The organism is Chitinophaga costaii (assembly GCF_900094705.1).
Lineage (GTDB): Bacteria > Bacteroidota > Bacteroidia > Chitinophagales > Chitinophagaceae > Chitinophaga > Chitinophaga costaii.
Genome location: NZ_FMAR01000014.1, coordinates 57,672 through 115,342, shown reverse-complemented (window position 1 = coordinate 115,342; position 57,671 = coordinate 57,672). Strand labels below are relative to the sequence as shown.

Below are 57,671 nucleotides of genomic sequence, written 5' to 3'. Positions count from 1 at the left end.
CTTTTTCCTTCTGCGGCAATTCCGAATTAAAAATGCTGTTGATCGCCGTTTGCTTTAAAGATATCCGGTTTACGATGCCAAGCAGTTGGAGGTTAATGGTCTTGTTAAATTGGGAGGGCGTTTTGATCGATACATCCAGATACTCCAGCAGGATAATTAATATGCAGCAAAATACAAACATGGAAATACCGGAAAGGCCTAATATGATCAGGCGTTTGGAGGGTTCCGGGTCTACTGCCGGCTGGCCATAAAGGATCTGCCGGAAATTGTCCAGCGGTACCACCTGGCTATTCGTGGCTGCATCGTAGCGGGATTTTACATTTTCATATTCCTGTTGGGCTAGGTCCAGTTCCTTTTTCAGTGCAATGTTGGTAGCTCCTCTTGCGGCAATTGCGCCAACGCCGGAGTTTAATTGTTTAAGCCGCTGTTCATAAGACGTTACATTCTGTGTGGCAGACTTTACCTGCACTTCCAGGTCGCTTTTTTTCTGAAGTAATTCAGCCTTGGTTACCGTTCCGGTGCCGCTGGCAGAAGAACTTAAGGAGGCCGCACGTTTAGTATTGTAATCCGCTTTCAGCGCAAGGTATTTTTTATGCAGCTCTGGGTCGGTGCCACTTCTGGCGTCATCGTCAGACTTAGCAGCATCCACTTGTTTTTTAAGATTGGCCAGGTCAGCGGCATTGGCGTTAGAAGCAATGGCGGTTTTGGCGTTGGTACGTTCCATTTCGGCCAGTTGATCGGTAATCTGCTGTAATGCCAGGGAGGCAGAAGTGAGCGTACTTTTCTCGTCTGCCAGGCGGTTTTCGAAATTGCTGATCTGCTCCATGGCGCTGGAACTTTCTACCGATACATCTACCGTACCTTGTGAACGAAGATCGTTCAACTTCTGGTCCAGTGCATCTCTTTTTTGTTTCACGAGTTTTTCCAGTGTAGCAATAGATTCTACAGTTTGCTGCGCACGGGAAGCTTCGTTACTGCGCATAAACTCCGTAAAGAGCTGGTTTACGATAGAGGCAGACAACTCCGGATTGTCTGACAAATATTGGATGTCGATGAAGTCGGTGCGCACTACGCGGCTTACGGTCAATTGCTTACGTAAGGTTTCCAAATCGTAATGAAAAGCTTTAACCAGCTCCAGTATCTTGCGGTCTTCCGGATCATAAGAACTAAGCAGTTGTTCATCTGCATATTTTTTCTTCAATACCTGCAGGGCTTTGCCTCTATCCGTATTACGGTAACTGTTATAATTTTTATCACGGGGGTCCGGATGATGATATGCTTTGGCAGGCGTTTCCAGATCGTGAATCATGGCGTTGTAAGACACCATACTCAATACGCGGTTGGAGGTCATGGCTTCCATTACGTTATTGAACTTCACATCAATCTCAAATGCATCAAAATTTTCATCCTTTAGTTTTACCTGGTCTGTGGTGGTAAAACCAGTAGCCATCTGGGCAGAAGATTTATACTGCTTTTCCTGTCGGAGTGTAAACAAGAAGGCTACAACAACGGCAAATACAGAACAAAAGATAATTAGCCATTTTCTTCTCAGTAGTGCATTAAATAAATAAATCAGATCCATATTCGCGGATTCTTTAATGTATGAATTAATCTAATTTAATGAAGCTGAAAAAATCCGGTTTGTTACAACCGGATTTTTTTAGCTTCCGGATTAACTCCTTAGTTCTTGAATAATTTTATTGTTTTGACTGTTTGGCCATCTGCAATTATTTGTAACAGGTAATAACCGCTTGCAAGTCTATTGGAGCTAACATCTAGGCGTTGAAGATACGAGCCAGTTGTCACATTACCAAGGTCTTTTGCCGCTACTAGGTGACCACTCAGATCGTAGAGGCGTAAAGCTACTACTGAACTTTGCTTGCCTTGGTGCAAGGATACATAAACAGTGGATTGTATCGGGTTCGGGTATACGTTCACAACTGTAAGCGTATTATCAGCGGAACTTATATCGCCCAGTGTGATGCCTTTCTTTTGCTGTGGGTTTTTCACCTGCAGCGTTGGCAGATTGGGCTGGGTAGAAGGGAAGGCCTGGATAACCAATGCATTAAGATAAGCGTAGTTAGCATATATGTACACAGTGATCTTAATATTACCATTCTGATCAGGTACTACACCGGCTATCTGTACCGTATTGCTCACATTATTATTAGCCTCCAATGTTACAATTTGGTTGCCGATCTTATAGGCACTTACCCTGGAACCGCCGTCCACACGATCACCGAAGAAAGTGAAAGTGTAAGTCATGGCCTGATTAAGACCAGTGATTGTCATCTCGGCGGTATCGCCAGGTTCTACGTAGTAAGATTCTGCCAACACCAGGTCAGGATATACGCCAGAGTTGTTGCCGGTTACCTTACCAGCAGGGTTGGTGCCGGTAAAGGCACGGGTGATAGTTAGCGTCTGACTGGTGGCATTCCCCTCGTCGTCCTTCATGTTTGGCACAGACAGGCCCACGTAAGGTAGGCTGGTGGTATTGTTCCACGGAGCAGGCGCCGGGTTCACTGTATTGAAATTAATATAATTGGCCCAAGCCATGGTAGACGCAGCGGCTACATTACTGAAATCAGAAGTCTGGGTACCATTCACTGTTTTTACCTGGTAGTAATAAATAGTGGACGGCGATAATCCCACACTGTCGCTATACGTATTCACGTTAGCAGCTACGCTGCCAATTTTGGTATACTCCCCAATCCGGGTATTGGAACGGTACACATCAAAACCGGTCTCGTTATTGGAATTATCGGCCCAGCTCAATTTGATGGTAGAGCGGGAAATGCCTGAGCCGGTGAGGTTGGCCGGGGCCAGCGGAATGCCATTATCTACATACGATTGGATAACCATAGCATTGAGGTAAGCGGCAAAAGAGCCGGAGGCTTGGGCAATGGTAAACTCGATGATGCCGTTTGAATCCGGGGAGAGACCATTCAGTTGCACCGTGGTGGCGGTGTTACCGGCTGCGTTCAGCGTTACAGATTGTCCGCCGGAAGTATAAATTGTATTGCGGTTATCAGATACCGATGCACGGCTGCCAATGAATATTAAATTGTATTTGCGGTTAGCCGGCACATTAAGCAGGCGTAAGCGTTTGGCAGTGCCAGATTGATCATACCAGTAAGTAGCCAACACGGTATCAGGGTAAATGCCGGAATTGTTCCCAGTAGTTGCACCATTGGTATTGCTACCGCTCAGGGCGTCTAACAGGGTAATGTTGATACCGGTATGTGTGCCACTTTCATCCAGCAGGTTGCTAAGCGTTACACCTGCACTGGGAGCCGCGTTAAAGCTGGTCCAAGGAGCGCTGGCGGGCATTACCTGATTAAAGTCTACATAGGTAGAAGTGATGTTTTTATCACTGACCTGAATAGTTAATACCTGGTTGGTAATAGCACCATGATTATCGGTGGCACTGATGGTAACCGTGTATTTGCCGATGTTGGCTGTATGAGGAGCCAAGGTAATATTACCATTACCATTGCCATTGTCCTGAAAGGTGGCAAATGCCGGCAGTCCGCTAACAGACAAAGTAATCACGTCGCCCGGATCGTCGGTGGCGCTTATGCCTACCGTAATTGTGGTATCCGTTTTAATGGATACTTTCGATAGGGTGGTCAGTGATGGTGCGCGGTTAGCTATTATGGCGCTTACGGTATCGGAGCCAGTGATGCCATAATTATTGTAGGCAGTCACAACGTAGTAGTATGCAATACCTGCAATTGCCGATACGTCAGTGTAAGCAGTATCGTTTACGTTAGGGTTGGGGCTTAGTTGTTGATATGGTCCTGCCTGCGTGGTGGCGCGGAACACGTTATAACCACTTTCATTATAAGCAGCGTCTATCCAATTTAGGCGTATACCGTTTGCCTGAACGCGGGCGTTCAAGTTGCGCGGTTTGGCTGGTGCAGTACTATCGTCGTAAGCTGCCCTTACAATCATGGCGTTCAGGTAGGCATAAGATGATCCACTGGCTGCCTGGAGGTCTACGGAGATTTCACCTGCAGCGCTGGCCTGCATACCATTTAAGCTTACAGTATTGCTGACGTTATTTGAACCATTTAGCGTTACAGTATTACCATTAATGGTATAAGACGCTGTACGATTATCGGTCACACCTGCACGGCTACCATAGAAAGTAAAATTGTATTTGTAATGGTTTTGTGAAAGACCAGTGAGTTTAAATGTTTGTTTCAGCGAGGTAGTCCATACACTGCTAACAGTTACTTTATCAGGATACAGACCGGAGTTATTGCCGGAAGTGTAGCCCTGGTTGTTTGAATTTACACCGCTGTTTACGTTCTGCCATGCTGTGAGCACATTAATTGCTACGCCGGTAGTGCGGCCGGTAGAGTCTTTCAGACTACCGTACACATCTCCCAGTACAGGACGTTTATTAGTATTATTCCAAGGGGCACTGGCCAGGCCGGGCGCACCATCTGTCCAGTTAACGAACAAGGTGTAGTTTGGCGTGATCGACGTTACTACGATATTAAAGGTTGCTTCTGCTAATCCACCAGCACCATCATCTACGCGGATGGTTACCGGGTAGGTGCCTGCATCTGCTAGGGTAGGAGTTACCGTTAAAGTAGCATTCTTGCCACTGGTATTTAGTGCAGCAAAGCCGGGCAAACCGGTACTGCCCCAAGTTAGGCTTGAGGGATCTGCACTGGTGGTTACAGTTATGGTCTGCTGGCCGGTAGCATTGGCGGCCAGGGTGATATCGCTGGTATTGCTCAGTACCGGTGCATCCGTAGCATTCACTGTAAGGGTGAAAGCGGTACTGGAGCTACCGTCATGCAAGTTGGCGGCTGTTACGGTAATGTTAGCGTAAGTACCCTGCGCATTAACATCCGGAGAGAAAGTAAAAATACCGGTTCCATTGCCATTATCCACGAAGGTGCCGAAAGCCGGCAGATTGGAAGCGGTAAGGGAAGGTTTTTTGCCATCAGCATCTGTAGCGCTAACGTTCACGGTGCTGGTAGTACCGTATTTCATATAGCGGCTGGAGATGGGGCTGATAACCGGGGTGGTGTTCAGTGTGCTGGCAGACGTTTCGTTAGAGAACGCAGAGTTGCCGCCTACACCTTTTGCACGCACCTTGTAATAATAAGTAACGTTCGGGAATAGTGCTGTATCGGCCAGTATGCCGGTGGCACTGTCACTTGGATTTACCGTTTGTAGCAAGGTGTAGCTGGTATTATTCGCTACCGAGCGATATATTTCAAAGCCAGTTTCATTATTGGAATTATCATTCCATTTCAGGTGGATCGCAGAGGCGGAAACCGTGGTGGCGGTTAGCTCGCTGGGCGCGTCCGGTGCTGGTGGCAGCGCCAGGGTGGTAGCGTTGTTATTTGGATTAAGGAACGCGGAAGATGGAATGTTTTGTTTGGTGATGCCAGGACCTTTCCAACTAATGCCCAGTTGGTAACTATTACTACCTTGGAAGTAAGTTACAAAGAAAGGGTAGGAGCCGGCCGTCAGGTTCAATGCAGCAGATGCTTTTTCAGTGTTACCCTGAACTTTATCGTTTTTCACGATCAGGTAGGAACTGTCAGGGAAACCACCAAGGTACATGTTACTGCCATCGTCGGAGTTCGTATAAAAAGTATAGCTGCCGGTAGTTGGAATGGTGATGTAACCACCAAATTTAAGCGCGAAGTTGTTATTAGAACTGCGTATTGCCAGCGACACATTATCTAAGTATCCACTATCTGTAGCTGCCATCGTAAGGAAGTTAGGCAGGTTAGCCAGGGTAGTGGTGGATTGGTACAGATTGTAATGCAAGCCTCCCATTTCACGGATGTCAAAACCGGAATTGCCTACGTTATTAATAGCATCTACGCGGTAGAAGTAGGTGGTTTGCGGTGTGAGCGCAGAATCGCTATAGCTGGTCACGTTGGCTCCTACACGGGCAATCGTGAGATAGGGACCGCTGGAAGATGTAGCACGGTAAATCTCAAAATTAGTCTCGTTATTACTGGTGTCCGTCCAGGTCAGGTTAATTTTATTATAGCTTACCGCCGTCGCTTTGATATTAATCGGCGCTAAAGGAACAGTGGCACTGGTCGGAGGGATGGTGTCAGTAAAGAAAGCTGCCGGGATGGCTTCTTCTGTGGTCACGCCATTGGCGGTATTCTTCCAAAGCACTTTCATGGAGGAACCACCGGTACCCTGGAAATACGTAATTGTGATCGGGTACACGCCCTGGTCTAGCGTGATGGTGCCTTCCTTGGTCTGTGTGCCATGGCCGCCGTCGTTGTTCACCAATGCGGTTGCGATGGGGCCATAGTTACCAATGTAAAGGGCGCTACCATCGTCGGAGCTTGTTTCAAATGTATAGCTACCAGCAACGGGAATGCGTATATAACCCTGCCACTTCATGGCATAATTAGTAGACAGGCCTGCCTGGGTCAAACTTACCGTGGGGGAAGTACCGGTGCTTACCGGGGTTAGTGTTGTAAAGTCGGGTAGTTTGCTAAAGGTACCGGCATATACGGAGTAAGTAAGGCCTTTGCTAATTGCATAAGCACTTACCTGGTTGCTTGGGGCGGAGATATTGTTAGCGAAATCCCTCGCTTTCAGCACAAAATTATAAGACTGTTGGAAAGTAAGACCGGCCACTGTGAAAGAAGTCTGGTTACCGTCTACCGTATAGGTTTTCACACCATTCACATAAATATCATAATAGTCTACAGCTACATCATCTGTCGATGCGTCCCATTGTAAGCTAATGCTGGTACGGCTGGTAGCCCCAACAGAAAGTACAGGTGCAGTGGGGGCCTGTGTATCTGTTTGTGTGATCGTAGAGGCTTCATTGCTCACGGGGGCGGCACCGCTGTCGTTCACTGCACGGATGATATAAAAATATTTGGTGTTGGGATTCAGATTATTATCAGTATAGTTCAGCGTATCTGCACTTACAATACTGGTAAGCGTGTAAGGCCCACCGGCATTGGTGGCACTGTATACCTCGAACGCCTTTTCATTATAGGCAGGATTGGGATTGTTACTCCACTGAAGGGTGATGGCCGTTTTAGAGATGGCCGTAGCGGTTAGGTTAGAGGCCGGGTCCGGAGCATGGTTGCTTTGAGCCGCAATTACGGTAAAAGGATTGGAGAAGCTACTGGAGCAACCGTATTGTTCCGTTACTTTCACCACATATTTACCGGCTGTGGTAGCAGTCAGGGTATTAGTACTGCCAAGAACGGTTGTCGTGTCCGGCAATTTTCTCCAGGTATAGCTGGCATAAGTTGCAGGTACTTGAAGCGATACAGAAGTTTTGCCATCTGGAGAAGGGATTACATTGCTGGCAAGACCAGCTACGGTAATGTCAGGACTTACTGTAGCGGTTTTGATTTTGATCACCACCGGGATGTGAGAGGTATCTGACCAGGTACTGCCGTCTTTAATGCGTGCAGTATAAGAACCAACGGAAGTTACCGTTAGCGTGTTGGAAGTGGCGCCGGAAATAACAACGCCATCTTTGCGCCACTCATAAGCGTCGAAACCAGCCGTTAGCCCCAGGGTAACATTTATATTTTCGCCAGGACAAAAATCCGTACGGCCATATAACGGCCAGGGATTAGATTTGTAGGCGCGATTTACAAAGGGGTAATAATCCGATTCATTCCATGCCAAGTTCCATACACCATGGCCCTGTCCGGGATATACCGTCAGTTTCACATTGGCACCCGCCAGGCTATCCGCGCGAAAATCGTCCAGCGCTATGCCAGGTGCGGGATTTGTATCCACGCCACCCTGGAACCACCAGATGGGAGTCCATTTATAGAGATCTATATAATTCTTTAATTGGGAATTGGCCGCACTGATGGGAGTGGCTGCGGCCACAACTTTGGGATAACGGAGCAAAAAGTCCCAGGTAGCAGTTCCACCACCAGAAAGGCCGTTAACTATAATGCGAAAAGGATCTACCTTGCATTCCGGGATAAAATGCTCGTTAATAAGCGTTACAATATCGTCGAAATTGGGATTGCCAAAGAAGCCTTGTTGATTTTGAGGATACACCAGGAAGCCATCAAATTTGCCTTGGTCTACGGCGTTCATATTCACTTGGCCGCCATTGTATAACTGGTATTCGTTATCATAAATAGATCCTTTTTCCCCAATACCGTGGAAGAAAATAATCATTGGGTATTTTTTGCCGTCGTTTACATCAGGCTGATAAGTTTTTGGGAATTTTACACGGAACACCAGGCCGTTGTAGTAATAAGCCTTGAAGGAAGAGCTATTCCAGCTTACACGAGTGGTTTTTACCCATTTTGCCAGCGTACCATAAGGAGGAATAGCCGGCGGATTAGCCGAATCGTATACCACGATTGGGTCGTTAGGGTTTAATACACCGGTTTGTGCAAATGCTGCAGGAATGCAGAACAGCAGCAGCAACAAAACAACAGTTACCTGGTAAAATTTGTTCATATAGTGTATTTAAGTATTCGGTATTAAAAAACACATCCTTTATTAAGCACTTATAGCACTGGAGACAATACGAAGCCAGGCCGTACTTTTTCGAACGGTTTTTCTAAGGATGAGGTAAAATTGAAGTTGGTATATACGGCACCCGGCTTTACGGAAAACGCGTATAATTAGACCTGATTCGGTTTTTTCGGAGGATGGTCAATGGTGTGTAATAAGAACCTGTCCTGATAAAATTTGTGGTAAACAAATACAACAGTCCTGGAAACTTACTAATTGTGGCACAAGATAGCCATAATCTCAATAGTGAACAACGGAAGATGGTGAATGGAGGGAAATGGCAGGTAAAGGAACGTTTTTTTTTAGTAAACGCGCTTGAGAAAGGGGAAAAAGGATGTAAATCCAGGAAACTTGCTGACACTGTGTATGTTAATGAATTGTAAACGCATGGAACTAACCTTTCCATTATGCATTATAAAAATACGGCCGCGGCATTTAATGCCGCGGCCGGTGGTATATATTGCAAAATTTATTACTTTAATTATATGCCTACTACATATTTACTTTTCTTGCCTAAAATTTTCTGGGCTAGTTTCAGGCTTAGTAAAGACCCTGTCATGATGATCACCAGACTAATAGTCCAGGTCAGCATATTGCCCGGCACTTCCTGGTGAAACAGGTGTACGTAGGCAGCCCGGAGACCCAGCACAAAAAAGTAATGCACGAAATAAATACCAAAACTATACATTGCCAGCACATCGATAAACTTGGGAATATACTTATCCAGCCTATCCAGCCAGTAAATGTAAAAACAGCAGAACAGCATCTTCTGGGTATAGTCGAACGTGTCGTACCAGGCGGGTGCCACAAAATAATTGGCCACCAGCACGCCCATTGCCAGCACAGTGATAAGCCAGCCCCATTTGCGGGCAAAGGCCATATAGGTATCCTTATAATGGCTCAGGAACATGCCGAATAAATATACCGAGAGGAAGTGAATGCCCATGTTCAAGGTGTCTGCCAGTACACTGCGATGTACTATAAACATGGAAATAAGAATGAGGGGGATTAGGGTTACATAATACAATTTGGGGTGCCTGTCTATGTAAAGTAATACCGGTGATAGCAGATAATAAATAGTGATCATCGGGATGAACCACAGCTGCTGGAGGTGGGCGCCATGTAGCAGATAATACCCTGCTTGGGCGGGTTTGCTCCATTGATAAAAGTCTGGATGCTCTGACGAAGTAAAGCCCGGAACGTCTTGCCAGATCAGCCGGTATCCGATCACAAATGCAGAAATGATCAGATAGGGGCAGATAACGTTCTGAAACTTTTTGATGAGGTAGTCTTTGTATTGAAATCTAGCAGACAGGTGTTGAAATAAATACCCGGCTATAAAGAGGAAAAGGATGGTAGAGTTCTGAAAGATCAGGTCTAGTATCCGGCTGGTCACAGACCCTTTGGGCCATTGCACCAGTACGTGCGCAGCCACTACGTAAATGATAGCTACTCCTCTGAAATGATGGATGTAGCCAATAAATTTTTTGCCGGATCCGCCAATGGAGCTGGCAGTGTTAGCCGGAGGGGTTACGGTAGGTACTTCCATAATTATTTGTAAGCGTTTAAAGTTATTTGTAGCACAATTGAACGGTATCAGTTTTTACCAATCCGAAACGTTTTATGTCCGCATCGCTCACAAAGCTGGGTACGGGTATAAACCGTGTCTTGAAACCATTTGCCTGCAACTTCTGTTCATAGTCCTGTCCGTAATAACGAACATAATTTGGATCACCAAACAACCGGATTTTTTCTGCCGGATCGGTAATAGAAAAGTCTTCATAAGTAATGGGCAACGATTCGTTGATCGGTACTTGTATAATCGCATGTCCGCCGGGTTTAAGCACCCGCAGCATTTCACGCATGGCCTTTCCGTCGTCTGGAATACAGCTAAGCACGTGGCTGCACAGCAGGAAATCGTAGGTATTATCCGGAATTTGCGGCATGTCAGTAATGTCCAGGTAGATGGTATCTGGCGGGTAAGAACCTTTATAAATATTCAGGAACTTATCGCCAGCAGTGTAGATAATGTTAGGGTCTTTGCGAAATCTTTTGTAGAAAATTTCTTCCGGTGCTACGTGTAGCATTTTAGTGCCGGGTTTTATCAGGTCCGGAAATTTTTCCAGGTAAATAGCTAGCGTGCGGTCGCGCTCATTAGAGCGGCAACGCGGACACTGGGCGGGCCGGCGGTCGAATCCGATCACCAGGAAGCGGGAAAAGGTACCATGGCAGCAGGGGCAGGCTACCGTATTACCGCTGTAGCGGGCGCCGCGCAACTGCAAATATACTGGCAGGGCTGTTTTTTTTAGTAGTTGTTTAAGGGTGCTCATCTTAGCTAAAGGTATTTGCTTACATTAATTGTTAAGGGGGGCTGGCGTTTTCCGCTTTGATTTTTCCCAGGCGGCAGACTGCTTACCAGCGATATACCGGAAAAAGCCTTCATACACAGCGATATTCATAAAAAGAAAATAAAAAGGAACATAAAATATTTTGATTTTTATCTGTTTTTTCGCCAGGATAAACCCTGCCAGCGCGGCTATGTAGGCGCCGGCTTGCAGCAACAGTGACAGTTGATACCAGGGACTTGCGGTATGCATTACCAGCCAAATATTACTGATCAATAGTACTGGCAGGCTAAGCGGGCTAATTGTCCACCGCAGTACCCGGTGCGAAATATACTGGAAAGATAATACAGGATCGCGGAAAATGTTCAGTAAGCTCCGCAGCAGTACAATAGATTGAAAGCCGCCGGCACTGATGCGCACTTTTCTTTTATGTTCTTCCTGGAGGGAATCTGATGGAGATTCCATGGCATAAGCATCTGGTGCGTAGGCCACCCGGTAGCCTTGTAAATTTACGCGCAGGGAAATCACAAAATCGTCCAGAATCACTGCTGGTTCTACTGGTTGAAACAGGGCGGTACGCACGGAAAATAGTTCGCCGGCGGCACCTACTACAGAATAAAAATCAGCGTCTAGTTTTTTCAAATAAGATTCATATTTCCAGTATATGCCTTCCGTACCAGCCGCCTGATCGTCGCCATCCTGCTGCTGTACCCGTTTTTCACCGGCTACCGCGCCCACGGATTCATCTGTATAATGTTTAACCAGGGCCCGGATGGCTGTTTTGTTGAGAAAGGTATTGGCATCGCAGAAAATAACAATAGGAGTCCGTACCTGTTGCATGGCGCGGTTAATGGCAGCTGTTTTGCCCCGGCGGGCATCCTGGTGTATTACTTTGATGCCAGTGAACTGCTGTAAAATTTCAGGGGTGCCATCTGTACTGCCGTCCGTTACAAATAAAATGTCGAATTTATCGGAGGGATAATCTAACTGCAGCGTATTTTCGGCCTTCCTGGCTATAAAGGCCGCCTCATTATAGGCTGCCACAATCAGGGTGACCGGTGGCTCGTAAGCAGGCGCTACCGAAAATGATACGGCCGGTCTACGACGGAGTTTTACCAATATCCATAGCAGAATACCGTAACCTAAGTAATTGTAAAAGAGGAAAAAAGCACTAATAAAATATAATGCTTGTACAATTTTTATCATACATTGATGCTGATTGGAGATGTGAAAATAATCCAAGAATTGTATAAAAGAGGCGTAGCGGGTGGCGGCAAATATTTATTTATCATCATTCACATTCCATTTCCGGCCTTTCACGAAAAAAAACACGCCATTTACCAATTTCGCGCTTAAAGCACCAACGCTTATTATATTTTTGTATTGTTATCGGATCGCTTTTAAAAATATGGCACGATTATTTACTGACAAATTTATAATGCAAACGTTAGTTCGTTGAAAATGCCAGCAAATATTTTAGTGAATACTGAATAAAATGCACATTTGCTGATTTTTTACTATTTTTGTTTTGCATTGCTTTTAGTTGACCACCATCCTACACAAAAACCTACAAACCTGCTGCCAGCTTATTACATATTGTGGGTACATGCTTGTCGCAGTAATAATTTTACCTCTTATCCTTAGAAGAATCAAAAAAAATATTTTTTTGATCGACTTGTCTTGCCTGCATAATAGACCATGCCAACGGTTCCTAGCAGATGCGAAGAAATGAGTTTTAATTTATTATGATGAAAAAGACAGTACTGATTGTAGATGACAGTATCCCGATGAGATTTTTGCTCGAATCGTTTGTGGGCAAAAAATATAAGGTATTTTCTGCGATGGACGGTCTTACAGCCATGATGTGGCTGGCTAAGGGAAATGTGCCGGATATCATTGTAACCGACATCCAGATGCCTGGCATGAGTGGGTGGGAACTGATAAAATATCTTAGTGGAAATGCTTTATATGACGATATTCCTGTCATCGTACTGAGCGCTTCCCAAATAGAAGAAGCACCTGTGGAATTGCGTATGAAACTGACTGAATTTGTGAGTAAGCCATTTGATCCGATCAAACTGGTAGACCTGGTGGATAAACATGTAGAAATGCCCAAACTGACTGTACAACAGTAAGCAGATAAATTCGTTGTATTATTAATAACCGAATATATGTCTTACTTTAAATGTCTAAAGTATGATTTATAACTTGCCGTTACACCTGAAAGAAGTTACTAAAAAATCTACCAAGCACGTCGTTGCCATGTCCGGCAGTAACCCCTTACAGCCGTACGCTTTATTTGTTGGAAACGATACTTTTTACACGCGTTTTGTAGCAAAGGAGCCGGAAAACACGGTATCAGTCAGCGACTTGCCGCTGGCATTGCAGACCCTTAAAGTTTACCTGCACAAAGGAGTTAAACCTCAATACATTGTTTGTAATGTGTTGGAGGATATGGAAAAGATGGAATCTTTTATATCTTTTTTACAACGGAGTCATGCTTTACGCCATGTACCGCTTTTTCTTTACAAGGAAGAAATCAGTATGGGGCAGCGGGAACAAATCCGTAAATTGGGTAGGGTTGATGATATCCTAGTGGGTACTACTACTACGGCCGCTTTCCAGGAAAAGCTGGAATTTGCCAACCGCTTGCATGCACATGCCATACAGGCTGCAGCGGAAAAGCGGCTACGCAATAGAAAGGCTTTTTCCAGGGCCATAAATATGGTGGCCAAACGCACCTTTGATATAGTATGTGCAGGAACTTTACTGCTCCTGGCAAGTCCTATTATGCTGATTATTGCCATCCTTATCCGGCTGGAATCTAAAGGGCCTATTTTTTATGTGGCTCATCGCGCTGGCTGCCGCTACCGGGTATTCCAGTTCTATAAGTTCCGTACCATGGTGGTAGGCGCAGATAAACAGGTAGAAAAAATGCAGCACCTCAATGGTTATGGAGAAGAAGCAGGGGACAAAGGCCCTATGTTTTTTAAACTTGCCAATGATCCACGAGTAACCCGTCTGGGAGCCTTCCTTCGCAATACCAGCTTGGATGAACTGCCTCAATTGCTGAATGTGATATTGGGTGATATGTCGCTGGTGGGCAACCGCCCCCTGCCGCTTTACGAAGCAGCTTCCCTGACCACCGACCATCATGCTGGCCGCTTTCTGGCTCCTGCAGGTATTACCGGTCTCTGGCAAATTAAGAAACGCGGTACTAAGTCTATGAGCGTGGGCGAACGTATAGACCTGGATATTGATTACGCGGAAAAACATTCCTTTCTCTATGATATGTGGATCATCGCCAATACACCTTCTGCGCTGATTCAAAAGGAAAATGTATAACTGGCATACACCCATTAAAAATTCTATTTTGCACCGAATACGCGGCTATGGCCATGAATAATACACAAGAAGAACCGCTGGTCTCCATCATCACTATCAATTACAACCAGGCAGCTGTTACGCATGAGTTCCTGGCATCTACCAAGCTTTTAGTATATACCCACTTTGAAATTATTATCGTAGATAATGGCTCCACTGCTACACCTGTACTGGAAGTAGATCCCTTGGAATATCCAGCCGTGAAAATAATCCGGAGTGAACGTAACCTGGGATTTGCTGGTGGTAATAACCTGGGCATGGAACATGCCGCGGGCGAATATTGTTTTATTGTTAATAACGATACGGAACTTACTCCGCTATTGTTGAACCATCTGCTGGAACCCTTCCGCATCAATCCTACCATCGGTGTTGTATGCCCCAAAATACGTTTTCATCATCATCCTACTGTCATTCAATATGCGGGCTTTTACCGGATGAACCTGCTTACTGGCCGTACTGGTGCTGTAGGTAGCCGGGAGGAGGATCTCGGACAACATAATACTTCTGGTTATACCTATAGCGCACATGGTGCTGCTATGATGGTTAAAAGAGAGGTGATTGAGAAAGTAGGCCGCTTTGCCGAAAAATTTTTCCTGTATTACGAAGAATCGGATTGGTCTGCCCGGATATTGCGTGCAGGGTATAAAATTTACTATAATGCCCAAGGGCTTATTTACCATAAGGAATCCATTAGTATAGGGAAAGACAACCCAGTTAAAGTTTACTATCTTACCCGCAATCGCATTTTGTATATGCGCCGCAACACTAATCCTGCCCAGTTGTCGCTATTCCTTTTATTTTTTACTTTCGTTAGCCTTCCCAAAGGTATTGTGCGATATGCTGTGAAAGGGCAGTTTGCACATTTACGGTCTTTCCTGAAAGGTACTTTCTGGAATCTTACTACTTCCCGTTATTCTGCGGTGTAGGTAGCTTATTGGTTACATATGAATACACAACCTACTAAAATAAAGGTATTGCAGGCCATCCGCCAGGGTTTGATAGGTGGTGGGGAAAGTCATGTACTGGGTTTGGTGGAACAATTGGATAAATTGCGCTTTGAGCCTATCGTACTTTCATTTTCGGATGGTCAGATGATACGCCAGTTAGAACGCATGGGCATCCACCATTACGTAATTCCTTCTGGAAAGGCATTTGATCTGCGTACCGCCCGGCAGGTAAAAGCATTATTGCGCCAGGAGCAAATAGACCTGGTGCATGCCCATGGCTCCAGGGCGGCAAGCAACCTGCTCCTGCCGGCCCGCTCTTTGAAAATTCCTATGCTGTATACAATTCATGGCTGGTCATTTCACGACGATCAGCCTTTTCTGCAAAAAACATTGCGGGTGTGGTCGGAAAAACTGCTCACCAGCCGGGTGCAGCGCAATATTTCAGTGTCTGCTTCCAACCAGCTTACCGGCCAGCAACATTTCAGCAGCTTCCGGTCTGTGGTGGTAAACAATGGAATTAACCTGCAAAAATTTAATGACCAGGGCACTTATCCCGATATCCGTCCGCAGTTGGGCATCCCGGCCCATCATACATTGGTGGGTTATATTGCCCGCATTACCCTACAAAAAGACCCTTTTACACTGCTACATGCATTTCACGAAGTATTACAGCATACGCAGGATATTACCCTGCTGGTGGTGGGAGAGGGTGATCTGCGCGACCGTACGGTAGCGCTGGCAAGTGAATTAGGTATTGCCGGCAACATCGTGTTCCAGGATTTCCGGGAGGATGTGCCAGCTATTCTGCAAGCTACCGACATTTATTGCCTGCCTTCTTTGTGGGAAGGATTGCCCATTGGCTTGCTGGAAGCCATGGCAACCCGCAACGCGGTAATTGTAACCGATGTGGATGGTTCCCGGGAAATTATCAAAGACCGGCAAAATGGCCTGATGATACCTGTGCAACATAAAATGGCCCTGGCCGCCGCTATCCTGGAATTGCACCACAACAAGCCTTTCAGGATTGCCCTGCAAAATGCCGCACAGGAATCTGTTCGTACGCTTTACAGTGTAGATCAGATGGCGCGAAAGATAGAACAGCAATACCTGGAAGTACTATCTGTAAACCGTTACCAGGCAGGTACCTTGCCGATTCAATCTTAATGGCCGCCGCCTGTTATACGGTTCTAAACTCAATGCATATGTCTGCTGTATTATATACTTTTTTCATTGTACTACAGGTAATCCTTTTGTTTTACCTGCTAATTCCCACATTCTTTTTAGTATTATACTGGCTGAAACGCCTGCTGGGCCGCAAGCCCCGTACCTGGGGAGCCTTGCAGTTGGAGAATACCAAGGAATATAGTTTTGCGGCCATTATAACAGCCCATAAAAATCTGGAACTGGTACCTCCTTTGGTAGATTCGCTATTGAAGCAGCATTACCGCAATTACAAAATTTATGTGGTAGCCGATGCCTGCGAAGAAGTGACCCTGCATTTCGATGATCCCACTGTAATAATCTTACAACCACCCACTGCGCTCAATGCCAAGATCAAATCCATTGACTACGCCATTAATCACTTTGTGGAACCGCACGATGCACTGATTATATTCGATGCAGACAACCTCGTGCATCCGGATTACCTGGCTATACTCAATGTATATTTTAACAGGGGGTATCGTGCGGTGCAGACGAATATGCTACCTAAGAATACCGATAGCCTGATGGCCCGGTTGGATGCTGCAGGCAACCTGTATTATAATTTCATAGACCGGCGTATGCGCATGGAACTGGGCATGTCCGCACATATCTGGGGATTGGGCATTGCTATTGAAACGGCGCTTTATAAATCTATCCTCTACCAGAATTTCCTGGGAGGTTTTGATAAAAAAGTGCAGGCGGATATTGTACGCCAGGTACCTATACTTGCCTATGCGGAAGACGCTATTGTGTACGATGAAAAAATAGATAGTGGTGCGGCCCTTGAAAAGCAGCGCACCCGCTGGCTGTATGCTTACTTCAAATACTTCCGCTACTCCGTAGCCGTGCTGTGGGCGGGCATTACACGTTTCAGCTTCAATCTCTTTTTCTTTGGATTGCAATTATTAAGGCCGCCTATCCTGCTGCAATTGCTGGCTGCGGCGCTGTTTTTCCTGATCAATGTTGTAGTAAGCCCTACCTGGGCATGGTATTGGGTTGGTACCGGTGTAGTGTTTGTACTGACCTTCTTTGGCATCGTAGCCTCCATGACACGCAATAAGGAGATTGTGAATGCGCTGTATTCGTTGCCACTGGTTTTATTTCATCAATTACGCGCGTTATTTAATATGAAGCGCGCTACAAAGGCTTATCTAAAAACGGAAAACTCCAAAGTGGTGTACATACAGGATTTGCTAAATACTAAAAAGTAAACTGATTGCCATATTTGCCCATGCCGTCCGGTCGTTTTTATAATGGCCGGACGATGTTATTATATACCGGCTGTATTATTCACATGCGGGGACTGCTGTTCTATTTTTTCCAGTAGCATAGGGAGCAGTACCAGCACCACCGGCACCAGGAAACAACGGCTTTCGGCCACTACAGAGCTAAGCAGGTGTACCAACACCCATACCGGCACCAGCACCAGAAACCAGGTGCGTAGTAAAACATGATTGCAACGGAAGGTAAAAAAGGCCGTTAACCATAATACGCTCAGCACCCCATACATTTCAAAATAACTTTTTAATGCCTGCCCGCTGGCAAGGTTCACTTTTAGTAAAGATAATCCCACGGTGGCTTGATAAGTAGTCACAGGCTCCGGCGCGCGATATCCATAATGCATGCGGATACCTGCAAATATGGCTATGTATAAAATTCCGCTGGCGGCAGTGATTACCCAGGTGCGTAGGGGGGGCCAACGAAAAGATTGTCCGCTTACAAAACTGGGCAGGGTAGCGCGGGAGGCAAAATAAATGACCGGGATGAGCAGGGAAGTTTCGCGGTTCAGCGCGCCCAGTATGGTGATGAGGATAATCCAGGCATCCTGCCGGCGGTATAGGATGACGCAACCGGCCCAGAGATACAGCACAACATCCAGGTAGGTATTAAAGGAAAGATCACTGTTATGCACTCCATTGCCCGTAATGTAGGCGGTAAAAAGCAGGCCCAGGCCGATCAGCCAATTGTTTTTTACGAAAAAGGCCAGCAGCGAAAATTCCAAAAGATAAATCAGCATTTGCAGCAGCAGCCGGAAAAGGATGAATAGTCCCAAGTAGATCATTGCGTCTTTACTGCGTACCTGCGCCCGAAATACGCCGTGCTGCGGGGTAACATCATCATCGAAGTGCATGTGTTCTTCCAGGGGAAACACCCGGTCTATAGTATGGTCATACACCCATTTGGCACCCTGTAGAAGCAGGGGACAAAAAACCCGGTACTGCCAGGGATTGTAAAAGTCGGACCGGTTTTCCATGAACTGAACCTGCCGTTCATATTGTTCTACACCCCTGGCATAGAAGTAATTTTTATAAATGGGGTAGGCGGAGGATATGAGCAAGCTGCCTACCAGGAATAATTGCTTATACCATGCACCTTGGTAAACTTGACGTAAGCGTTCGAACATAAAAATTTATTTAGGCAGGGCGTTGTAAAAATACAGGATTGCCGCTGCTTTAACCGTTTTTGGGGTTAATAACGAAAGAAAAAATAAGCCAGGAACACCGCCGCGATCATACCCGCGAAATCTGCGATCAGCCCGGCTACCAGCGCATACCGCGTATTGCGGATATTGATGGAGCCGAAATATACGGAGATCACGTAAAAAGTAGTTTCTGTAGTGCCTTGTAAAATGCTCACCAGGTAACCCACGAAACTATCGGGCTTGTAGGTCTTCATGGTATCTACCATAAGGGCCCGGGCGCCGCCCCCACTCAGGGGTTTCATAAACATTACGGGCAGGGCCGGCACAAAATCTGTGTTCATGCCCAGGGCGGCAAAAAGGGCCGCAATGCCATTTACCACATAATCCATGCAGCCGGTGGCGCGGAACACGCTAATGGCTGCCAGCATGCCTACCAAGTAGGGAATAATATTCACCGCAGTTTGGAAGCCTTCCTTAGCCCCCTCGATAAAGGTTTCGTACACGACAATTTTTTTTACCAACCCTGCTACGATAAATAATACGATGATCCCAAAGATAATGATACCGCCCAGGGAAGCTGTTTTGGGTGCAATGTCTTTGGGTGGGAGGCTTTGCACCCAATAGAACAGGGCGGCCATGATGACCATGAAACCAGCCAGGAATATTAGTACTGGTATTTTAAAAATATTGATGCGCTGAAACAGGGCGATCACAAAGATGCCCACGATAAACGCTATGAAGGTTGAGAGCAGGGTAGGTACCAGGATATCGGCAGGATTGGATGCGCCGGCGGCCAGGCGCAATGCAATCACCGAAGTGGGAATGATGACCACGCCGGCGGAGTTAAGTACCAGCAGGGCTATCTCGGCATTGCTGGCCGTATCGTGGCTGGGGTTTAGCTCCTGCAATTGTTTCATGGCCTTCAGCCCGAAGGGGGTAGCGGCATTGTCCAGCCCAAGCATGGTGGCCGAGAAGTTCATCACCATAGATCCCATGGCCGGGTCGCCTTTAGGTACCTGGGGAAATAATTTGGAATAAAAGGGATTTACCAGGCGGGCAAATACATTGATCACCCCGGCTTTTTCACCAATTCGCATAATACCCAGCCAAAAACTCATGACGCCAATCAGGCCCAGGGAAATTTCTGCCCCGGTTTTAGTGCTGGCCATTAAGCTGTTCATGACTTCCCCGAATACGGTGGCATCGTGCAGTATAAGTGTCTTAAAAATGGCCACCACAAAGGATATCAGGAAGAAAGCAAGCCAAACATAGTTCAATGCCATAGGTGAATGATAATTTCCAAATGAACAATTTTCAATGTCAATGATAGGATATTGAGTTTCAATTTACAATACTTCATGGTAAAAAAATAGGTGAAGGGAAACTGCCGGCTGGAACCACCCTATCCGGTGGGCTGGTAGGGGCAACCGGAAAATGCCTGATCCGTTGGGTAGAATTGTAAATCTGTAATATCTTTGCGCAAATTTTTTTAAATGGCGTTGCAAGCAGGAATCGTAGGTTTACCGAATGTTGGAAAGTCCACATTGTTTAATGCAGTGAGTAACAGTGCAAAGGCACAGGCCTCCAACTACCGCTTTTGTACCATTGAGCCAAACGTAGGCCAGGTAGATGTACCGGACTATCGCATGGAGAAACTGGCCGAGCTGGTAAAACCGGAAAGAATCGTTCCTACCAGTATTGAATTTGTAGACATTGCCGGGCTTGTAAAAGGTGCTAGCAAGGGAGAGGGCCTGGGTAATAAATTCCTGGCCAATATCCGCGAGGTAGATGCTATTGTGCATGTGATCCGCTGCTTTGAGGATGAGAACATTCTCCGCGAAGAAGGCGCTATCAACCCCGTGAGTGATAAAGAAATTATAGACACCGAACTCCAGCTCAAAGACCTGGAGAGCGTGGAGAAAAAGATAGCCCGCACAGAAAAAATGGCCAAAACCGGCGGTGATCCTAAAGCCAAGGTAGAGTTTGAAGTGTTAAAGCGCTGCCAGGCCCACCTGGAACAAGGCAAGAACATTCGCGAACTGGACCTTAGCAAAGAAGAAAAAACCGCTACGGCCGATCTTTTCTTGCTCACTGAAAAACCAGTGCTGTATGTAGCCAACGTAGATGAAGCCTCGCTTCATTCCGGCAATAAATTTTCCAAAGCCCTGGAAGAAGCCGTGAAGGCGGAAAAAGCACAGGTAATCGTGATGAACAATACCATCGAAGCCCAGATTTCTGAAATGGAAGATCCGGCAGACAAGGAATTGTTCCTCGGCGAATATGGGCTTAAAGAGCCAGGTCTGAACCGCCTCATCCGCTCAGCCTATCAACTGTTGGATCTGATCACCTACTTCACTGCCGGCGTGCAGGAAGTACGCGCCTGGACCATCCACACCGGCTGGAAAGCCCCCCAGGCCGCCAGTGTAATCCACACCGATTTTGAAAAAGGTTTCATTAAAGCAGAAGTCATCGCCTACGAAGATTTTGTGAAATATGGCTCTGAGTCTGCCGCCCGCGACAATGGTCGGCTGCGCATTGAAGGCAAGGAATATGTTGTAGCAGATGGGGATGTAATGCATTTCCGCTTTAATGTATAGCGGCTTTCAGACCACTGGTCACGATTAATTGCTAAAGCAACTAAAAAGGGGTAGGTTTACTGCCTGAAGATACTCGCGCGTAAAGCGCTGAGGGTTACAACAAAACCAAGACAGCCTGGAGATCTATTCTCCGGGCTGTCGCTATTTCAGGGACCCAGGAATAGGGGTGTAGCGTACTACAAATTATACCCAATAGCAGCATACCATTGTGCACCCACCGTAGGATTACCCCATGATTGGACGTAAGCCTTATTAAGCATATTTACTCCGCCAATCTTCAGGGTAACTTTAGGTTTAGGTAAAAGTTTCGTTAGCTGGGCGTCTACCGTGCCATAAGCTGGTATTTCGCTCAGGCCTTTAGCGTTTACCACGGCGCTGACGAAATTCGATTGCCATACAAGTTTTTGCTGCCAGCGGTAGGTAACGTTAAATCCAATGTTGGAACCACCTATATTGCGATTGCCCACGTACAGGTTGTACTTCACTTTCGGGGTATTGTAGCTGGCTACGAAACCGTTCAGGCTTTTCTGGTCCAGCAGTTCGTTATAGGAAATATTACCCCCTGCCACGAAATGTTTTGGGAAATTATAATCCAGTCCCATGGCCCATCCCCAGCTATGGATGTTCTTATTATAATTTACCGGGATGGCAAAGATGTTGCGGGTAGTGGGGGAAGTAGGTTGTACCAGGGCTTGTGTGCCGCTGAAATTTTCAAAGTTGTTCCAGTAGGCGTAGGCATCTATTACGAGTTGCTGTGAAATGAGGCTGCGATAGCCAATTTCGAAGGCCTTTATCTTCTCCGGTTTATAGTCCTGGAAAACGTATTGTTGAGGTGCGCCGGCTTGTACGGATTGGATGGTGTACAGTGGGCCTGTGGTCAGGTGATAGCGTTCCCGGAAAAAGGGCAGGCCACCCAGCAGGTGGGCGGAGGGGGTGGTTAGGTCAATATACTGATCTTGGCTGGTGGGGATGCGGAAACCAGTTTGGTAAGATGCGCGGATGTTATGGGTGCCGCCCAGGGTGTATACCGCCGATACGCGGGGGCTGAACTGCCCGTCGAAATTCATGTTCTTATCGTATCGTAAGCTAGCGGTGATTTTCAGGTGTTCCTGCAGGAGTCTTTTGGCCACTTGTACATAGCCACCACCTTCCTTAATGCGGAACTCTTTTCCGTTATCATCCAGGGCAAAGAGGGTGCCTTCAGAATTTAGATCGTACACGCGGTAATTACCGCCCACCAGCAGGTCCATGAACCGAAGAAGGCTGGAAAAATTATACATAAACTCACCCTGGTATAAATTAGACTTATCAGTAAATTTAGCGCCCACGCCAGCCGCGCTGCCGGGAATGGGGCGGTGCTTTACGCTGTCTGCCGCAGCATTAAAGGCGGACGTGCCAGGCAGCAGGCGGCCCTGGTCTGCCACGGTTCGTGCATCATTGCGGAACTGGTCACCGCCTTGTTTGGCAGCGGTGGTGGCGGCGGCGTACGCTGCTGCAGGGGCCTGTCCGCCAGCAAGGGCGGTTTGAAAGGTGGTAGCGAAGGCTTGCAAAGACTCGCCTGCATAGGTATTAAAATATTGTCCAAACCAGGTGGGGCTGGACTTCCATGCTTCGTTTATGCCCGATCCCAGGATGCCGATGGCATAACTGTCGCCGGAACGTTCCTGGGTGGTATAGGCCCGCACATAAAAATTCTCGCCAAGCACCTCGGCCTTGTATTGCCCCATGTGAAAATTGCGGATGGAATAGCGGTCGGCTCCCGTGTATACTGTAGTAACGTTGCCATAACTACCTTGCAGAATAGCCTCTGTTTTGGGCGTGATGTGGTAGTGGAAGGCAGCGCTTACTTTCAGGTTCCTGGTCTTATTATCCGTTAGATCTCTTTCATTATAACCGGTGCGCGACACGAAGGCGTGTGCGCTATCGGGCATGATGGAGGAAAAGATCATTTGTGGGGTAATGTTACCACCGGAGGAGGCGGAAAGTTGCTGTATGTTTGCGCCCAGCGGATTATTGTTGGTAAAGGCCAGGGGCATCAGCATGGAGTACATATTCACATTGGACTCATCACCATAAATGTTTACCCCATTGTATGCCTCGTTGGTAGCACGATGGCCAGTTTTCAGGTTATAACCGTTTTGTAGGCTCTGATCTTTACTGTCATAGGCCTGCCAGTCTTTGGCCTGCAGATAGCCGAAGTTCACTTTAAAGGCAAATTTATTATTAAACGCTTTTGCATAGCGTAGGTTCACGTCGTAAAAGCCGGTGGTGGAGGTGCTGCGGCCATCGTCAGACAGTACACCAGACTTCACCACGGCGCTCAGGCCCTGATAATCGAATGGATTTTTACTGTTCATCAGCAGGATACCATTTAGTGCGTTGGGGCCATAAAGCGCGGAACTGGCGCCGGGCAATAATTCTACCCGATCCAGATCCAACTCCGTAATGCCAATGATATTACCCAGTGGAAAGCTCAGGCCAGGAGCCTGGTTATCCATCCCATCTACCACTTGTACCAGCCGGGTATTGCCATTGCTGGCAAAACCACGGGTGTTCACCGATTTAAAAGTAAGGCTTTGGGTACTCACGTCTACGCCTTTGATATTGGCTAATGCATCGTAAAATGAGGGAGCGGGTGAGTTGCGGATACTGCGTGCATCCAACTGCTCGATAGACACGGGCGATTGCAGTATGCTTTCCGGTACGCGGCTGGCAGCTACTACTACTTCGGTGCCGTGCATCTCACCGGTATTGAGCTGCACTTGTATAGCTGACTCGTTGTGTACCACAACTTCTTCCCGCTCAAAACCTACCGATGTAAATACCAGCGTTACTGGCCAGGCATGTTGCAACGTAATGCTGAAATGGCCTGCCTCATCCGAAATGGCACCGGCCTTGTCGCCTTTCACAGCAACAGTTACACGGGCCAGCTTTTCATGCGCGTTTTTATTTGTAACTGTACCGGTAATCGTAACTTTTTGCGTGGCTTGTGCCAGGGAAAGAAAAGGAATAAATATATATGATAACAGCCATCCAAGCAGAATGTACTTCATAAGGGAATAAATTGGTTTTAATGGAAAGCAGGAATCTTTCCCTACACATTGCAGTGAACTAAATGTAATGGAAATAAAAGCATCCCTCTGTTAATGACTAATGCTGGCAAGGGCCTGCGGTTATGGATATAATAACTCGATTTATAAAGATATTGGTGTGGCGGGATATTGAATTGATAACATAAAAAAGCGTCGCCACACCCGATTTTGTGCAATAGGCACACAAGGTAATTAATCCTGCAAAAAAGTAGTAAGAATAGCGCCTATCTTTTCATGTTCTATTAAGAAACCATCATGGCCATAGGAAGAATCGATCTCATAATAGCGGCCATCCTGAAGATGTCGGGCCAGGAAAAGCTGTTCCTCCGGCGGGCAAAGGATATCGCTGGTAATGCCCATGAGCAGGGAGGGCTGGGGAAGAGTGGCCAGCAGGGAGGCGGCATCTGCCTTCCGGCTACGGGCAATGTTATGACTGTCCATAGCCTTGCTTAGCAGCCAGTAGCTTTGAGCGTTAAAACGTTTTACCAATTTTTCTCCCTGGTATTCGATATAAGAGGAGGCGCGGAAATGATCCGTTTTTTCTTTATCGGGATCAGTTTGCGTACGCACAAAGGTTTGGTAATTGCGGTAAGTGAGCATGCCAATGGCGCGGGCTGCTTTAAGGCCTTTCGCTCCAGCATTTTCCGTGTTTTCCTGCCAACTGTTGTCGGCGGCGATGGCCAATCGCTGGGCGGTATGAATAGCAATGCCCCAGGCGCTTTCGGCAGCACCGGTGCAGAGCAAGAATAATTTTTCGATGCGGCTGGTTTCCGTTAAGGCCCATTCCAATACCTGGTATCCACCCATGGAGCCGCCGGCCAGCAGGGCTATTTGTTCAATGCCCAGGTGCTGCCGCAGCAGGATGTGGGCTTTTACCATATCGCGAATGGTTACCGCGGGGAAGCTATGATACCAGGGTTTACCGGTAAAAGGGTTTACCGACAGTGGTCCGCTGCTGCCGTAGCAGGAACCCAGGATGTTGGCACACACAATGAAATGCCGGGCTGGGTCAATAGCGCCACCAGTACCTACCAGGCCGGGCCACCAGTTGGCCACATCCGCATTGGCGGTGAGAGCATGGCATACCCATACCACATTATTACGGTCTGCGCTAAGGGTGCCGTAGGTATGGTAGGCAATGCGTAGGTCGGGCAGTATATCGCCAGATTCCAGCTCAAATGGTGTATTACTATGAAAAACGTGTACTCCCAAAAAAAACAAATTTGCGCAAACCTACGTCATGCATAGCGAATTGTCAATTGCCGCTTCATATTTTAGACAATTCACAAACAAAGCCCCCTGGTATCCCTCCTTGACCGGAGGCCGCCCACATGCCTTGAGCAAATGCCCGCCCATCCCGGTTTTGGGATAGGGCATGGAATCGTTGTAAGGTTTGTTTATATTTGATGATTGAAAATGCTGAAAATATGAAAGTTAAATTACAACGGATAGACGATGCTTTTAACATGGAAGCAACGGATGATGCCGGGCATAAAGTGTTAATGGATGCAGGTGAAAGTGCCGGTGGCAAGGGAAATGGCGTACGCCCTATGCAAATGCTCCTCATGGGCCTGGGCGGCTGTTCTGCTATTGATGTGGCGATGATCCTGAAGAAGCAACGCCAGGAGGTAACTGATTTCCGCATAGAAATAGCGGGAGAACGCGAAAAGGAAAAAGAGCCGGCCCTCTGGGAAGATGTACACCTGGTGTTTCACCTGGCTGGTAATATAGATCCAGACAAGGCAGAACGCGCAGTGGAACTCTCTATGAATAAATATTGCTCCGTAGCAGAAACATTACGCCAGGGGAAAACAAACCTTAGCTGGGAAGTAAAATTGAATCAATAAAACGTACCCACTAATTGTAGGATGAACCAGGTAGGCCTGCTCGCCTATTCTGTCCATCTTACAGTTTATGGAGTACCTAGCACCTTTTTTCATGAGCCAAGACGAATACCAATACCATCCGGAAACCCGCGCAGTGCGCATCCGGTCTGAACGTACAGACAACATGGAGCATTCTTCGCCCATGTACATTACTTCCTCTTTTACTTATCCGGATGCGGAGCGCATGCGCGCCACCTTTGCCGACGAGACCGACGATTATATTTACAGTCGCTTTAGCAATCCGAATGTAGATGAAGTAATAGACAAAGTAGCCATGTTGGAGGGCGCACCTGCGGGTTATGCCACGGCATCGGGCATGAGTACCATTTGGGCCAGTTTCATGGCCTTGCTCAGTGCCGGCGATCATCTGCTAGCCTGCCGCGCCATTTTCGGATCTACCCACACCCTCATCACTAAGTACTTACCGAAATACGGCATCCAGTACGACTACTTCGACATTAATGATCCTACCAGTATTGAAGCGCTGATAAAGCCTAATACAAAGATGATCTTTGTAGAAACGCCGTCCAATCCGGGACTGGATGTGATAGACCTGGAATGGCTGGGCAAACTGGCCCGCAGCCACAATGTTATCCTTAACGTAGACAACTGTTTTGCTACCCCTATCTTGCAGCGTCCCCTAGCACTAGGTGCACACCTGGTTACTACTTCCGCCACCAAATGGATGGACGGGCAGGGCCGCGTACTGGGTGGAGTGGTAGTAGGAGAGCCAGACCTTATTAAACAGATTTACACCTTCTGCCGCAGTACCGGGCCATCGTTGTCGCCCTTTAATGCCTGGGTGCTGAGCAAAAGTCTCGAAACCCTGCCAGTACGCATGGCGCGCCATTCCGAAAGTGCGCTGAAACTGGCTACAGCCCTGGAAGGCAATCCCCACCTGGTATGGGTGAAATATCCTTTCCTGCCCAGCCATCCTCAGTACGCCATCGCCAAAAAGCAAATGAGTGGCGGCGGAGGTGTGTTTTGTTTTGAACTGAAAGGTGGCGTGGAACAGGGACGGCGTTTTCTGGATAGCCTGCAATTGCTTTCCCTCACCGCCAACCTGGGCGACAGCCGCAGCATTGCTTCACATCCCTCCTCTACCACCCACGCCAAACTCACGGAGGAAGAAAGGTTGCTGGCGGGCATCACCCCGGGCCTCATCCGCATTTCCACAGGCCTGGAATATCCGGACGATATCCTGCATGATATTGTGCAGGCGTTGGATAAGAGTAAATAAAATGTATCAGGTGCAATGTATGATGTGCTATGATTAGTATACTCGTTAAAGTGTTATGGATAGCCTCCAGTTGTTTTTAATATCTAACATTTATTACCGGATACATCGTACATAATACATTGCACATAATCCCATAAATTATGAAATCCTTCTCCCACTTTATCCTTGTTATGGTGCTTAGTTATTTTGCCGGTGTATTTTTGCCGGTGTGGTGGGGCTTTGCGGTGGCGGTTTTTTTGGTGACGTTGATATTGCCGTTGCGGCCTGGCAGTAGTTTTTTGGGCGCGTTTGCAGGCGTATTTTTGCTTTGGCTGTTGCTTACCTTTATAGCCGATATCCGCAATGACCATATCCTGGGCAACCGGATGAGTCAATTGATTTTTAAGCTAAACGCCCCCTGGCTGCTTGGCCTGGTTACAGCGCTCATAGGTGGGTTGATAGCGGGTTTTGCCGCCATGGCAGCTGCTTACCTGCGTTTTCCCCAAAAGGTGAAACGTGTGCCATACGCCTCATAATCTTTACGGTAGCCGCTATCAGGAAAAGATTATCCATAAAATATCGTTAAACGCCCTTACCCGTTATAGAAAGCTAAGGCTTCAATTCTTATTTTTATTGGTATGAGATTTCCACTGTTTACCCTGCTTGCTGTATTGCTTACTTCTATTGCTTCCGCCACTACTTTGCAAGGCCTCATTACTAATCTGCAAGGGCAACCCCTTCCTTTCGCTACTGTATTAATAAAAGGCACCACCATCGGCACTACAGCCAATGCCAGCGGGGCCTACAGCCTGGAGCTAGCACCAGGCCATTATACCATCATTTGCCAGTATATTGGTTATAAGCGCACCGAAGGGGAAGTGGATATTGCTGGTGTAACTTTTCCAATGAACATAGTGCTATCCCCGTTAAAGCTGCAAATAAAAGAAGTGGTGGTGAAGGCTAATGGGGAAGATCCTGCCTATGCCATTATCCGGCAGGCCATTAAAAAACGCAATTTCTATAATACACAACTCAAGGAATACACTACGGATGCCTACATTAAAGGCATGTTTAAAACCAGGTCCACTCCCAGTAAATTTTTCGGAAAAAAAGTAGATAAGGCCGATATGGGCGTAGATTCTGCTGGCAAGGGGATTTTATTCTTGTCGGAAAGTATTACCAAGGTGTCTTATCAGGCTCCAGACCACCTGAAACTGGAAGTGATATCCAGCCGCCAGAGCGGCGGGGGGCTGGGTATTAGTTTCCCAACGTTTATAAACTTTTACGACAACAATGTTACTGCCGTAATTACACAACTAAGTCCCCGGGGCTTCATCTCACCGGTTGCGGAAAATGCGCTGGCTTATTATAAATATCATTACATAGGCTCTTTCGTGGAAGACGGTAAAACGGTGAATAAAATTGAGGTGATCCCTAAACGTACACAAGAGCCCTTGTTCAGTGGCCACATTTTTATTACCGACGACGATTGGCGCATTCACAGCCTGGACCTGCGGCTTACTAAGAATTACGGCCTGGACCTGATGGACACGCTCACCATCCGCCAAACTCATGTACCGGTATCGGCGGAGGTGTGGCGCACCAAGGACCAGGTGGTGTATTTTTCCTTACAGAAATTTGGTTTCGATGTAGTAGGTCAATTCGTGAACGTGTATTCCAATTATAACCTGCATCCTAATTTTCCCAAAGACTTTTTCAAGAGCCGGGTGCTGATGCGCTATGATACGGCGTTTGATAAAAAAAGGATAGGTTATTGGGACAGTGTGCGTCCCATACCCCTGGAAAAGGAAGAGCTAAAAGATTTTCACGAGAAAGACAGTACCGCGCAGGCCCGGCGCGATGCTGCCCGCTCACGTTATGCGCTGGATACCTTGCGCAAAAATCAGCGGCCCCCTTCAGTGGGCGGTATCACGTGGTCGGGGGCCACACATCATTTTTTTTATTACCAGCAAGATTCTTCCATCACCAGTACTACTTTATTTATGAAGGGGCTGCTTCAAAATGTGGAGTACAATACGGTAGAAGGTCTGGTAGCAAAGGTTTCCGGCAGCATCACGGTGCCGCTGGAGGAAGATAGTAAATTAGAGGTGCTGCCTGTGTTCCGCTATGGTTTTAGCAACACACATTTTAATGCATATGCAGATATAAATTATGTGCGCCGAAAGCGTTTAAGTGCCACCAGCGATACATGGAACATCAGCGGTGGCAAACGGGTATCGCAATTTAACCATGCTGTGCCGATCGTGCCGCTGATTAATGAAGTGTACACTTTGTTTTTGAAAGAAAATTACATGAAGCTGTATGAAAACTGGTATGGCTCAGCAGGTTATACTCACCGCTTTGAAAGTACCCTGCTCCTGGGAGCCAAGGTGACCTATGAAGATCGTATGCCGTTGGAAAACACCACAGATTTTACGCTATTTAAAAATGCCCATAAGCAATTCCTCCCCAATCATCCCTATGAACTAGCCAACCTTCCTTTTCAACGGGAGCAGGCTTTTTTGCTGGAAGTGCGTGCCAGTTATCAGCCGGGGCAAACCTTTGTGGAGTTTCCTGTATCCAAAGTGGCCATTGGCAGCAAGTGGCCCACCTTCAGTGCTATTTACACCAAAGGCATTCACGGCATAGCCGGCAGCGATGCGGATTTTGATAAATGGAACTTTAGCATCAACGATAAGCAAAACCTGAAATTGTTTGGAGAGTTCCGCTACCACGTAGGGGTGGGAGGCTTTTTTAACAATAAGTATGTGGGCATCCCCGACCTGCAACATTTTATTGGCAATCAGACGGTGCTAAGCACGGCATACCTGAACAGTTTTCAACTAGCGCCTTATTACCGGTATAGCACCAGCGCGCCGTTTTATGCAACAGCAAATATAGAACACCATTTCAACGGCTTACTCACGAACAAAATACCCCTGTTCAACAAGCTGAAATGGAATCTGGTAGCAGGTGCCAACGCATTTTATGTCAATGGCGACAATAATTACGTAGAAGCATTTGCCGGGTTGGAAAACATTTTTAAAGTACTGAGAGTGGATGTAGTAGCTGGATATCAGAGCCAGGCCAAAACCCGCATTGGCATTCGTGTTGGGCTGGGTGGATTGCTGGGTGGGTTGTTCACCCTGGGCAATGGAGGCGCTAATTAAAAAACGCGCCCTGTTATGAGATTAGCGGTTGTATTTACTCTTACGCATGGTCCTGGTGTCGCGGTTGTAAAAATAAACGAGCAAGCGGTAAATCCACAGGCTTGCCATAACATAAAACAGGTAAAGAAAATAAGTAGCCATAACCAAAATTTTGTAGTGTAATAAGTTTGCGTCTGCTACTCAATTTTCAAAAAGAATGCCAATGAAATGCCATATAATGATAGTTAGTCGTTATCAGGCAGTTAGAAAAAGTATTGGTTTCCTGGATTTTTGGCATTGGCGGAATGCCATTTCCCGGGTGAGGCGAACGGGTGTTTTCCGGGGAAAATTTCCACAACTTCTTTTTTGTAATTATACTACGTAAGTGTTATCTTCATAGTACTGCTTAGAATATTTACTGCATCCTTTAAACAGGAACATATGAGAAAGTGGCTCCTAATCACGTTTGTCGTAGGGATAGCGTTGGCTGTAATAGCTGTTGCTGCGAGTTTTTTACGGTTGCCGGGGTTCCAATTTTTTATGATCACCAGGTTTGTTGGCTACCTGCTCATTATGAGCGCCGCCGCCGTATACCTGATCACGCTATTGCGCGACTGGTCTCGCGAGGTAGAGCGGCAACAATAGCCGTTACCCGGATAAGTAATACCCCACATGCCCCTCAACCTGTCTTACCCGCCGGAGACAGGGAGGATTTTTATCCCTCTCTACACAGCGCTTTTTTGTACCTTTGCCCCGCTAAATCAGTTCCCAGTGGAACTGGTGAAATTTTGTTCAGCCGACGTCTGTCCTTAAAATTTCAAATTTAAACATGATATTGCACAACCGCGTGTCTGCTGAGGAGCTGAAACGCCGCCTCGCCGCAGAAACATTTACCCGCCTCACCATTTCTTTTTACCAGTACGCCCACATTGAAGATCCCCAGGCGTTTAGGGACCAATTGTACGAAGGTTTATTTAAGCTGGCCGTCTTTGGCCGCATCTATGTGGCCCACGAAGGTATTAACGCACAGATCAGCATTCCCGCCCATCACGAATCCGCTGTGCGGGATTTCCTTTACGCTTTCCCTTTCATGAATGGCATCCGGCTAAATAAAGCGGTGGACAACAACGGACACTCTTTCTGGGTGCTGAAGGTGAAGGTCCGGGAAAAGATAGTGGCCGATGGTATTGAAGATCCTTCTTTTAACATCCTGAAGCGGGGCCAGTACCTGGATGCCCAGGCCTTTAACGCCCTCACCTCCGATCCCAACACCGTAATAGTAGATATGCGCAACCATTACGAATACGAGGTAGGACACTTTGAGCGGGCCATTGAAATTCCTTCCGACACTTTCAGGGAACAATTGCCCATGAGCGTAGAAATGTTGCAGGATAAAAAAGACCAGCCCATTGTCATGTATTGTACGGGTGGCATCCGTTGCGAAAAGGCATCTGCCTATTTGCTGCACAAGGGTTTTAAAAATGTATACCACCTGGAAGGCGGTATTATTGAATACACCAACAAAGCTAAGGAGCAGGGTCTTCCCAACAAATTCCTGGGCAAAAATTTCGTATTTGACGCCCGCCTCGGTGAGCGCATAGGACCCGATATTATCAGCCACTGCCACCAGTGCGGTGCTCCCTGCGATACACATACTAACTGCGTAAACGACGGCTGCCACCTGCTGTTCCTGCAATGCGATGCCTGCGCCACTAAATATGAAGGCTGCTGTAGCGACGAATGCCAACACATCCTGCACTTGCCGGAAGAAGAACAGAAAGCTTACCGGGCAGGTATTGACAAAGGAAACCTGATTTTTAACAAGGCGAAAGAACGCCTCCGCCCCAGGCTAGAAGAGCTTCGGGCCAGGATGGATAACGGGGAGGAATAAACGAAGATACCCTCCTGTAAAAATGATACAAATAACGCCGCTGTTCCCTGGAATGGCGGCGTTGTTATTTTTTACGGGCATAAAGAAAAGAGATAATAATTGACAATTAACTGGTTAGGGAAAATTATTTGACCTTATCATTGACTTAGGCAAATAATAAAATACGCATAAAAAAACCGCCCCCCGTATTATTAAGTACGGGGGGCGGCGTATTATAACATGCGGCGTGAACCGTATGTGATTATATCAACCTATATGCGAACTAAAATGAAGGTTGAATTAAGCTTTTGGAGCTGCTTCTTTTTTAGGGGCTTTAGCTTTGTGCACGTGTGCTTTCTTAGCAGTGGTGTCAGCAGCAGCAGCTTCAGTTTTAGCAGCTTTTTCTTTTTTCTGAGCAGAAGCGGCGTTTACAGAGAAAGTAACGATAGCGGCAGCAGCCAGTACATACATGAACTTTTTCATAGTCTGATGTTTTTGAATGATGATGAATAAATTTTTTAACTGATATTTTTTTAAAACAGTCCGGATTTAGAAGACGCCTAGCGGCTCATGGCGTCGTAAATGTATTGCTGATCGGTACTCACTACTTTTTCTCCCTCATCCAGCCCGCTGCTGATGTAACTGGTATTGTCCAGCGACTTGAATGTCCATACCTGGCGTTTATCAATGTTAAACCGGTCGCGGAACACCATTACGAAACTTTTCTTTTTATGCTTGTCGTAGATCACCGCCGATGCCGGTATAGCAATCATATGGTTACTATCTGGCCATTGCAACTGAAACGTAGCGGGTGTAGCCTGCTGTAAAGGCGGCTCACCAGATAGAAGGCTTATTATCACCTGGACTGCATTTGTACTGAGCCGGCTAATATGGCCGGTGTAAGTATGCTGTGGTATAAAGTCGGTGGTAACCGCTATGGTCATGCCTTGCTTCAACTTGGAAAGATCTGTAGCGGGAATGTGGGCAACAACTGTGGCCTGGGCTTTTTTCACGCTAATAACGGTGCCATGTAATTGTAATACATTCATAACAGGAGCGCAAATGGCAGTATCTACAGTAATGTGGTGCAGCATGGTATCACTCATCACAAAGGTGGCTTTCACCTCCCCGGTTGTTGCAGGTCTGTACCGCTGTTTGCAAGCGGCCATGGCCACTACGGTAAAAAGACTTACAACAATTACAGGCCATTTCATGCACTTCAATTTAAGCCATCGCGTCGTGGTAACCCTGTCGCTTTTGACCATACAAATGTCATCACCAGGAATTAAAGGAGGCTTTAACCAGACTTAAAATGAGCTTAAAATGTGATAAATAGCAATGTAATAAGTGGCGGCATGCAGGTAGTTATTTTCTGAGACTTAATACATTCCCTTCTACAAATGTGGCACTGTTACGGTGAAGGTGGTGCCTTGCCCTGCTGCGGAGCTGACGGAGATATGGCCTTTGTGGATGAGGACTATGCGTTTACAGATGGAAAGCCCCAGGCCGTGGCCGCGTACCTGAAGTGCGTTCTCACCTCTATAAAACGGCTCAAAGATCAGGTGCTGGTCGGCCAGGGCAATGCCTATGCCATTGTCTCTTATCCGGATAATGATGTTCTGGGGGTAGAAGTCGATAGAAACCTGTGCGCTATTGTCTGCAGAGAATTTACAGGCATTGTCCAGCAGGTTCAGAAACAGTACTTTCAGGAGGCTTTCATTGCCCATACATGTTACCTCTTCATCGTTTTCCGGCACTTTCAGGAATTGGATATCTATTTTGCTATCGTTCTTTTGTTTAAGTTTTATGAGGTGGGGCATTTCCAGCAGCAACTCGTCTATCCGCACGGCACGGAACACTACTTCCTGCTGGCTCATTTCCGATTGGGCCAGTTGCAGGAGGCCATTGGAAAGATCGGAGAGATTTTCGGCGTCTTCCAGTACGCTGGAAAGCACTTCCTCATATTCGTCGGCGCCACGGGGTTTGGAAAGCGTTACCTGCAACTGGCTGATCATGGCCGCCAGGGGAGTTCTTAACTCGTGGGAGGCATTGCTTACAAAGCTCTTTTGAAGGTCGAAAGAATCGCTGAGCCTTTGCAGCATGGTATTGAAATTGGCCGCCAGCAAGGCTATCTCGTCACGGCCTTCGCTGGTTACCCGGGTACCTTGCAGGTTGTTGGCATTCACACTGTCTACCTGCTGCACCAGGCGGTCTATAGGTTGCACCATTTTGCGCGCAAAGATATAGCCAATAACAACCAGGAACACCACTACGGTGAAGAGTCCTACCAGCAAAATCTTTTTCAGGTTTTGGAGGCTCAGGTAGCCATACTTATCAAAAGAAGAAACAATTACAATAACAGAAACCCTACCGCTGGTATGGTATATGCCGATTTCTTCCGCATTCGCCTTTTCATAAAAAAAACGCTTGTTCTTTTTGATGTAATCCAGTTTGGCGCGGGGTGTAATGATGGCGGTATCTTTGAGATTGGAGTAAATAAGATCGTAGGAGGGGTTGTATACCAGAATAGATTCTTTATACAGATCCTGGAAGGTGGTGCGCTCCAGGCGGCGCAGCAGATCTACCTTAACCTTCTGGCCTTCGATGATCACGTTGGCAATGGAATGCGCACGGTATTCCATGCGCTCCTGGTATTCGGCCTGCCGCTGCTGGGATGAAAAATAATACACCAGTACTGCAAAGGCCACCAGTACCAGGGCTGCGGAGACGGTGTAATAGAGGGCTATTTTATATTTTATCTTCATCCTTCCTCCAGATAATAACCCATGCCGGTTTTGGTGTGCAGCAATTTATTATCGAAATCCTTATCTATCTTTTTACGCAGGAAATTCATGTATACTTCAATCACATTGGTGCCGGTGTCGAAATTAATATCCCATACTTTTTCGGCGATGGTGAGTTTAGAGATCACCTTACCTTTATGCAGGGCCAAAAATTCCAGGAGTTGGTATTCCTTGGCGGTAAGGGCAATCTTGTTGCCGCCACGGCGCACCTCTTTTTTTTCCCGGTCTATTTCCAGGTCGGCAATCACAATTTTATACTGGTTATTGAGCGGGGCATCGGTACCCATCCGTTTCAGGAATACGCGGATGCGGGCCAGCAATTCCCGGAAATCAAAAGGTTTTACTAGATAATCATCTGCGCCCAGCTCAAAGGCCTGCATTTTATCCTCTACACCGCCCAAGGCAGTAAGCATGATGATGGGTACCCGGCTGTTCTTTCGGCGGATTACCTCACACAGCTCGTAGCCATTGGCATGGGGCAGGTTCAGATCCAGGATCACTAAATCATAATCGTTGTTCGATGCCAGGCTTTTGCCCATGCGGCCATCGTAGGCCACGTCTACTTCAAAGCCGTTTTCTTCCAGGCCTTGTTTCACCGCATTGGCCACCTTTACTTCATCTTCAACTACCAGTAATTTATGCATGGATATGATCGATTAATCGAAACCGAATATACTTAAACATTAGCAATTGCGGCTATCTGCAAGAAAGCCACCCGCTTGCACAGGTGGCTTTCTATTGTTTAAACCTTATAATGTTATCATGCTTCGCCGAGTTCCACCAGGCGTTCAAATACCTGTTCATATTGCTTATTGGCTACTTCCAGCTCTTTGTTCACTTTGTTGAATGCGGCTTCTACCTCTTTGTATTTTTGCTTATCGGCGTAAATGGCAGGGTTGGCCAATTCATTGCCTAATTGTTCTTTTTTTGCATTCAGCGTAGCTAGTTGATTTTCCAGTTGCTGAAACTGTTTCTGTTGCTGCAAAATTTCTTTTTTCTGATCATTGCTCACCGGCGGCTTGGGAGCGGCTACAGGAGCGGCTTTCTCTTTTTTATCTGGCTTTCCGGGGGCCATTGCAGCGGCCTGGCGTTTTTTAAACTCTTCCCATTCGGCATAACTGCCTTTAAATTCCTTGATTTCACCGTCTACGATTTCCCAAATTTTGTTAGCTGTATTGGCCACAAAATAACGGTCGTGCGATACGAGTACCAAACTGCCTTCATATTTATCCAATGCGTCAATGAGCATCTGTACGGAGTTCATATCCAGGTGGTTGGTCGGTTCATCCAGCATGAGGAAATTAGCCTGGCTGATGATGGTTTTGGCCAATGCTACCCTGGCTTTTTCTCCCCCGGAAAGGATGCGGATCTTTTTAAATACGTCGTCGCCACTAAAGAGGAAACAGCCCAGCAGCCCACGTAGTTCTTGTTCGGAACGGCCACTGCCACAGCTTTTCAGTTCTTCAATGATTTCGTAATCCAGCGTCAGCGATTCCAGTTGGTGTTGGGCGTAGAAGCTGGTGACTACGTTATGGCCGGGGATACGCTCACCCTCGAAGGGTTCGGTACCGGCAATAACGCGCAGCAAGGTAGATTTACCTTTACCATTGGCGCCGATCAGGGCAATTTTATCGCCGCGGTTTATCTCTGCCCCGGTATGTTCCAAAATGGTGAGGGTGCCAAATTTCTTGGTAATGTCTTTGAGTGTACAAAGGATCTTTCCCGGCTGGCGATCTACGTTAAAGTTAATGCGGATCTTGGAGGGGCCGCCATCGGCTTGCTCCACGCGTTCCAGTCTGTCCAGGCGCTTCATAGCGCTCTGTGCCTGTGCGGCCTTGGAAGCCTTGGCCTTAAAACGTTCAATGAAACGTTCCTGCTGGCGGATGTATTCCTGCTGGTTTTCAAAAGCCCTGGTTTGCATTTCCACCCGCAGGGCTTTTTCTATTTCATAATCTTCATAGGAGCCGCTGTAGTGGTGAAGTTCCTGCTGGTATACTTCGGTAATCTTATTTACCATCCGGTCCAAAAAGTAACGGTCGTGCGAAACGATGATCACCGCGCCGTTGTAACCCACCAGGTATTTTTCCAGCCATTCAATGGAGGGAAGATCCAGGTGGTTCGTGGGTTCATCAAGCATCAGCACGTCTGGCTGTTGCAGGATGAGGCGGGCCAGCAGCACGCGCATACGCCAGCCACCCGAAAACTCGCTGTAGGGGCGCGACAGGTCGTTGGTGCTGAAGCCAAGGCCTTCCAGCACCTGGGCGGTTTTATGCTCCATGGTATAGCCACCCATGGTATCGAACTCGTGTAATTTTTCACTGTATTCCAGCAGCAGGGCCTCGCTTTCGTCTGTTTCCAGGCGTTTGGTCAGCGCTTCCAGTTCTTTTTCCAGTTTTACGGCGGCTGCAAAGGCAGTCATACCTACCTTTAGGATAGATTCATCTGTCTCGAAACTCAGCAAGTCCTGGTTAAAGAACCCAATGGTAAGACCTTTAATCTTATTCACGGACCCTTTAGATACGGAATATTCTCCATTGATGATACGCAGCAGGGTAGACTTACCAGTACCATTAAGGCCAATGAGTCCTACACGGTCGCCGGAGTTAATATGCCAGGAAGAATTTTCCAATATTACCCGTGCCCCAAATTCAAACGTAATGTCTTGTAATGCAATCAGCATAAATAAATTCAAATAATGCGTGCAAAGGTACGAAATAGTGCCGAGGTATTATATTTGTTAAAATGGTAATCCTATGATCCTACGCCCGCTTGCTACTGGCATGTTATTGGCTACAATGCTGGTCCTGTCTTGCCAACATCCTCAGCCCACGGCGGCCACGCAGGAGCGTAATCTTTATAAAGCCCCTTTTGCAGCCGTTTTTTATGATTCGCTGCAAGAGGTGCTGGTAGCTTATGACCAATTGCGCAACGCCCTGGCCCGGGAAGATACCGCTGCCGCTAATGCAGCCGCCCGGCGCATGCAGCAAAAGCTGGACAGCCTGCCGCTGAAAACACTGGCGATGAACAGCGATTCGCTGAAACGCGTGGAAGGCTCCACGGGCAGTATTAGCGCAGAACTAGATGGGCTGGCAGGGGAGTCTACCCTGGCAGACAAACGGGACGCTTTTTTCATGGTTTCTGATATGTGTTTAGATTTGGTGCAGCTCACCGGGTGGAAAGGCAGTACTCTTTACCGGATAAGCGACAGTGGAACGGCCAATAAGACGGGCGCTTATTGGTTAAGCGAAACGTCTTCCGGTACGGAAAACCCGTATACTGGCAAACGATCAACGGGCACTATCATTACGGATACACTGCATTTTCATTCAGTGTCTGCCCGGTAATAATATTTACCATGGCCTATCTTCCTAAACTGCTGGCTTGCTTAATGGGTGGCCTACTGGGCTGGATGGGCGTTATGGCCCAGACTTATACCATTAGTGGCTACCTGCGCGATAGCACTAATGGAGAAACCCTCATCGGTGCCACGGTTGCACTGAAAAACACATCGAAGGGCGTACAAAGCAATCACTACGGCTTTTACGCCCTGCAAGTAGCACCCGGCGATTACACGCTGGTATTTTCCTATCTCGGTTATCAAACGCAGGAACATTTCCTGCATGTAGACCGCAACCTACAGCTGAGCGCAACATTGTGGCCTGCACAATACCAGGCACGTGAAGTGGTGGTAACCAGCAAACGCAAGGATGAAAATGTAAAAAATACCGACATGGGCCGGGTAGAGCTTACCACTGCCCAGGCCCAAAAACTACCTGCATTGATGGGGGAAGTGGATATCCTGAAGTCTTTACAACTGATGCCCGGCATACAATCTGCCGGCGAAGGGAACGCTGGTTTTTACGTGCGCGGTGGTGGATCCGATCAAAACCTTATCCTGCTGGACGAAGCCCCGGTTTATAACACCGGCCACCTTTTCGGCTTCTTTTCCGTGTTCAATGCAGACGCCATCAAAAGCACCACGCTTATCAAGGGTGGTATGCCTGCTAACTATGGCGGGCGGCTTTCTTCCGTAGTAGATATTACCATGAAAGACGGCAATAATAAGCAGTTCCAGGGGGAAGGTGGCATTGGCTTCATCGCCTCCCGGCTTTCCCTGCAAGGACCAATTAAAAAAAACAAAGCCTCCTTCATGGTATCGGGCCGCCGTACTTACATCGATTTGCTGGTGAAGCCTTTTGTCGCTAAAAGCAGTTCCTTCTATGGCTCCGGTTATTATTTTTATGACCTGAACGCGAAGGCCAATTATACCTTTTCAGATAAAAACCGGCTATACCTCAGTGCTTACCTGGGCCGGGACGTATTTAATTTCGTGAATGGGCAACGAAATTTTAACGTACACATTCCCTGGGGCAATACCACGGCTACGCTACGCTGGAACCACGTGTACAGTCAACGCCTGTTTAGCAATACGTCGTTTTTGTACAATGATTATTCCTTTAGTTTCGGCGCTTCAGAAAACTCTTATAAAGCCCGCCTGAACTCTGCCATCCGGGATGTAAACGGCAAGATGGATTTCGATTACTTCGCCAGTTTTAAACATCACCTGAAGTTTGGCGGCAATTATATTTATCACACCTTCATTCCTTCTTCCGTGACCGGCGGCCAGGACTCCACGGTGTTTAATCCCGATAATCCTTTCAAGAAAAATGCCCACGAGGTAGCCCTTTATGTGCTGGACGACTGGGAAATATCCAACAGCCTCCAACTAAATGTAGGACTACGTTATAGTGGCTTTCAACAAGTAGGACCCTATAAGTATTATATCGAAAACAGCATAGGTGCAAAAACAGACAGTATTACCTACAACAACGGCCAGTTTGTAAAATATTACGGTGGGCTGGAACCTAGGCTCACCCTGCGTTTCGCTTGGAACAACCGCAATTCCATTAAGCTCGCCTACAACCGCAATAACCAATACATACACCTGGTCAGCAATTCCGGTACCACGCTGCCTACCGACATTTGGGTACCCAGTACGTGGCATGTGAAGCCGCAGGTGGCCGACCAGTATGCGCTGGGATATTTCCTGAACTTTGACGATAACACCTGGGAAACCTCCGTGGAAACCTATTATAAATACATGCAAAACCAGGTAGAATACCGGCAGGGTTACACACCCACGATCGATGACCCGGAGCAGGATTTTGTATTTGGCAAAGGGTGGTCTTACGGATCAGAGTTTTTTATTCACAAGATAAAGGGCCGCCTCACAGGCTGGATAGGGTATACTCTTGCCTGGACCTGGCGTCTATTTCCTGATCTGAACGATGCCAAAAAATTTCCTGCCAAATACGATCGCCGCCACGACCTGAGTGTAGTGGGCATGTACGAACTCAATGAGCATTGGAGTTTTTCAGGGGTGTTTATTTTTGCCACAGGCAATACCACCACTTTGCCCGAGCATTTTTTCTTCATCGAAAACACACTCGTTCAGCAAACGGGTGCTATCAACGCCTACCGCCTGCCAGCCTACCACCGGCTAGACCTTTCCGCCATTTATAAACCTCGCAAGCACCCTAACCGGCGCGTACAGGGCAGTTGGGCGTTTTCTATTTACAATGCCTACAGCCGGCAAAATCCTTATTTCCTGTATTTCGATCAGTCGGGAAGCCCCCAGACAGACAATCTGAAGGTGACCGCCAAACAGGTATCCCTGTTTCCCATCATTCCTTCGGTGACCTGGAACTTTAAATTTTAAGGAGGGGGCATGAGATGTAAAGTGAGCTATCGTTTCAACAACGGCTGGCCTTTCAATTAAATTATGCTTAATCAGCACCGTATATGCGTTGCCGTTGTAACCTGTCTTGCTTGCGAAGCCCCGGCAAATACAGTAAACCAATCAGGAAGCCGGTTACCAGACCTCCAATATGCGCTGCATTGTCAATGCCGGGAATCATACCAAAGGCCAGGTTATAGGCCACAAAAAACACCATGCTGCCCATGGCAATACGATCCAGGTGGGGAGAGGGGATCTTACCCACCATCAGTGCAATAAGCCCACCGTACATGCCAAACACCGCCCCCGATGCGCCAGTACCCACTACGTTCCAATGTACTACGATGCTGGTAATGCTGGCCACGATGCCGGCCATCAGGTACATAAAAGTGTACCTGCGAATGCCCAGTACAGGTTCCAGTACAATACCAGCAAACATGAGTGCGTACATGTTGGAGAAAATGTGAATGAGGCCCCCGCCATGCAGAAAAGTGCTGGTAAGTACGCGCCAGTATTGCCCGGCCACTACCAAAGGACCATTATCGGCTCCCCATTGCAGCAGCATTTCCATTGGGTAACTAAAGATACTGCGGGCCTGCCACGACATTAGTAGAAATACCACCACATTTATATCAATGAGGATGGGCGTTACGAAATAACCCTGGCGGGGAACGAAGTTATAAAGTATATTTTGCGCGCGCCGTCTTGGCTGGAAACGGGGCGGCGGTGTACTATGCCCGTTAGTACCATGGGAGTACGCATGACCATCATCATGCACCGGTACCGCGTCATGGTAAGGGCTGTTGTGGCTGATCGGTACCTGTGTACGGGCGGGCACTTTCACCGCTGCCTGCCGGAGCAGGTATACCACGCCTACCATGCCCAGCACAAAAGCTAGCACCACATACAGCAGATCATAACCCATACCCCATAACAACGGCGGCAGGGCCATACCCAGCGCGCTGGAAAAAAGCAAATTAAAGGTAAGTGGTGCCTGGCTTTCCTTATGCACCAGGCGCAAAGCCAGGGGCCGCAGCAGCAGGGTAGGGATGAACACCAGCACAATGGGCGCCCATATCCTTATCGTTTCGGAAGAGGCCGGAAAGCCAGGCTGCTGGCTTAAGTAGTGAAACCCCCAAAAATAACCGCCTATGAAAAGGATGGCTGCCGTTAGGTAAGGAACAAAATAAACTTTAAAACTACCGGGTCTGGAATCCATATCGAGAACACATCTTATGTACGGCGGTAAATGTATAGATAAATTTTAAATGCTCAACTGCAACGCGATGGCGGTAATTTTTCACTAACTTCGCGAGCATTTCATTATCATCGATCATGGGTGGCAAAGACCCATGGCTATCAAAAAAATATGATTAACATTACTTTTCCGGATGGAGCAGTACGTCCCTATGAAGCGGGCGTTTCTGCATTGGACATTGCCAAGTCTATAAGTGAAGGACTGGCGCGTAAGGTACTGGCCGCAAAAATCAATGGCGAGGTGTGGGATGCCACACGCCCCATTAAAACCGATGCTACGCTCCAGCTACTGACATGGGACGACCTGGAAGGTAAATCTACATTTTGGCATTCTTCTGCCCACTTGCTGGCTGAAGCGCTGGAAGCCATATTCCCCGGTACCAAATTCGGTATAGGACCCGCTATAGAAAAAGGTTTCTATTACGATATAGACCTGGGCGATCGCCAGATCACCGAGGAAGATCTCCGCAAGGTAGAAGTGAAGATGGCAGAATTGGCTAAAAAAGCCAGTGTGTACCAGCGCCGCGATGTACCCAAGGCCGAAGCCCTGGCCTATTTTAATGCTAAAGAAGATCCCTACAAAATAGACCTGCTCCAAAACCTGGAAGACGGCAAAATTACTTTTTATACCCAGGGTCAGTTTACAGACCTGTGCCGTGGCCCACACATTCCCAACACCAGTTTCATTAAGGCCATTAAGCTTACCAGCATAGCCGGCGCTTATTGGAGAGGGGATGAGAAAAACAAAATGCTCACCCGTATCTATGGTGTTACCTTTCCCAATGCCAAAGAACTGGAAGAATACCTTTACCTGCTGGAAGAGGCTAAGAAGCGCGACCATCGCAAGCTGGGCAAAGAATTGGAGTTATTCACCTTCTCCGAAAAAGTAGGATTGGGCCTGCCGTTGTGGCTACCCAAAGGCGCTATGCTGCGGGAACGACTGCAAGCATTTTTGCAAAAAGCACAAATGGATAGCGGCTATCTACCCGTGGTAACGCCCCACATTGGCAGTAAGCAACTCTATGTTACCTCCGGTCACTATGAGAAATATGGCAAAGACAGTTTTCAGCCCATTCACACGCCGGAAGAAGGCGAGGAGTTCCTGCTGAAACCCATGAACTGCCCGCATCACTGCGAGATATACAAAGCATCGCCCAAGTCGTATAAAGACTTGCCAGTACGCCTGGCAGAATTTGGTACTGTGTACCGCTATGAGCAACATGGAGAGCTGCATGGCCTTACCCGCGTGCGAGGCTTTACCCAGGATGATGCCCACCTTTTTTGCCGCCCAGACCAGGTGAAGGAAGAGTTTATGAAAGTGATAGACCTGGTACTTTATGTTTTCAAAAGCCTCAATTTTACGGATTACACCGCCCAGATATCTCTGCGCCACCAGACAGATCGCTCCAAGTATATTGGCACGGATGCAAACTGGGACCTGGCAGAACAGGCCATCATTGAATCTGCTGCCGAAAAGGGGCTGAACACTGTGGTGGAATATGACGAAGCCGCCTTTTACGGTCCTAAGCTAGACTTCATGGTGAAGGACGCCCTGGGCCGGAAGTGGCAGTTAGGAACTATTCAGGTAGATTATAACCTGCCGGAACGCTTTGAACTGGAGTATATCGGCGCAGACAATCAGAAACACCGTCCGGTCATGCTGCACCGCGCACCATTTGGATCGCTGGAGCGTTTCATTGCTGTACTCATTGAACACGTAGCCGGTAAGTTCCCATTGTGGCTGGCGCCGGTGCAGGTAAAAATGCTGCCGATTTCTGACAAGAGCCAGGCATATGCAGAAAAAGTGGCAGAATTATTAAAAAAATCGGAAATTCGTTTCGAGATCGACGACCGCAATGAAAAGATCGGTAAAAAGATCCGCGATACAGAATTGGCGAAAATACCCTACATGCTGGTGCTCGGTGAGAAAGAAGCCGCAGACAATGTTGTAGCGGTGCGCCGCCAGTCTAAAGGCGATATTGGCGCTATGCCTTTGGAACAGTTTATCCATTTAATCCAGGAAGAAGTAAATAGCCGTATTGCCGCCGAATAGTTTTTTTGAATGTGTAATATAAATCACATAAAACTTTTATAAATTCGGGTACGCAAATTGCAGTTTTCTTTTTGACTCAATTTTTAAAATTCGTTAATTAGTAATTTTTATTTTTCTTAATGCAACAAGGACCAAGACCAAGTTTTAATCGCCCATCCGGCGCCAGTCCCAATAATAACAACTTTCGCGGCCGTAATCCTAATTTCCGCCGGGAGCAACAACAGGAACACCGTACTAACCGTATGATCCGTGTTCCGGAAGTGCGACTGGTAGGAGAAAACGTAGAACCTGGCGTTTACAGGACGGACGACGCCCTGAAAATGGCGGAAGACCAGCAACTGGACCTGGTGGAAATTTCCCCCAGTGCAGTACCGCCGGTTTGCCGCATTATTGATTACAATAAATTTCTCTACGAGAAGAAGAAGAAGGAAAAGGAAATGAAGGCGAAGGCGCACAAAAGCGAGGTGAAAGAAATCCGCTTCACGCCCAATACCGACGATCATGACTTTGACTTCAAATCCAAACATGCGGAAAAATTCCTGCGGGAAGGCAACAAGGTAAAAACATACGTACAGTTTAAAGGCCGCGCCATTATGTTTAAAGAACGTGGTGAGCTGATCTTGCTGAAATTTGCCGAACGACTGGCAGACGTAGGCGCCCTGGAAGGCATGCCGCTGATGGAAGGTAAACGTATGATCGTGATCTTCGCTCCCAAAGCCGCCAAGAAAGCGGCCAAGGAAAAAGAGCCAAAAGAACAGAGAGAACCCCGTGAGCCGAAAGAAGGACAGGCACCCCGTGAGTCTAAAGCGCCCGCTGCAGCACCACAAGCCACCACGGAAAGCAAACCAGAATAATTGTAGATTTTCATACAAAACAAAACGCCAAACGCAGTTATTACTGTGTCTGGCGTTTTTTTTATGCAAGTTTATGCCTGCAGTCCTTTCAACACTTTTTTTGCCCGGGACATAATGGCCGGCGTAGGCTCCTGTAGCAAGGCATCTTTGTCGGCATGTGAGAAAAGATACGTAATTTTAAATGACTGTCTTCAACTCAGAAACGATTGCTTTGGTAAAAAAAGAATTGCGCATCATCACCGTATCGCTGGTGGTAAGTTTTGTACTCACCGTAGCTAAATTTGCCGCTTACTTCCTCACCCATTCGGTGGCTATTCTCTCCGACGCACTGGAATCTATCATCAATGTGGTGGCTGGCGCATTTGCCTGTTACAGCATTTACCTAGCCGGCAAACCAAAAGACGAGAACCATCCCTACGGTCATGGCAAAGTAGAATTCTTCTCCATTGGCTTCGAAGGAGCCATGATCTTCATTGCGGGTATCCTCATTTTATTCAAGGCTGGCCAAAACATTTTTCTGGATCGCAAACCCGATGACATTAGCAACGGACTTTGGATAGAAATCGCCACCACCTTGGCTAACCTATGGCTGGCTCTTTACCTGAAAGCCGCCGGCAAACGCATGTCATCTATCACCATCGCTGGCAATGGCCAGCATATTATGACCGATGTATATAGTAGCGGCGCACTGATAGGAGCATTGCTGTTGATGCGCTTCACTGGCTGGCATTGGGTAGACCCGGCAGTATCTATCCTATTGGGCGTGGTAATTTTAGTGAATGGCTATAAACTATTGCGGCGTTCTATTTCCGGACTCATGGACGAAACAGATATGCAATTGGTAGACAAACTGATTCATGTTCTGAACACCCATCGCCGCGATACCTGGATAGATGTACATAATATGCGCGTGCAGCAATACGGTAATAACTATCACCTGGACTGTCATGTAACCCTTCCTTTTTACCTGCCGCTCAGCGATGCCCATGAAGAAATGAAATCCCTGGAACACCTGGTAACCAAGGAATGGGAAAGTCATGGTGAAATAGAATACTTCATCCACAGCGATCCATGTCTGCCTACTTCTTGCAGGATTTGCAAACTTTTAGAATGCCCTGTGCGTAGTTTCGCTTTTGAACAATTACTCACCTGGGACCGCGAAAATGTACTTCCCAATAAAAAGCACGGAAGCTAACTTCCGTGCCATGGCAATCCTATTTACGGTATGGAATGCACTATTTCTTCTTCTTTTTTATAGTCGTAGTACCTGTGGTAGTACGGTGCAATGGCTTGCCCGCTGTTTTCTTCTTTGTTGTTGCGCTTTTGCGATGCAGGTTGCTCTTCCGGTGTGGCACCCGGGGCACTGGCGTCAGTATAGCATTCTTGGAAGAATCGGCTACCGTAATGGGCGCATTGGGCGCGGTGGTAGGCGTACCTTCGGAGGCGTCTTCTCCATCATCGGCGGCATCGCTGTGGCCCAGTATTTCGCTGATCGGTGCCACGGCGTGGTATATGCCGGTGTTATATTTATTTCCAAGGATAATAATGGTGGTGGTGTCTTCCACGAAACGAGTGAATACTAAGTTATTGCCATGCCACCAGCCATTATGGTACACAATTTTGGAACTATCTGGGTGTATCATCAAATGCCATCCCAGGCCATAGTTGCGTATACCAGGGCGCTCGTGGCTGTAGGCACGGTAAGCCGCTTCCAGCGTTTCGGGTTTAAACAGGTTGCCAGAATATAATGCCTGGTCCCACTTTAACATGTCTGGTACAGAGCTGTAAATGCCTTTGTCGCCGATTACGCCATCGAAATAAGTATCTGGTTCCTGGCGATTGCCACGCATGCTCACCGTTTGGTGGGGGCGTTTAGGTGCAGTAGGGTTGTACACGAAGGTACTGTGCATGCCAATGGGGGTGAAAAAAGTTTGCTGCAGGAAGTCTGCGTATTTCATGCCACTCACCTTTTCGATGATGGAACCCAGCAACATAAAATTGGTATTATTATATTCAAACCCCCGGTTGGGTGGGCGGTGTATAGCGGGTTTGTTTTTGATCATGAGATCTATCACATCCTGGTTGCTCAGAAACTGGCCTTTATCTTTTACCATGGTTTCGCAGAAATACAGGTAATTGGGTAGGCCGCTCCGGTGGCTCAGCAATAGGCGGATGGTGATCCCATTGTAGGGAAAGTCGGGAATATATAACTGTACATTGTCGTCCAGGTTCAGTTTACCATGTTCCATCAGCCATAGAATACCCATGGCGGTAAAAGTTTTGGAAACGGAGGCCATCTGAAAAGTAGAGCTATCGGAAATAGGCTGCCGGCTGGATAGATCTTCTATGCCATGGTACTGTTCAAACAATACCACACCCTTTTTGGCTACAATAATACCCCCGTTAAAACCAGTACGAAGTAACTGCTTATTATAAAAAATGGAAAGCTCTTGCTGCAATTGTTTGTTACGGGGGCGGGCCAGAATAGCCGCCTTTTGTTCGGGAGTAAGATGAAGCGTATAAGTTGTATCTTCAACAGGAACGGGCGTTTTGCGGGATTCGGCCTTTTTCCCCTCGGCGCTGTTTTGGCAACAAGTGCAGAAAACCAGTCCGGATACCGTAAATAAAATTAAAATCGGTTTCAATCGCTTCATGAACATGACGGTAATAAAATAACGAGACTTTTTGCTGAAAGCGCTAAATATAGAACGCTCACGGATGTTTCCCAAATAAAACTCACTTAAACCCTGTCTTTTAAGGAACATTTAAGCAATAATCATCGAAAATCTTCAAAAAACAAGGCATTCCTTCGGCTTTTTTGGAGAATATCGAATACTAAAACAACGCTGTTTGATTATTCCCAAACACTTTTTAGGTTTGTGGCCTCAAAGCCGGATTGGAGCAATTTTTACGCCAACCATGGCAGGCAGTATTATCTTACATCAATTTGTGTTTATGGATCAGCAAAAGCTTACTAGTTACCCAAAAGAAAAAATCAACATCCTCCTGCTGGAAAATATTAGCGACGCTGCTGCAGCAGAGTTCAAATCGGCTGGATATGAAAATGTACGCAGGGTATCGGGGGCTTTAAGTGAAGCGCAGCTCATACAGGAGATCAAAGACGTTCACCTGTTAGGCATCCGTTCCAAAACGCAAATTACCGCCAATGTGCTGGCCGCCGCAAGAAAATTGCAGGCCGTAGGTTGTTTCTGCATTGGTACCAACCAGGTAGATATGGCCAGCGCCAAAGCCCATGGGGTGGCGGTTTTTAACGCACCTTACTCTAATACCCGCTCTGTGGCCGAGCTGGTGATAGGCTTGTCTATCATGCTGATCCGGCGCATTCCCGACAAAAACATAGCCGCCCACAACGGGGTGTGGATGAAAGAAGCCAAAGGCAGTTATGAATTACGGGGCAAAACCTTGGGCATTATTGGCTATGGCAACATAGGCAGCCAGGTGAGCGTACTGGCCGAAGCCCTGGGCATGAAGATCACTTACTTCGACACTGTAACCAAATTACCGCTGGGCAATGCAGTGCAAATACGTTCACTCGAAGAATTTTTGAGTAAGGCAGATATAGTGTCGCTGCACGTACCCAGCACGCCTGCTACCACCAATATGATTACCGCCCCTGTACTGGCCATGATGAAGCCCGGTGCTATTTTCATCAATTATGCCCGTGGCGAGGTGGTAGACCTGGATGCGTTGAAAGCGGCTTTGGAAAGCGGCCATATCAGCGGCGCAGCCATCGATGTGTTCCCGGTGGAACCCGAGAAAAATGGCGCTGCTTTTTCCTCCCCTTTACAAAAATTACCTAATGTAATCCTCACGCCACACATTGGCGGCAGCACGGAGGAAGCTCAACATAATATTGGCCTGGATGTAAGCAGCAAAATGCTGGCTTACCTGGAAACCGGCAACAGCTTTGGCTCACACAGTGTGCCTGCCCTGAGCGTGCCGGAAGTAGAACATGCCCACCGCATTCTTCACATCCACGAAAACGTACCGGGTGTACTCTCCGCCATCAACACCGCACTGTCTTCCAACAAAATCAATATCCTGGGTCAATATTTAAAAACCAACGAACAGATAGGCTACGTGGTGCTGGATGTAGACAGCAACCTTTCTGCCGATGCGCTGGCATTTTTGAAAGACGTACCGGCTACCATTAAGACCAGGGTATTGTACTAAACATAGTATTTAATGCATAGTAAATGCCGTTTACCAGTAGGTGAGCGGCATTTTTTTTAGGATTGGATGGCTGGTGTCCATTGCAGAACCAGGTGAGCGCCTGTATTGGCGGTGATCTTACACCGGTTATCTATTCGCATGCCCACTACCCACACCACGTGTTTATCCGATTCTACCACCCATACCTGCGCTTTTTGGGCTAGCGACAATTTTTGGTCAATAAAAAAACGACTTAGCTTTTTCTTCTTCGTCATACCCAATGGATAAAAATAATCGCCCGTTCTCCAGCGGCGCAGTAGTAGGGGGAATTTTACCTGCTGTGCGTCCAGATAAGCGAGTAGAGGTCCTTCCGGGATGGAGGCGGGCGCGACATCTACCTTACTTACCTGCAATGTGCCGGTGCCTGTTGATAGGGTTGTGCCGGCATTTTCCAGCACAAAAACGCTATTGTCTGGCTCAGCATGTGGCAGGATCAGCAGCCAGGCGCGGTCGCGCAGCACCCGATGGGTAGCCGTGTCTACATAGTGGCCAGACTCCGCCTGCAGCAGTTGTAGTATATGTTCCGTTTGCGCCGGCGTACAGCCGAAGGGTGCGAATAACTCAAATGCGATCGTCTGCAAAGGAACTGCCTTCTGCAATTTGCGCACGGCTACCTGGAAATGAGGACCATTTTGTACCAGCAACTTATTTTTATGCCATGCAATGGCTTGCTTATATAACACTTCTGCATCCCGGAAGTGTTCAATGCTATGGCTTATATTTTGCACCGCCTGCGGAATTACCTCCTGCATAGCGGGTATCACGTGCTGGCGAAAAAAATTGCGGGTGTATTTATCCGTGTGATTGGTGCTGTCTTCCACATAAGGGCGTGAGCCCAGGTAAGCCAGTAGGGTAGCTTTATCAGTGAAAAGCAAGGGGCGTACCAGGGTACCCTGTTTGGGTAATATTCCGTGCAACCCCGCTATACCAGTGCCTTTGCAAAGATTCATCAATACCGTTTCTACATTGTCCTGCTGGTGATGGGCGGTAGCCACATATGTGTAATTTTCCTGCGTACGCACCTGCTCCAGCCAGTCGTACCGCAACTGCCGCGCTGCCACCTGTATAGAAATTTTATGCTGTTCTGCATAAGACACCGTAGGAAATTCGATGGAGAAAAAAGGCACATCCAGTTGCAGGGCAAGCGCCTCAACAAAGTGTGCATCGCGCAGTGATTCCTCGCCTCTCAATTGGAAATTGCAATGGGCCATCCCGAAAGGAAGCCCGGCTTCTTTGCAAAGGTAAGCCAGGGCCACAGAGTCCGCACCGCCGCTTACCGCCACCAGTAAGGATTGCGTAGGTGAAATCAGTTGTAATTGATGTAGGTAAGCTAAAAATCGTTGCAGCATGAATGAATGATCTATAGTGTGTAAGGTACAAGCTATTGCATAGCGAAGGCGCCAGGCCGCCAAGGCGTGCATGCATGAAGAAACCAAAAGTTGCCTGGTACCCTTTAATACATTAAGTCTTCGTAGGCAGATTGCAGTTCGTTATAAGCATGCCTTTCCTTTTGCTCCCTGGCAATAGCCATGCCCTGCTCATATATCGCCTGGGCGGCGTTGCGCTCGCCCTGGCGTTCCAGTAATTTGCCAAGGTGGTAGTATGAGCCGGTGTAAGCCGGATCGTGTGCCAGCACCGACTCAAAGAGGGCGCGAGCGCCTGCATCGTCGTTCAGCTTGATATATTCCAACGCCAGGGCGTGTTGCAGGAAACTGTCTTGCGGACTGGTTTCCAGCATTTTTTTTATTTGGGAGATCCGGTCTGCCTGCATAGCCCAGTATAATTTATTCAGTGCTTGCTCATATACCCGAATTGGATATATTTGCCCATACCGCGTTTAAACAATAAAACAGTTAAAGGTCATGAAGATTTTAGTTTGTATTAGCAAAACTCCCGACACAACTGCAAAAATAGCGTTCACCGACAATAACACGAAATTCAGTGAAGCGGGTGTTCAATTTATCGTCAACCCCTACGACGAATGGTATGCCCTGGTTCGTGCCCTGGAACTGAAAGAAGCTACCGGTGCCACCGTGCACCTGGTTACCGTAGGCGGTGCCGATACAGAACCCATTATCCGCAAAGCGTTGGCCCTGGGAGGCGATGAAGCATTTCGCATCAATGCCAACAGTCAGGACAGTTATTATATTGCTGCACAAATAGCCGCGCTGGCAGCCCAACAGGGTTACGACCTTATTTTTACCGGTAAGGAAACTATCGATTTCAATGGCTCTGGCATTGGGGGCATGGTAGCGGAACTGCTACAGCTACCTTTTGTTTCCATTGCTGCAAAATTTGAATTAAATGGCAATACCGCCACCATACGCCGGGAAATAGAGGGTGGGGAAGAGGTAAACCAGGTAACATTGCCTGTAGTGGTAAGCTGCCAAAAAGGGATGGCAGAAGCCCGCATACCTAATATGCGCGGCATCATGGCAGCCCGTACCAAGCCACTTACCGTAAGTGAGCCGGTTGCAGCAGACACGCTGACCAGCATTGTAAGTTTTGAATTACCCCCGGCCAAAGCGGGCGTGAAACTTATTCCAGCTGATAATCCTGCAGAACTGGTTCGCCTGCTGCATGAAGAAGCTAAAGTGATATAAACATGTTGCCTTTCAAAACCGCCACCACGCGGTAATTCCATGTTACCTTAAATTTATCATGTATGTCCGTTTTAATATTTGCAGACCAGGTTGAAGGTGTTGTAAAAAAGAGCGCCCTGGAAGCCATTCAATATGGTTCCAAAGTGGCCCAATTACTGCATACCACTGCCTCCGCCATTGTGCTGGGAGCTGCCGATGACGCCGCGCTGGCCACGTTGGGCAACTATGGCGTTACGAAAGTGCTGCATGTTGCGGCTCCTTCTTTAAATGAAGTAGACGCTGCCGCCTATACCCATGTTATTGCTGAGGCGGCAGCACAGGAAAGCGCCGATGTACTGGTATTCCCTTTTAATTTCGATGGCCGCGCCATTGCTCCCCGTGTGGCCGCCCGCCTCAAAGCTGGATTGGTAACCGGCGCTATTTCGTTGCCCGACCTCGCAGGTGGTTTTGTGGTGAAAAAGAATGTGTTTTCCGGTAAAGCTTTTGCCAGTGTAAACATTACATCGGCCACAAAAGTAGTGGCGGTAATGCCGAACACCTTTGCCCTGGAGCCTTCCGGCCTTACTGCCGAAGTGGTGAATTTCAACACCAGTATTCCCCCTGCTAAAGTAAAAGTGTTGCAAAGGGAAGTTATTTCCGGTGAGGTGCCATTATCGGAAGCCACCCTCGTGGTAAGTGGAGGGCGGGGTTTAAAAGGCCCTGAAAACTGGGGACTGGTGGAAGACTTGGCCAAAGCGCTGGGTGCCACTACGGCCTGCTCCCGCCCGGTAGCAGATGCTGGTTGGCGGCCTCACCATGAACATGTAGGACAAACCGGCCTTGCCATCCGTCCAAACTTATACATTGCCATCGGTATTTCCGGAGCCATCCAACACCTGGCAGGGGTAAACGGTAGCAAGGTGATCGTGGTGATCAACAAAGATCCTGAAGCGCCCTTCTTCAAAGCGGCCGACTACGGCATTGTAGGCGACGCCTTTGAAGTGGTGCCTAAGATCACCGAAGCAGTAAAAGCATTGCAATAACTGTTTACGGGCAAGGCCTTCACCATACGGCTGGCTCGAAAGTATTGCCGGTTAGCATTTTGGTGCGGGCTTTGCTTTATATTTTATAACCGAAACGTGTAGTATTCAAGGTTATACACCGTGGATATTTTAACATGCCAAATTATTTTTTTAACTTCACGGTTCTACAAACTATCAGCGACAACGCGGACCAAATATGAGAAAAATAGAACTGGAAATTGTAGCCTTGTCCCACAGTATTACGCAAACCCATTCGTATGCAGTGGTGCTGGGCGAAGTGAATGGATTACGCCGGTTACCCATTGTAATCGGTGGATTTGAAGCACAAGCCATTGCCGTTGCGTTGGAAAAAATGCAGCCAAGCCGCCCGTTAACCCATGACCTCATGAAAAATTTCATGACCGCTTTCAGCGTGGAATTGCACGAAGTAGTGATCAGCAACCTGCAGGAAGGCATTTTTTATTCCAAGCTGGTATGCAGTAACAGTGAAGACACGATTGAGATAGATTCCCGTACTTCCGATGCCCTGGCCCTGGCCGTACGTTTCGGTTGCCCTATTTACACCTACGAAAATATTCTTAACAGCGCGGGCATCCTGCTGGATGATACCACGGGCAAGAAGGCCAACAAACCTTTGTCGCCCACCATATCCGAACACGAAAAGGGCGCCGAAGATAATCTCCACGCTATGAGCCTGGAAGACCTGAACACCTTGCTGGGTGAAGTGCTGGAACAGGAAGATTATATTCGCGCAATTACCATCCGCGATGAAATTAACAGCCGAAAAAACGAATTGTAATACCGGTTTGTTTCCAAATAAACCCCGCCGCGCGGACTTATCCATTATCCTATGACACACATTTTTCATGCTAACCTTTCCTAACTGTAAAATCAATCTGGGCCTTCATGTGGTAGGCAAACGGGCTGATGGTTTCCACGAGCTGGAAACGGTTTTTTATCCGCTGCCGCTCAAAGACGGCCTGGAAGTGGTAACCGCATCTGGTGCCACCACCTTTACTACCAGCGGCCTGCCCATACCAGGCCATGCGGCAGACAACCTTATTCTAAAGGCATATCAGCTATTACAAAAAGACTTTCCACAATTGCCTGCCGTGCAGGTGCACCTGCATAAACACATTCCCATGGGCGCAGGCCTGGGCGGTGGATCATCCAATGCCGCCTTCATGTTGCAAATACTCAATAAAAAATATCGGCTGCAACTAAACGATGCTACCCTGATAGCCTATGCGGCACAACTGGGTAGCGACTGCCCTTTCTTTATCCGTAACCAGCCCGTGTATGCTACCGGCAGGGGAGAGATCATGGAAGACTTTGCCCTTCGACTAGATGGATATGCCTTCCTGCTCATCTATCCGGGCATTCATGTAAACACGGGCTGGGCCTTCAGCCAGCTACAGCCACAAATACCCGCCTATTCCCTGAAGGCGGTGCTGCAACAGCCGGTACAACATTGGAAATCTACCCTCACCAACGATTTTGAAATTCCCGTAACCAAGGCTCATCCTGGGCTGGCTGCCATTAAAGCTACCTTATATCAACACGGAGCGTTGTATGCCACCATGAGTGGTAGTGGTTCTGCGATAGTAGGTATTTTTGAAAAAAACACCCTGCCAGATATTAAGTGGGAAAAGGAGTACCAAGTTTTTAAAATAAATTAAAACACTACTTTAGAAGAATAGTCCTGGGATGCGTCATTTTCGGCATGTTCCAGGACGTTTTAATTAAGGTAACGCTGTATTCCCGACACAAACAAGAAAGCCGGCATCTTATGCAGATGCCGGCTACCGGTATTTAAATAAAATCAATAGCTTATTTAACGGAAGCTACCAGGCTTTTGAAAGTTTCCGGCTCATTCATAGCCAGATCTGCCAAAACCTTTCTGTTCAGGTCCACATTCTTCTCAGAAAGCTTGTGGATGAATTCAGAATAGGTGATACCTTCTGCTCTTACTGCGGCGTTAATACGCGCAATCCAAAGCTGGCGGTAGTTTCTTTTCTTCAATTTGCGACCTACATAGCTATAAGTCAGCCCTTTCTCCAGGACGTTCTTAGCGACGGTATATACATTCTTACGTTTACCGTAGAATCCTTTTGCTTGTTTTAATATTTTCTTCCTGCGGGCTCTGGAAGCTACTGCATTTACTGAACGAGGCATTGTTGCTCTGTTTTACTCAGGTTAGATAAATTGATTATAATTAGCGAAGACAGAGCATTCTTTTTACCAGGTTCAGGTTAGCATCGCTAACCATGCTGCTGCCTCTCAGATGGCGTTTGCGTTTGTTGGACTTCTTGCTCAGCAAGTGACTTTTAAAAGCTTTATATCTTTTAATTCTTCCGCTCCCGGTCACTTTGAACGTCTTTTTAGCACGGGAATGAGTCTTAACTTTCGGCATTGTAATATTTAATTTGGTCTGCAAAGGTAAAGAATAAAATTACATTTCGCTCACACTTCCCCAAATAATTATGCACAGCAATAGAATGTGGATAAATCTACGAACTTTTTTCCTGTTTTTAAGCTTTTGATTATCAATTACTCCATCTGCCATGCCTTCAATATATTATCCAATCTATCTTATGATATAAATAACACATTTTTTATTTTTATCTATTATGATTACTTTTAATTTTGAATAACTGTAATATGACCTGTCCTATTTTTTAAAACCTTGGATTGCCTATGAAAACTCTTTACGCTTCAACAACCCGGTCTGTAGCCAGACATATCGCAATCATATTATATATTATTATATCATCCTATACTATGCTTACCCGCCACATGGCTTAAAACGCCCTGTGGTCGCTACCTTATTTCACTTAATTGTTGAAGAAAATGAAAAAATTCCTGGCCCTCCTATACCTTATTGCTGTTACCTTTTTACTAGGTGCGCAACGGGTGTCTGCGCAGTCGGCTATCCTGAACGCCCCCGCAGATGTGTGTCAAGGTAGCTTCGCCACCATGAATGCCCACCTAACCTCCTCTAATGCAAACGGGGCGTATACCTGGACTTTAACCTCTTCGCCAGGTACCGTTACTTCGATATATGGCACTTTTAATGGACAAGTATCGGGTACCAGCAATACGAATAATACTACCGTGAGCGTACAGTTTAATGCGGTAGGCAGTTATACATTTACAGTAAATATTCCATGGAAAGACGGCAGTAAGAGTGGATCTTTAACGCTCACCAAAACGATCGTGGTGCATGATTGTTCTATCGATGTATGTTATGGGGTAGACAAATCCGGCACTGGTTTTAATGAAGACTTTGGTCAGATTACCGATGGCCTCCGCCACCAGGTACAGGCACCTGCCAGTATTTCTTATACCTTTCAGGGCGGCACTAGTGATGTGGAAGACAACTATTATTGTTTGGCCACTTCTACTTTTCAGCACATTGGCTGGGTAAATAAGCCAGACCACACAACAGGAGTGGCAGGAGGTACCGGCGCTATGCTGGTATGTAACTCTCAGAATAAGGGACTTGCCTTTTATAGCAGGCAGATAGACAATCTTTGCCCCGGCGCTAAATATAACTTCAGTTCATACCTGATGAACCTGAATACCCAAAATATCCTGGAAACTACTTGCGCCAGCGGATATATGTACGCAGGGGTAGACTTTCAGATCATCAATGCTGCCAATAATGCCTTGCTGGCCACCTTCCCGACTTACGATGTGTCAATGGGCATCCCGGTATCCACCTGGCAGCGATACGGCGGTACATTTAAAACACCTCCCGGTGTAACCAGTATCATATTCAAAATGGTAAACCGTAACCCGGGAGGTTGCGGTAATGACATTGCAGTAGATGATATCACTTTTTCGTATTGCGGCCCCCAGATGTACACCTACATAGATGGTCTGAAAGGGCTTACAGAAAACAGTATCTGCCAAAACCAACCAGTAAACCTTACGGGCTCTGTATCACCAATTAACTATTTTTCAAACCCTGTTTACTTCTGGCAAGATAGTATTGCCGGCCAACCCGGATGGAATGATATTACCATAGACGGTACTTTATTTAGCAAACTTAATGACAGTACTTTGCATATTAGCGGCGATGTACTGATGCCCGACGGCAGCAGCCCGCTGAGTTATTTTTTCCGCGTAAAAGTGGTGGAATCGGGGCAAGACGCCAATGGCAGCTGTGCCCGTTTTTCCGACCCGGCCACCCTCACGGTGTTGCCGGTCCCTGTAATAAGTGTAGACCAGCAGGAAATCTGTAAAGGCGACGTTGTACACCTGGTTACGCAAAAAGTATATTCCCACTATAAATGGACTTATGGCGTTCCGCAGCAGGTGTTTGAGGGCGATACTACCGACGGACCCTTTAACACCCTGGACGACCAACCCTTGATCACCACCGATTACACCGTTACCGCTTCGGTAAAATTTGGTAAGGGAAAAAGCTGTAGCCGCAACGCCATAGCCACCGTAATTGTAGATACTATTCCGGTAGGCAACC

Annotated in this window: 42 protein-coding genes (2 of these 42 cut by a window edge); 22 read left to right on the top strand and 20 right to left on the bottom strand. The window is 47.3% G+C overall.

Annotation, left to right across the window (positions count from 1 at the left end):
* The 5 genes from GA0116948_RS16995 to GA0116948_RS16975 all read right to left on the bottom strand — a co-directional run.
* Window positions 1-1,582: the 5' portion of a GumC family protein gene (locus GA0116948_RS16995; protein WP_089714394.1), read on the bottom strand. 611 nt of this gene lie to the left of the window's left edge; 1,582 of the gene's 2,193 nt are visible here — the first part of the coding sequence; it begins with the start codon at window positions 1,580-1,582; its stop codon lies off the left edge, out of view.
* Between the two features lie 98 nt (window positions 1,583-1,680).
* Entirely contained in the window at window positions 1,681-8,451 is a 6,771-nt protein-coding gene (locus GA0116948_RS16990; protein WP_089714392.1) for a fibronectin type III domain-containing protein, read from the bottom strand.
* Between the two features lie 538 nt (window positions 8,452-8,989).
* Window positions 8,990-10,057 carry an acyltransferase family protein gene (locus GA0116948_RS16985; protein WP_089714391.1) on the bottom strand — a complete coding sequence of 356 codons (1,068 nt, stop codon included), beginning with the start codon at window positions 10,055-10,057 and terminating at the stop codon, window positions 8,990-8,992.
* Between the two features lie 22 nt (window positions 10,058-10,079).
* A complete protein-coding gene (locus GA0116948_RS16980; protein ID WP_089714389.1) occupies window positions 10,080-10,838 on the bottom strand; it encodes a class I SAM-dependent methyltransferase in 759 nt (252 codons plus the stop codon).
* A gap of 24 nt (window positions 10,839-10,862) precedes the next feature.
* Window positions 10,863-12,059, bottom strand: coding sequence for a glycosyltransferase family 2 protein (locus GA0116948_RS16975; RefSeq protein ID WP_089714386.1), 1,197 nt, complete (start codon window positions 12,057-12,059; stop codon window positions 10,863-10,865).
* 539 nt (window positions 12,060-12,598) lie between these two features.
* On the opposite strand from GA0116948_RS16975, the gene GA0116948_RS16970 reads away from it, so the two are divergent.
* The 5 genes from GA0116948_RS16970 (at window position 12,599) to GA0116948_RS16950 (ending at window position 17,598) form a co-directional block, all read left to right on the top strand.
* Complete coding sequence (locus GA0116948_RS16970) at window positions 12,599-12,988, top strand: response regulator (protein ID WP_089714384.1); 390 nt, start codon at window positions 12,599-12,601, stop codon at window positions 12,986-12,988.
* 61 nt (window positions 12,989-13,049) lie between these two features.
* Window positions 13,050-14,198 carry a sugar transferase gene (locus GA0116948_RS16965; protein ID WP_165798529.1) on the top strand — a complete coding sequence of 383 codons (1,149 nt, stop codon included), beginning with the start codon at window positions 13,050-13,052 and terminating at the stop codon, window positions 14,196-14,198.
* Window positions 14,199-14,251: 53 nt separating this feature from the next.
* Window positions 14,252-15,163 carry a glycosyltransferase family 2 protein gene (locus tag GA0116948_RS16960; RefSeq protein WP_205686179.1) on the top strand — a complete coding sequence of 304 codons (912 nt, stop codon included), beginning with the start codon at window positions 14,252-14,254 and terminating at the stop codon, window positions 15,161-15,163.
* Window positions 15,164-15,181: 18 nt separating this feature from the next.
* The gene (locus GA0116948_RS16955; protein WP_089714380.1) at window positions 15,182-16,348 is read left to right on the top strand and encodes a glycosyltransferase; all 1,167 of its coding nucleotides are present in this window, start codon (window positions 15,182-15,184) and stop codon (window positions 16,346-16,348) included.
* Between the two features lie 38 nt (window positions 16,349-16,386).
* Window positions 16,387-17,598 carry a glycosyltransferase family 2 protein gene (locus GA0116948_RS16950; protein ID WP_165798528.1) on the top strand — a complete coding sequence of 404 codons (1,212 nt, stop codon included), beginning with the start codon at window positions 16,387-16,389 and terminating at the stop codon, window positions 17,596-17,598.
* A gap of 59 nt (window positions 17,599-17,657) precedes the next feature.
* Here the strand turns inward: GA0116948_RS16950 and GA0116948_RS16945 are convergent, their stop codons facing one another.
* Both GA0116948_RS16945 and GA0116948_RS16940 read right to left on the bottom strand, forming a co-directional pair.
* Complete coding sequence (locus GA0116948_RS16945; protein ID WP_089714375.1) at window positions 17,658-18,791, bottom strand: hypothetical protein; 1,134 nt, start codon at window positions 18,789-18,791, stop codon at window positions 17,658-17,660.
* A gap of 65 nt (window positions 18,792-18,856) precedes the next feature.
* Window positions 18,857-20,092: a nucleoside recognition domain-containing protein gene (locus GA0116948_RS16940; RefSeq protein ID WP_089714374.1), complete on the bottom strand. Its 1,236-nt coding sequence runs from the start codon at window positions 20,090-20,092 to the stop codon at window positions 18,857-18,859.
* A 210-nt stretch (window positions 20,093-20,302) separates the two neighbouring features.
* Between GA0116948_RS16940 and ychF the strand changes: the two genes are divergently transcribed.
* Window positions 20,303-21,406, top strand: coding sequence for a redox-regulated ATPase YchF (gene ychF, locus GA0116948_RS16935; RefSeq protein WP_089714372.1), 1,104 nt, complete (start codon window positions 20,303-20,305; stop codon window positions 21,404-21,406).
* Window positions 21,407-21,582: 176 nt separating this feature from the next.
* Here the strand turns inward: ychF and GA0116948_RS16930 are convergent, their stop codons facing one another.
* Together GA0116948_RS16930 and metX are read right to left on the bottom strand one after the other, a co-directional pair.
* The gene (locus GA0116948_RS16930) at window positions 21,583-24,459 is read right to left on the bottom strand and encodes a TonB-dependent receptor (protein ID WP_089714370.1); all 2,877 of its coding nucleotides are present in this window, start codon (window positions 24,457-24,459) and stop codon (window positions 21,583-21,585) included.
* Between the two features lie 231 nt (window positions 24,460-24,690).
* Window positions 24,691-25,710, bottom strand: a complete 1,020-nt coding sequence (metX, locus tag GA0116948_RS16925) for a homoserine O-acetyltransferase MetX (RefSeq protein ID WP_089714367.1) — start codon at window positions 25,708-25,710, stop codon at window positions 24,691-24,693.
* A 215-nt stretch (window positions 25,711-25,925) separates the two neighbouring features.
* Between metX and GA0116948_RS16920 the strand changes: the two genes are divergently transcribed.
* From GA0116948_RS16920 to trhO, 5 genes are all read left to right on the top strand, one after another.
* Window positions 25,926-26,345 (top strand): OsmC family protein, encoded by a 420-nt coding sequence (locus GA0116948_RS16920; RefSeq protein ID WP_089714448.1) that lies wholly within the window; start codon window positions 25,926-25,928, stop codon window positions 26,343-26,345.
* Between the two features lie 67 nt (window positions 26,346-26,412).
* A complete protein-coding gene (locus tag GA0116948_RS16915; protein ID WP_240619259.1) occupies window positions 26,413-27,624 on the top strand; it encodes a trans-sulfuration enzyme family protein in 1,212 nt (403 codons plus the stop codon).
* A gap of 140 nt (window positions 27,625-27,764) precedes the next feature.
* Entirely contained in the window at window positions 27,765-28,139 is a 375-nt protein-coding gene (locus GA0116948_RS16910; protein WP_089714363.1) for a hypothetical protein, read from the top strand.
* Between the two features lie 102 nt (window positions 28,140-28,241).
* Entirely contained in the window at window positions 28,242-30,773 is a 2,532-nt protein-coding gene (locus GA0116948_RS16905; protein ID WP_089714361.1) for a DUF5686 and carboxypeptidase regulatory-like domain-containing protein, read from the top strand.
* A gap of 808 nt (window positions 30,774-31,581) precedes the next feature.
* On the top strand, window positions 31,582-32,643 hold the full coding sequence (trhO, locus tag GA0116948_RS16895; RefSeq protein ID WP_089714357.1) for an oxygen-dependent tRNA uridine(34) hydroxylase TrhO: 1,062 nt from the start codon (window positions 31,582-31,584) through the stop codon (window positions 32,641-32,643).
* Window positions 32,644-32,922: 279 nt separating this feature from the next.
* On the opposite strand, the gene GA0116948_RS16890 is transcribed toward trhO, so the two are convergent.
* The 5 genes from GA0116948_RS16890 to GA0116948_RS16870 all read right to left on the bottom strand — a co-directional run bounded on the left by GA0116948_RS16890 (window position 32,923) and on the right by GA0116948_RS16870 (window position 38,106).
* Window positions 32,923-33,105: a hypothetical protein gene (locus GA0116948_RS16890; RefSeq protein ID WP_089714355.1), complete on the bottom strand. Its 183-nt coding sequence runs from the start codon at window positions 33,103-33,105 to the stop codon at window positions 32,923-32,925.
* A gap of 77 nt (window positions 33,106-33,182) precedes the next feature.
* Entirely contained in the window at window positions 33,183-33,836 is a 654-nt protein-coding gene (locus GA0116948_RS16885) for an efflux RND transporter periplasmic adaptor subunit (protein ID WP_089714353.1), read from the bottom strand.
* Between the two features lie 180 nt (window positions 33,837-34,016).
* Window positions 34,017-35,387 (bottom strand): HAMP domain-containing sensor histidine kinase, encoded by a 1,371-nt coding sequence (locus GA0116948_RS16880; RefSeq protein WP_089714351.1) that lies wholly within the window; start codon window positions 35,385-35,387, stop codon window positions 34,017-34,019.
* Window positions 35,384-36,070: a response regulator gene (locus GA0116948_RS16875; RefSeq protein ID WP_089714349.1), complete on the bottom strand. Its 687-nt coding sequence runs from the start codon at window positions 36,068-36,070 to the stop codon at window positions 35,384-35,386. The genes GA0116948_RS16880 and GA0116948_RS16875 overlap by 4 nt, the downstream gene beginning before the upstream one ends.
* A gap of 116 nt (window positions 36,071-36,186) precedes the next feature.
* Window positions 36,187-38,106 (bottom strand): ABC-F family ATP-binding cassette domain-containing protein, encoded by a 1,920-nt coding sequence (locus GA0116948_RS16870; protein ID WP_089714347.1) that lies wholly within the window; start codon window positions 38,104-38,106, stop codon window positions 36,187-36,189.
* Between the two features lie 73 nt (window positions 38,107-38,179).
* On the opposite strand from GA0116948_RS16870, the gene GA0116948_RS16865 reads away from it, so the two are divergent.
* A complete protein-coding gene (locus GA0116948_RS16865; RefSeq protein WP_089714345.1) occupies window positions 38,180-38,770 on the top strand; it encodes a DUF3347 domain-containing protein in 591 nt (196 codons plus the stop codon).
* A gap of 11 nt (window positions 38,771-38,781) precedes the next feature.
* On the top strand, window positions 38,782-41,145 hold the full coding sequence (locus GA0116948_RS16860) for a TonB-dependent receptor (protein WP_240619258.1): 2,364 nt from the start codon (window positions 38,782-38,784) through the stop codon (window positions 41,143-41,145).
* Window positions 41,146-41,212: 67 nt separating this feature from the next.
* On the opposite strand, the gene GA0116948_RS16855 is transcribed toward GA0116948_RS16860, so the two are convergent.
* Window positions 41,213-42,382, bottom strand: coding sequence for a rhomboid family intramembrane serine protease (locus GA0116948_RS16855; RefSeq protein WP_089714343.1), 1,170 nt, complete (start codon window positions 42,380-42,382; stop codon window positions 41,213-41,215).
* 150 nt (window positions 42,383-42,532) lie between these two features.
* Between GA0116948_RS16855 and thrS the strand changes: the two genes are divergently transcribed.
* From thrS to GA0116948_RS16840, 3 genes are all read left to right on the top strand, one after another.
* Window positions 42,533-44,473 carry a threonine--tRNA ligase gene (thrS, locus tag GA0116948_RS16850; protein WP_089714444.1) on the top strand — a complete coding sequence of 647 codons (1,941 nt, stop codon included), beginning with the start codon at window positions 42,533-42,535 and terminating at the stop codon, window positions 44,471-44,473.
* Window positions 44,474-44,592: 119 nt separating this feature from the next.
* Window positions 44,593-45,327 carry a translation initiation factor IF-3 gene (gene infC / locus GA0116948_RS16845; RefSeq protein ID WP_089714341.1) on the top strand — a complete coding sequence of 245 codons (735 nt, stop codon included), beginning with the start codon at window positions 44,593-44,595 and terminating at the stop codon, window positions 45,325-45,327.
* A 181-nt stretch (window positions 45,328-45,508) separates the two neighbouring features.
* Window positions 45,509-46,522 (top strand): cation diffusion facilitator family transporter, encoded by a 1,014-nt coding sequence (locus GA0116948_RS16840; RefSeq protein WP_240619257.1) that lies wholly within the window; start codon window positions 45,509-45,511, stop codon window positions 46,520-46,522.
* A gap of 40 nt (window positions 46,523-46,562) precedes the next feature.
* Here the strand turns inward: GA0116948_RS16840 and GA0116948_RS16835 are convergent, their stop codons facing one another.
* A complete protein-coding gene (locus tag GA0116948_RS16835; protein ID WP_240619256.1) occupies window positions 46,563-47,981 on the bottom strand; it encodes a serine hydrolase domain-containing protein in 1,419 nt (472 codons plus the stop codon).
* 301 nt (window positions 47,982-48,282) lie between these two features.
* On the opposite strand from GA0116948_RS16835, the gene serA reads away from it, so the two are divergent.
* Window positions 48,283-49,521: a phosphoglycerate dehydrogenase gene (serA, locus tag GA0116948_RS16830; RefSeq protein WP_089714440.1), complete on the top strand. Its 1,239-nt coding sequence runs from the start codon at window positions 48,283-48,285 to the stop codon at window positions 49,519-49,521.
* A 56-nt stretch (window positions 49,522-49,577) separates the two neighbouring features.
* Here serA and tilS read toward each other — a convergent pair whose 3' ends face one another.
* Together tilS and GA0116948_RS16820 are read right to left on the bottom strand one after the other, a co-directional pair.
* On the bottom strand, window positions 49,578-50,909 hold the full coding sequence (tilS, locus tag GA0116948_RS16825; protein WP_089714339.1) for a tRNA lysidine(34) synthetase TilS: 1,332 nt from the start codon (window positions 50,907-50,909) through the stop codon (window positions 49,578-49,580).
* A gap of 104 nt (window positions 50,910-51,013) precedes the next feature.
* A complete protein-coding gene (locus GA0116948_RS16820) occupies window positions 51,014-51,331 on the bottom strand; it encodes a tetratricopeptide repeat protein (protein ID WP_089714338.1) in 318 nt (105 codons plus the stop codon).
* Window positions 51,332-51,422: 91 nt separating this feature from the next.
* Here GA0116948_RS16820 and GA0116948_RS16815 point away from each other — a divergent pair, with 91 nt between their 5' ends.
* The 4 genes from GA0116948_RS16815 to ispE all read left to right on the top strand — a co-directional run bounded on the left by GA0116948_RS16815 (window position 51,423) and on the right by ispE (window position 54,864).
* Window positions 51,423-52,163 carry an electron transfer flavoprotein subunit beta/FixA family protein gene (locus tag GA0116948_RS16815; RefSeq protein ID WP_089714336.1) on the top strand — a complete coding sequence of 247 codons (741 nt, stop codon included), beginning with the start codon at window positions 51,423-51,425 and terminating at the stop codon, window positions 52,161-52,163.
* 62 nt (window positions 52,164-52,225) lie between these two features.
* Window positions 52,226-53,185: an electron transfer flavoprotein subunit alpha/FixB family protein gene (locus tag GA0116948_RS16810; protein ID WP_089714334.1), complete on the top strand. Its 960-nt coding sequence runs from the start codon at window positions 52,226-52,228 to the stop codon at window positions 53,183-53,185.
* Between the two features lie 196 nt (window positions 53,186-53,381).
* Complete coding sequence (locus GA0116948_RS16805; RefSeq protein ID WP_089714332.1) at window positions 53,382-53,984, top strand: bifunctional nuclease family protein; 603 nt, start codon at window positions 53,382-53,384, stop codon at window positions 53,982-53,984.
* A 67-nt stretch (window positions 53,985-54,051) separates the two neighbouring features.
* Window positions 54,052-54,864 carry a 4-(cytidine 5'-diphospho)-2-C-methyl-D-erythritol kinase gene (ispE, locus tag GA0116948_RS16800; protein ID WP_089714330.1) on the top strand — a complete coding sequence of 271 codons (813 nt, stop codon included), beginning with the start codon at window positions 54,052-54,054 and terminating at the stop codon, window positions 54,862-54,864.
* Between the two features lie 151 nt (window positions 54,865-55,015).
* Here the strand turns inward: ispE and rplT are convergent, their stop codons facing one another.
* Window positions 55,016-55,360 (bottom strand): 50S ribosomal protein L20, encoded by a 345-nt coding sequence (gene rplT, locus GA0116948_RS16795; protein WP_089714328.1) that lies wholly within the window; start codon window positions 55,358-55,360, stop codon window positions 55,016-55,018.
* Window positions 55,361-55,400: 40 nt separating this feature from the next.
* Window positions 55,401-55,598 carry a 50S ribosomal protein L35 gene (gene rpmI / locus GA0116948_RS16790; protein WP_089714326.1) on the bottom strand — a complete coding sequence of 66 codons (198 nt, stop codon included), beginning with the start codon at window positions 55,596-55,598 and terminating at the stop codon, window positions 55,401-55,403.
* A gap of 437 nt (window positions 55,599-56,035) precedes the next feature.
* Between rpmI and GA0116948_RS16785 the strand changes: the two genes are divergently transcribed.
* Window positions 56,036-57,671, top strand: partial view of a gliding motility-associated C-terminal domain-containing protein gene (locus GA0116948_RS16785; protein WP_089714324.1) — the 5' portion only. It continues 7,910 nt past the right edge of the window; 1,636 of the gene's 9,546 nt are visible here — the first part of the coding sequence; the start codon lies at window positions 56,036-56,038; its stop codon lies off the right edge, out of view.

Bases quoted from the DNA above. Each gene is read 5' to 3' on its own strand.
- GA0116948_RS16990 (WP_089714392.1), bottom strand. From the start codon at position 8,451: ATGAACAAATTTTACCAGGTAACTGTTGTTTTGTTGCTGCTGCTGTTC.
- serA (WP_089714440.1), top strand. From the start codon at position 48,283: ATGGATCAGCAAAAGCTTACTAGTTACCCAAAAGAAAAAATCAACATC.
- tilS (WP_089714339.1), bottom strand. From the start codon at position 50,909: ATGCTGCAACGATTTTTAGCTTACCTACATCAATTACAACTGATTTCA.
- GA0116948_RS16815 (WP_089714336.1), top strand. From the start codon at position 51,423: ATGAAGATTTTAGTTTGTATTAGCAAAACTCCCGACACAACTGCAAAA.
- GA0116948_RS16930 (WP_089714370.1), bottom strand. From the start codon at position 24,459: ATGAAGTACATTCTGCTTGGATGGCTGTTATCATATATATTTATTCCT.
- GA0116948_RS16835 (WP_240619256.1), bottom strand. From the start codon at position 47,981: ATGAAGCGATTGAAACCGATTTTAATTTTATTTACGGTATCCGGACTG.
- GA0116948_RS16950 (WP_165798528.1), top strand. From the start codon at position 16,387: ATGTCTGCTGTATTATATACTTTTTTCATTGTACTACAGGTAATCCTT.
- GA0116948_RS16860 (WP_240619258.1), top strand. From the start codon at position 38,782: ATGGCCTATCTTCCTAAACTGCTGGCTTGCTTAATGGGTGGCCTACTG.
- GA0116948_RS16875 (WP_089714349.1), bottom strand. From the start codon at position 36,070: ATGCATAAATTACTGGTAGTTGAAGATGAAGTAAAGGTGGCCAATGCG.
- GA0116948_RS16915 (WP_240619259.1), top strand. From the start codon at position 26,413: ATGGAGTACCTAGCACCTTTTTTCATGAGCCAAGACGAATACCAATAC.
- ispE (WP_089714330.1), top strand. From the start codon at position 54,052: ATGCTAACCTTTCCTAACTGTAAAATCAATCTGGGCCTTCATGTGGTA.
- trhO (WP_089714357.1), top strand. From the start codon at position 31,582: ATGATATTGCACAACCGCGTGTCTGCTGAGGAGCTGAAACGCCGCCTC.
- GA0116948_RS16960 (WP_205686179.1), top strand. From the start codon at position 14,252: ATGAATAATACACAAGAAGAACCGCTGGTCTCCATCATCACTATCAAT.
- GA0116948_RS16870 (WP_089714347.1), bottom strand. From the start codon at position 38,106: ATGCTGATTGCATTACAAGACATTACGTTTGAATTTGGGGCACGGGTA.
- GA0116948_RS16965 (WP_165798529.1), top strand. From the start codon at position 13,050: ATGATTTATAACTTGCCGTTACACCTGAAAGAAGTTACTAAAAAATCT.
- infC (WP_089714341.1), top strand. From the start codon at position 44,593: ATGCAACAAGGACCAAGACCAAGTTTTAATCGCCCATCCGGCGCCAGT.
- GA0116948_RS16920 (WP_089714448.1), top strand. From the start codon at position 25,926: ATGAAAGTTAAATTACAACGGATAGACGATGCTTTTAACATGGAAGCA.
- GA0116948_RS16945 (WP_089714375.1), bottom strand. From the start codon at position 18,791: ATGTTCGAACGCTTACGTCAAGTTTACCAAGGTGCATGGTATAAGCAA.
- GA0116948_RS16840 (WP_240619257.1), top strand. From the start codon at position 45,509: ATGACTGTCTTCAACTCAGAAACGATTGCTTTGGTAAAAAAAGAATTG.
- GA0116948_RS16885 (WP_089714353.1), bottom strand. From the start codon at position 33,836: ATGAAATGGCCTGTAATTGTTGTAAGTCTTTTTACCGTAGTGGCCATG.
- GA0116948_RS16905 (WP_089714361.1), top strand. From the start codon at position 28,242: ATGAGATTTCCACTGTTTACCCTGCTTGCTGTATTGCTTACTTCTATT.
- GA0116948_RS16820 (WP_089714338.1), bottom strand. From the start codon at position 51,331: ATGCAGGCAGACCGGATCTCCCAAATAAAAAAAATGCTGGAAACCAGT.
- GA0116948_RS16890 (WP_089714355.1), bottom strand. From the start codon at position 33,105: ATGAAAAAGTTCATGTATGTACTGGCTGCTGCCGCTATCGTTACTTTC.
- GA0116948_RS16880 (WP_089714351.1), bottom strand. From the start codon at position 35,387: ATGAAGATAAAATATAAAATAGCCCTCTATTACACCGTCTCCGCAGCC.
- GA0116948_RS16910 (WP_089714363.1), top strand. From the start codon at position 27,765: ATGAAATCCTTCTCCCACTTTATCCTTGTTATGGTGCTTAGTTATTTT.
- GA0116948_RS16970 (WP_089714384.1), top strand. From the start codon at position 12,599: ATGATGAAAAAGACAGTACTGATTGTAGATGACAGTATCCCGATGAGA.
- GA0116948_RS16810 (WP_089714334.1), top strand. From the start codon at position 52,226: ATGTCCGTTTTAATATTTGCAGACCAGGTTGAAGGTGTTGTAAAAAAG.
- rplT (WP_089714328.1), bottom strand. From the start codon at position 55,360: ATGCCTCGTTCAGTAAATGCAGTAGCTTCCAGAGCCCGCAGGAAGAAA.
- GA0116948_RS16940 (WP_089714374.1), bottom strand. From the start codon at position 20,092: ATGGCATTGAACTATGTTTGGCTTGCTTTCTTCCTGATATCCTTTGTG.
- GA0116948_RS16805 (WP_089714332.1), top strand. From the start codon at position 53,382: ATGAGAAAAATAGAACTGGAAATTGTAGCCTTGTCCCACAGTATTACG.
- ychF (WP_089714372.1), top strand. From the start codon at position 20,303: ATGGCGTTGCAAGCAGGAATCGTAGGTTTACCGAATGTTGGAAAGTCC.
- rpmI (WP_089714326.1), bottom strand. From the start codon at position 55,598: ATGCCGAAAGTTAAGACTCATTCCCGTGCTAAAAAGACGTTCAAAGTG.
- GA0116948_RS16985 (WP_089714391.1), bottom strand. From the start codon at position 10,057: ATGGAAGTACCTACCGTAACCCCTCCGGCTAACACTGCCAGCTCCATT.
- GA0116948_RS16855 (WP_089714343.1), bottom strand. From the start codon at position 42,382: ATGGATTCCAGACCCGGTAGTTTTAAAGTTTATTTTGTTCCTTACCTA.
- GA0116948_RS16980 (WP_089714389.1), bottom strand. From the start codon at position 10,838: ATGAGCACCCTTAAACAACTACTAAAAAAAACAGCCCTGCCAGTATAT.
- GA0116948_RS16865 (WP_089714345.1), top strand. From the start codon at position 38,180: ATGATCCTACGCCCGCTTGCTACTGGCATGTTATTGGCTACAATGCTG.
- GA0116948_RS16955 (WP_089714380.1), top strand. From the start codon at position 15,182: ATGAATACACAACCTACTAAAATAAAGGTATTGCAGGCCATCCGCCAG.
- GA0116948_RS16975 (WP_089714386.1), bottom strand. From the start codon at position 12,059: ATGATAAAAATTGTACAAGCATTATATTTTATTAGTGCTTTTTTCCTC.
- thrS (WP_089714444.1), top strand. From the start codon at position 42,533: ATGATTAACATTACTTTTCCGGATGGAGCAGTACGTCCCTATGAAGCG.